Source organism: Arthrobacter sp. MDT1-49-2, from assembly GCF_059090185.1.
Genome location: NZ_JBNHFK010000011.1, coordinates 57,672 through 108,397 on the forward strand (window position 1 = coordinate 57,672; position 50,726 = coordinate 108,397).

General features: G+C 65.8%; 46 protein-coding genes (1 of these 46 only partly in view). 37 read left to right on the forward strand and 9 right to left on the reverse strand.

Annotated features, from left to right (window positions below; all coding sequences use genetic code 11):
* Positions 1-523, reverse strand: the beginning of a protein-coding gene (locus AC5RTS_RS14790; RefSeq protein ID WP_493992771.1) for a LysM peptidoglycan-binding domain-containing protein. Its footprint begins 782 nt before the window's first position; the window shows 523 of its 1,305 coding nt (coding positions 1-523); it begins with the start codon at positions 521-523; its stop codon lies beyond the left edge, outside the window.
* A 335-nt stretch (positions 524-858) separates the two neighbouring features.
* Between AC5RTS_RS14790 and AC5RTS_RS14795 the strand changes: the two genes are divergently transcribed.
* Entirely contained in the window at positions 859-1,212 is a 354-nt protein-coding gene (locus AC5RTS_RS14795) for an Rv2175c family DNA-binding protein (RefSeq protein WP_493992772.1), read from the forward strand.
* Positions 1,213-1,368: 156 nt separating this feature from the next.
* Here the strand turns inward: AC5RTS_RS14795 and AC5RTS_RS14800 are convergent, their stop codons facing one another.
* Positions 1,369-2,496 carry a polyprenyl synthetase family protein gene (locus tag AC5RTS_RS14800; protein WP_493992773.1) on the reverse strand — a complete coding sequence of 376 codons (1,128 nt, stop codon included), beginning with the start codon at positions 2,494-2,496 and terminating at the stop codon, positions 1,369-1,371.
* A 3-nt stretch (positions 2,497-2,499) separates the two neighbouring features.
* Positions 2,500-3,012 (reverse strand): hypothetical protein, encoded by a 513-nt coding sequence (locus AC5RTS_RS14805; protein ID WP_493992774.1) that lies wholly within the window; start codon positions 3,010-3,012, stop codon positions 2,500-2,502.
* A 103-nt stretch (positions 3,013-3,115) separates the two neighbouring features.
* On the opposite strand from AC5RTS_RS14805, the gene dinB reads away from it, so the two are divergent.
* From dinB to nrdR, 25 genes are all read left to right on the forward strand, one after another.
* Entirely contained in the window at positions 3,116-4,354 is a 1,239-nt protein-coding gene (gene dinB, locus AC5RTS_RS14810) for a DNA polymerase IV (RefSeq protein WP_493992775.1), read from the forward strand.
* Between the two features lie 200 nt (positions 4,355-4,554).
* Positions 4,555-4,929, forward strand: coding sequence for an SCO2097 family morphological protein (locus AC5RTS_RS14815; RefSeq protein ID WP_493992776.1), 375 nt, complete (start codon positions 4,555-4,557; stop codon positions 4,927-4,929).
* Between the two features lie 282 nt (positions 4,930-5,211).
* Positions 5,212-5,643: a division/cell wall cluster transcriptional repressor MraZ gene (gene mraZ, locus AC5RTS_RS14820; RefSeq protein ID WP_493992777.1), complete on the forward strand. Its 432-nt coding sequence runs from the start codon at positions 5,212-5,214 to the stop codon at positions 5,641-5,643.
* A 192-nt stretch (positions 5,644-5,835) separates the two neighbouring features.
* A complete protein-coding gene (gene rsmH, locus AC5RTS_RS14825) occupies positions 5,836-6,837 on the forward strand; it encodes a 16S rRNA (cytosine(1402)-N(4))-methyltransferase RsmH (protein ID WP_493992778.1) in 1,002 nt (333 codons plus the stop codon).
* The gene (ftsL, locus tag AC5RTS_RS14830) at positions 6,834-7,544 is read left to right on the forward strand and encodes a cell division protein FtsL (RefSeq protein WP_493992779.1); all 711 of its coding nucleotides are present in this window, start codon (positions 6,834-6,836) and stop codon (positions 7,542-7,544) included. The genes rsmH and ftsL overlap by 4 nt, the downstream gene beginning before the upstream one ends.
* A gap of 45 nt (positions 7,545-7,589) precedes the next feature.
* Complete coding sequence (locus AC5RTS_RS14835; protein ID WP_493992780.1) at positions 7,590-9,377, forward strand: peptidoglycan D,D-transpeptidase FtsI family protein; 1,788 nt, start codon at positions 7,590-7,592, stop codon at positions 9,375-9,377.
* Between the two features lie 16 nt (positions 9,378-9,393).
* Positions 9,394-11,025: a UDP-N-acetylmuramoyl-L-alanyl-D-glutamate--2,6-diaminopimelate ligase gene (locus tag AC5RTS_RS14840; RefSeq protein ID WP_493992781.1), complete on the forward strand. Its 1,632-nt coding sequence runs from the start codon at positions 9,394-9,396 to the stop codon at positions 11,023-11,025.
* Between the two features lie 6 nt (positions 11,026-11,031).
* The gene (locus AC5RTS_RS14845; RefSeq protein ID WP_493992782.1) at positions 11,032-12,534 is read left to right on the forward strand and encodes a UDP-N-acetylmuramoyl-tripeptide--D-alanyl-D-alanine ligase; all 1,503 of its coding nucleotides are present in this window, start codon (positions 11,032-11,034) and stop codon (positions 12,532-12,534) included.
* Positions 12,531-13,637 (forward strand): phospho-N-acetylmuramoyl-pentapeptide-transferase, encoded by a 1,107-nt coding sequence (gene mraY, locus AC5RTS_RS14850; protein WP_493992783.1) that lies wholly within the window; start codon positions 12,531-12,533, stop codon positions 13,635-13,637. The genes AC5RTS_RS14845 and mraY overlap by 4 nt, the downstream gene beginning before the upstream one ends.
* Positions 13,634-15,190 carry a UDP-N-acetylmuramoyl-L-alanine--D-glutamate ligase gene (gene murD / locus AC5RTS_RS14855; RefSeq protein WP_493992784.1) on the forward strand — a complete coding sequence of 519 codons (1,557 nt, stop codon included), beginning with the start codon at positions 13,634-13,636 and terminating at the stop codon, positions 15,188-15,190. The genes mraY and murD overlap by 4 nt, the downstream gene beginning before the upstream one ends.
* Position 15,191: 1 nt before the next feature.
* Positions 15,192-16,535, forward strand: coding sequence for a putative lipid II flippase FtsW (gene ftsW / locus AC5RTS_RS14860; RefSeq protein WP_493992785.1), 1,344 nt, complete (start codon positions 15,192-15,194; stop codon positions 16,533-16,535).
* Positions 16,532-17,641 carry an undecaprenyldiphospho-muramoylpentapeptide beta-N-acetylglucosaminyltransferase gene (gene murG / locus AC5RTS_RS14865; RefSeq protein ID WP_493992786.1) on the forward strand — a complete coding sequence of 370 codons (1,110 nt, stop codon included), beginning with the start codon at positions 16,532-16,534 and terminating at the stop codon, positions 17,639-17,641. Before ftsW ends, murG begins: the two co-directional genes overlap by 4 nt.
* Positions 17,638-19,080, forward strand: a complete 1,443-nt coding sequence (murC, locus tag AC5RTS_RS14870; protein ID WP_493992787.1) for a UDP-N-acetylmuramate--L-alanine ligase — start codon at positions 17,638-17,640, stop codon at positions 19,078-19,080. The genes murG and murC overlap by 4 nt, the downstream gene beginning before the upstream one ends.
* Positions 19,070-20,194 (forward strand): cell division protein FtsQ/DivIB, encoded by a 1,125-nt coding sequence (locus AC5RTS_RS14875; protein ID WP_493992788.1) that lies wholly within the window; start codon positions 19,070-19,072, stop codon positions 20,192-20,194. The genes murC and AC5RTS_RS14875 overlap by 11 nt, the downstream gene beginning before the upstream one ends.
* A 315-nt stretch (positions 20,195-20,509) precedes the next feature.
* Positions 20,510-21,706: a cell division protein FtsZ gene (ftsZ, locus tag AC5RTS_RS14880; protein ID WP_493992789.1), complete on the forward strand. Its 1,197-nt coding sequence runs from the start codon at positions 20,510-20,512 to the stop codon at positions 21,704-21,706.
* A 32-nt stretch (positions 21,707-21,738) separates the two neighbouring features.
* The gene (gene pgeF, locus AC5RTS_RS14885; protein ID WP_493992790.1) at positions 21,739-22,440 is read left to right on the forward strand and encodes a peptidoglycan editing factor PgeF; all 702 of its coding nucleotides are present in this window, start codon (positions 21,739-21,741) and stop codon (positions 22,438-22,440) included.
* Positions 22,441-22,501: 61 nt separating this feature from the next.
* Positions 22,502-23,254 (forward strand): YggS family pyridoxal phosphate-dependent enzyme, encoded by a 753-nt coding sequence (locus tag AC5RTS_RS14890; RefSeq protein WP_493992815.1) that lies wholly within the window; start codon positions 22,502-22,504, stop codon positions 23,252-23,254.
* Positions 23,255-23,342: 88 nt separating this feature from the next.
* Positions 23,343-23,873: a cell division protein SepF gene (locus tag AC5RTS_RS14895; RefSeq protein ID WP_493992791.1), complete on the forward strand. Its 531-nt coding sequence runs from the start codon at positions 23,343-23,345 to the stop codon at positions 23,871-23,873.
* 57 nt (positions 23,874-23,930) lie between these two features.
* Entirely contained in the window at positions 23,931-24,221 is a 291-nt protein-coding gene (locus tag AC5RTS_RS14900; protein WP_493992792.1) for a YggT family protein, read from the forward strand.
* 155 nt (positions 24,222-24,376) lie between these two features.
* A complete protein-coding gene (locus tag AC5RTS_RS14905; protein WP_493992793.1) occupies positions 24,377-25,045 on the forward strand; it encodes a DivIVA domain-containing protein in 669 nt (222 codons plus the stop codon).
* Between the two features lie 145 nt (positions 25,046-25,190).
* Positions 25,191-25,883 carry a signal peptidase II gene (gene lspA, locus AC5RTS_RS14910; RefSeq protein WP_493992794.1) on the forward strand — a complete coding sequence of 231 codons (693 nt, stop codon included), beginning with the start codon at positions 25,191-25,193 and terminating at the stop codon, positions 25,881-25,883.
* A gap of 5 nt (positions 25,884-25,888) precedes the next feature.
* A complete protein-coding gene (locus AC5RTS_RS14915; protein WP_493992816.1) occupies positions 25,889-26,815 on the forward strand; it encodes an RluA family pseudouridine synthase in 927 nt (308 codons plus the stop codon).
* A gap of 71 nt (positions 26,816-26,886) precedes the next feature.
* Positions 26,887-30,426 (forward strand): DNA polymerase III subunit alpha, encoded by a 3,540-nt coding sequence (dnaE, locus tag AC5RTS_RS14920; RefSeq protein ID WP_493992795.1) that lies wholly within the window; start codon positions 26,887-26,889, stop codon positions 30,424-30,426.
* An 87-nt stretch (positions 30,427-30,513) separates the two neighbouring features.
* Positions 30,514-31,863 carry a histidinol dehydrogenase gene (hisD, locus tag AC5RTS_RS14925; RefSeq protein ID WP_493992796.1) on the forward strand — a complete coding sequence of 450 codons (1,350 nt, stop codon included), beginning with the start codon at positions 30,514-30,516 and terminating at the stop codon, positions 31,861-31,863.
* A 165-nt stretch (positions 31,864-32,028) separates the two neighbouring features.
* Positions 32,029-32,529: a transcriptional regulator NrdR gene (gene nrdR, locus AC5RTS_RS14930; protein WP_493992797.1), complete on the forward strand. Its 501-nt coding sequence runs from the start codon at positions 32,029-32,031 to the stop codon at positions 32,527-32,529.
* A gap of 104 nt (positions 32,530-32,633) precedes the next feature.
* Here nrdR and ppgK read toward each other — a convergent pair whose 3' ends face one another.
* Positions 32,634-33,437, reverse strand: coding sequence for a polyphosphate--glucose phosphotransferase (gene ppgK / locus AC5RTS_RS14935; RefSeq protein WP_493992798.1), 804 nt, complete (start codon positions 33,435-33,437; stop codon positions 32,634-32,636).
* Between the two features lie 39 nt (positions 33,438-33,476).
* Positions 33,477-34,355: a type I methionyl aminopeptidase gene (gene map, locus AC5RTS_RS14940; RefSeq protein ID WP_493992799.1), complete on the reverse strand. Its 879-nt coding sequence runs from the start codon at positions 34,353-34,355 to the stop codon at positions 33,477-33,479.
* A gap of 103 nt (positions 34,356-34,458) precedes the next feature.
* Between map and AC5RTS_RS14945 the strand changes: the two genes are divergently transcribed.
* Positions 34,459-34,620 carry an SPOR domain-containing protein gene (locus AC5RTS_RS14945; RefSeq protein WP_227902261.1) on the forward strand — a complete coding sequence of 54 codons (162 nt, stop codon included), beginning with the start codon at positions 34,459-34,461 and terminating at the stop codon, positions 34,618-34,620.
* Here the strand turns inward: AC5RTS_RS14945 and panB are convergent, their stop codons facing one another.
* Entirely contained in the window at positions 34,621-35,487 is an 867-nt protein-coding gene (gene panB / locus AC5RTS_RS14950; RefSeq protein WP_493992800.1) for a 3-methyl-2-oxobutanoate hydroxymethyltransferase, read from the reverse strand.
* A 165-nt stretch (positions 35,488-35,652) separates the two neighbouring features.
* Here panB and AC5RTS_RS14955 point away from each other — a divergent pair, with 165 nt between their 5' ends.
* The 6 genes from AC5RTS_RS14955 to AC5RTS_RS14980 all read left to right on the forward strand — a co-directional run bounded on the left by AC5RTS_RS14955 (position 35,653) and on the right by AC5RTS_RS14980 (position 44,496).
* Positions 35,653-36,993, forward strand: a complete 1,341-nt coding sequence (locus tag AC5RTS_RS14955; protein WP_493992801.1) for a glutamine synthetase family protein — start codon at positions 35,653-35,655, stop codon at positions 36,991-36,993.
* A 16-nt stretch (positions 36,994-37,009) separates the two neighbouring features.
* Positions 37,010-40,024 carry a bifunctional [glutamine synthetase] adenylyltransferase/[glutamine synthetase]-adenylyl-L-tyrosine phosphorylase gene (locus tag AC5RTS_RS14960; RefSeq protein WP_493992802.1) on the forward strand — a complete coding sequence of 1,005 codons (3,015 nt, stop codon included), beginning with the start codon at positions 37,010-37,012 and terminating at the stop codon, positions 40,022-40,024.
* Between the two features lie 149 nt (positions 40,025-40,173).
* Positions 40,174-41,595 (forward strand): amino acid ABC transporter substrate-binding protein/permease, encoded by a 1,422-nt coding sequence (locus AC5RTS_RS14965; protein WP_493992817.1) that lies wholly within the window; start codon positions 40,174-40,176, stop codon positions 41,593-41,595.
* Positions 41,592-42,320 (forward strand): amino acid ABC transporter ATP-binding protein, encoded by a 729-nt coding sequence (locus AC5RTS_RS14970; protein WP_493992803.1) that lies wholly within the window; start codon positions 41,592-41,594, stop codon positions 42,318-42,320. The genes AC5RTS_RS14965 and AC5RTS_RS14970 overlap by 4 nt, the downstream gene beginning before the upstream one ends.
* Before the next feature lie 54 nt (positions 42,321-42,374).
* Positions 42,375-43,061 carry an NUDIX hydrolase gene (locus tag AC5RTS_RS14975; RefSeq protein ID WP_493992804.1) on the forward strand — a complete coding sequence of 229 codons (687 nt, stop codon included), beginning with the start codon at positions 42,375-42,377 and terminating at the stop codon, positions 43,059-43,061.
* A gap of 163 nt (positions 43,062-43,224) precedes the next feature.
* On the forward strand, positions 43,225-44,496 hold the full coding sequence (locus tag AC5RTS_RS14980; RefSeq protein ID WP_493992805.1) for an FAD-binding protein: 1,272 nt from the start codon (positions 43,225-43,227) through the stop codon (positions 44,494-44,496).
* A gap of 161 nt (positions 44,497-44,657) precedes the next feature.
* Here the strand turns inward: AC5RTS_RS14980 and AC5RTS_RS14985 are convergent, their stop codons facing one another.
* Positions 44,658-45,545, reverse strand: a complete 888-nt coding sequence (locus tag AC5RTS_RS14985; RefSeq protein ID WP_493992806.1) for an alpha/beta hydrolase — start codon at positions 45,543-45,545, stop codon at positions 44,658-44,660.
* A gap of 130 nt (positions 45,546-45,675) precedes the next feature.
* Here AC5RTS_RS14985 and AC5RTS_RS14990 point away from each other — a divergent pair, with 130 nt between their 5' ends.
* On the forward strand, positions 45,676-46,227 hold the full coding sequence (locus tag AC5RTS_RS14990; protein ID WP_493992807.1) for a dihydrofolate reductase family protein: 552 nt from the start codon (positions 45,676-45,678) through the stop codon (positions 46,225-46,227).
* Here the strand turns inward: AC5RTS_RS14990 and AC5RTS_RS14995 are convergent.
* Positions 46,202-46,882: an alpha/beta hydrolase family protein gene (locus AC5RTS_RS14995; RefSeq protein WP_493992808.1), complete on the reverse strand. Its 681-nt coding sequence runs from the start codon at positions 46,880-46,882 to the stop codon at positions 46,202-46,204. The genes AC5RTS_RS14990 and AC5RTS_RS14995 overlap by 26 nt on opposite strands.
* A gap of 289 nt (positions 46,883-47,171) precedes the next feature.
* Here AC5RTS_RS14995 and AC5RTS_RS15000 point away from each other — a divergent pair, with 289 nt between their 5' ends.
* Positions 47,172-47,330 carry a hypothetical protein gene (locus AC5RTS_RS15000; protein ID WP_493992809.1) on the forward strand — a complete coding sequence of 53 codons (159 nt, stop codon included), beginning with the start codon at positions 47,172-47,174 and terminating at the stop codon, positions 47,328-47,330.
* Positions 47,331-47,465: 135 nt separating this feature from the next.
* Entirely contained in the window at positions 47,466-48,119 is a 654-nt protein-coding gene (locus AC5RTS_RS15005; RefSeq protein ID WP_493992810.1) for a hypothetical protein, read from the forward strand.
* 85 nt (positions 48,120-48,204) lie between these two features.
* On the opposite strand, the gene glnA is transcribed toward AC5RTS_RS15005, so the two are convergent.
* Positions 48,205-49,629, reverse strand: a complete 1,425-nt coding sequence (glnA, locus tag AC5RTS_RS15010; protein ID WP_493992811.1) for a type I glutamate--ammonia ligase — start codon at positions 49,627-49,629, stop codon at positions 48,205-48,207.
* A 248-nt stretch (positions 49,630-49,877) separates the two neighbouring features.
* Here glnA and AC5RTS_RS15015 point away from each other — a divergent pair, with 248 nt between their 5' ends.
* Positions 49,878-50,318 carry an RDD family protein gene (locus AC5RTS_RS15015; protein WP_493992812.1) on the forward strand — a complete coding sequence of 147 codons (441 nt, stop codon included), beginning with the start codon at positions 49,878-49,880 and terminating at the stop codon, positions 50,316-50,318.
* The last annotated feature ends 408 nt before the right edge of the window (positions 50,319-50,726 follow it).

Sequence of the window (50,726 nt, forward strand, 5' to 3'; positions counted from 1 at the left end):
ACTGGCCGGGGTAAATGACCGATGTGAGGGTCAGGTTGTTCGCAGCGAGGATGCTGGACAGGGCAACACCGTGCCGGGCCGCAATGGCGCTGAGCGTATCCCCGGAAACCACCGTGTAGGTGCCCGATTCCTGGCCGGCCTTCTTCTCGGGAGCAGCGGGGGCCGCGGTTCCGGTAAGGCGGAGCTCCTTGCCGGCAAAGATCAGGGACGACGGCTGCAGGTTATTGACCCGCAGCACCTCGGCCACTGACAGGCCGTACTGGGCCGCGATGGAGGTTACGGTATCGCCGGCGGCAATGCGGTGGGTGGCCGGCACCGAGGATTCGGCAGCGAGCGTGGCGGGGACCTGGGTGGCCAGCTGGGAAGCGGCGACGCCGGTCGCTGCACCCGTATTCAGGTTTTTGATGGCCTGCAGCGGAAGCTGGGGGAACAGCGTGTTCTGCGGAGAGACAGGAGCAGCGGCAGCGGGTTCTGCGAGGGCCAGCGCGGACATCATCACTGCAGGAATCGCGGCGGTTGTCACGGCAACACTCAGTTTGCGCGGCATTCCGGTTGCAGCGGGGCGCGCGGCAGGCGTTCCCGTTGTCGACTCAGCGTTCATAGGGTTGCTGTTTCCTCATCTGTGATGGCCGCGGCCTTTACCGCAAATCCGTGGGACAAAAACAAGTAGTGCAACAGGTATGGTGCCTGTGGCTTATGTGACTAGTGTTGCTTAGGTTACACATGTGATTTCAGGTACTCATGTGAATTTACACCAAGCAGGCTCGGGGACAATACCTGAGTATCGGATTTAGGGTTTCTTTTACGCGTCGGAATGCCCAAGTGGCCCGGATTCGGCGGACATGGCACCCTTGAAGGGTGAATGAACTTGAGGAACTTGTTTCTGACTGGCTGACCCTGCCCGACGTGGCTGAACAACTCGACCTGCCCATTAACAAGGTGCATAGCCTCCTGGAGGAGCGGGCCCTCGTGGCCGTGCGCCTGGGGGAGCGGAAGATCCGCAGCGTCCCCGCTGCCTTTATTAACGACGGCGCCATCCTGGACAGCCTTAAGGGCACCATCTCGGTACTCAATGACGCAGGCTTCCAGGACGACGAGATGATCCGCTGGCTTTTCACCGCGGATGACACTCTTCCTGGCCGCCCCGTGGATGCCCTGCGTGAAGGCCGCAAGACGGAGATCCGGCGCCGGGCCCAGGCCCTGGCCTGGTAGCAGGCGGCCCCCGCGTCCGGCGGGATTCCGGCTCCCTGTATATAACCGTATATATGGAGATATAGGGAGCCGATAATCGGCACCGATCGACGCAAAATACAGGGAACGGCCCCGCCTTCGGGCGGGGCCGTTTTCTGTTGGGGAACCGCCCCGGATCTAAGAACTGCGCCGAACGGCAGAGTGGGCGAGTGCCTCCAGCGCCGACCGCGTCACGGGATCCACGGGGAGGGCCTCGAGTGCTGCGAATGCAGCCTCGGTGTGGCTGCTGATCAGGGCTTCGGTAGCCGCCAGCGCTCCGCTGTCCTCAATGACGCTGCGGAGCACCCGCACGCCGTCGTCGTCGAGGGCGGGGTCGCCCAGGCGGAGGGCGATCTCCCGCCGCGCATCCTCGCCGCCGCCGGACAGGGCATAGGCAATGAGCACTGTCCGCTTGCCTTCGCGCAGGTCATCACCCGCCGGCTTCCCGGTAGTCTGCGGATCACCGAAGACCCCAAGCACGTCGTCGCGGAGCTGGAAGGCTTCGCCCAGGGGAAGGGCAAAGCGCGAGTAGGCCGCCAGCAGTTCCTCGTTGGCGCCGGCCAGGGCACCGCCCAGGGTCAGTGGATGCTCGGTGGTGTACTTGGCCGCCTTGTACCGCAGGATGTTCCGCGCCCGGACAACGGCGCGTTCGGGCTCATGGCTGGGTCCGACCACCTCTTCGAGGATGTCCAGGTACTGGCCGGCCATCACCTCGGTGCGCATCCGGTTGAAAATCCGCCGGGCCGCAGTGCCGTGGGCCGCTGGAGCGCCGACGGCGGAGAACATTTCCTCGCTGAATGCCAGGCAGAGATCCCCGGCGAGGATGCCCGCGGACGAACCGAAGTGTGATCCGTCCAGGTGCCAGTTGGCGTCCTGGTGTGCCTGTGAAAAGGTGCGGTGCACGCTGGGGCCGCCGCGGCGGGTATCGGAACGGTCAATGATGTCGTCATGGATCAGTGCTGCACTCTGGAAGAGTTCCAGGGCCACCCCCGCACGGACCGCGGCTGCATCCAGCGGTTCGCCGCCGGCTCCCCGCCAGCCCCAGTACGCAAGGAGGGCACGGAGCCGTTTGCCTCCCCGAGAGAGGTTATGCACTGCCTGAAGCAGCGGCAGCGCTTCCTCGGAGACCTCGGAGAGGACCTCATGCTGTGTTGCCAGGAAGCTTTCCAGCTCCTCGGCCAGCAGGCTTCGGTAGGCAGCCTGCTCCTGTTCCGGGGTGTGGACGGCGGGGGTGCTCCGGGCGGGGGAGGAGGGGAAGTCAGCCACGGGTTATTTCACCGACTCGGCAAGGACGGTGGCGCCAACGGTGACCGTGGAAGGTTCGCCGTTCCGTGCGGTGACCGTCACGTTTACAGTTTCGGGTTCCGCCGAGGTGGCTCGGATGTAGTCCCGTGATGCCGGGGCGCCGGCAGCGGACTCAGCAGCGGTGAACCCCTGCGCCGTGAGCGCCTTGTCGTAAAAGGCGAACACGTCCGCGGGCGGCGCCGTCGTGGATTCAACCAGTACGGCACTCACCTGCGTGCCGGTCCGGTCCACAGTGCTGGAGCGGATCTCGGCACCGTCCAGCACGGGAATCAGCGCAGTGGGGAACCCGTCCGCCAGTGCTACCGGGGAGGGGGACGCACTGGCAGTGGCGGCGGGTCCGGACTCCGCCGGGAGGGAGGCGCCTGCAGTCTGGCCCGCGGATGCAGAGGCGGCCGAATCCGTGCCGCCTTCCTCGGTGCATCCGGCAGCAACCAGGAGAAGGAGAACGGCAGAGAGCGCAGTCAGGGACTTTTTCATTGATTTCCGCTCGGTGGGGGTCAGGGTCCTGCACCCAAGTCTAGGTGACCGCCGCGGGTGTGCAGGAAGGCGGACAGGGGGTGCCGGTGGCTACGATGAAGGGGTGAGCAAAGGCCCCGACGGCGGCAGCGGCAACCGCGACTGCACCATCCTGCATGTGGACATGGATGCCTTTTATGTGTCCGTGGAACTGCTAAAGCGCCCCGACCTCCTCGGCAAGCCGGTGATCGTCGGGGGACTCGGCGGCCGGTCCGTGGTCCTTTCCGCCTCCTATGAGGCGAGGCGCTACGGGGTCCGTTCGGCCATGCCGATGGCCGTTGCCCGGCGCCAGTGCCCGCAGGCCACCGTGCTGGAACCGCATCAGGAGGTCTACCGCTCCTTCAGCAGGAAGCTGATGGAGATATTTGAATCCATTACCCCGCTGGTGGAGCAGCTCAGTGTCGATGAGGCTTTCCTGGACATCTCCGGGTCCATGCGCAGGTTGGGTGCGCCCAGGGAGATCGGCGAGTTGATCCGCGAACGGGTGGCAGCAGAGATGGGCATGACGGCAAGCGTGGGCATTGCCGCCACCAAGTTCGTGGCCAAGATCGCCTCCACGCGGTGTAAGCCGAACGGTCTGCTTCTGGTTCCCAAGGAGCAGACCGTGGACTTCCTTCACACTCTGGATGTCTCCGCCCTGTGGGGAGTGGGCGCAAAGACCCGCGAAGTCCTGGCACGGGTAGGCATTGCCACTGTGGCTGACGTAGCCAACACTCCGCCGAGCGTTCTCCGCCGGCTGCTTGGCGCTGTGGGCGATCATGTGTACGAACTGTCCTGGGGACGGGATGCCCGTCAGGTGACCCCTGTCCGGAAGGAAAAGAGCATTGGTGCAGAGGAAACCTTCGCCAGGGACGTCAGCGATGACGAGGTGCTGCGCACCGAACTGCTGCGACTGGCTCATCGAAGCGCTGTCCGGCTGCGTGCCGCCGGCCTGCAGTGCCGTGCGGTATCCCTGAAGCTGCGGTATACGGATTTCACAACGCTGACCCGCAGCCGCACCCTGACCGAGCCGGTGGACAGCGCCCAGATGATCTACGAAGCTGCCAGGGGGCTGCTCTCGGCCCTGGGCAAGCGGCCGCAAAGCGTGCGCCTGATCGGACTCCGGGCCGAACAGCTGGAACCGGCCCAGGGTGCAGCCATGCAGCTGACACTGGACGGCAGGGAAGATAACTGGCGCTCCACCGAGGACGCCCTTGACCGGATTAACCGGCGGTTCGGCGAAATGGGAGTTGTTCCGGCCAGGCTCATCGCTCCGGCCCAACCAAGGACAACGGACGGAAGGAAAGCCGCCCCGGGGGACTGACCGGCGGGAGGAACTGCGGGCGGTGGAGACCGGCGCCGTGCCCTGGACCGATTAGGTAGATGCGCCGCTTTCGTGGGGACCCGTTGCACCCTATCCTTGGAATAAGTGCAAAGCAGCAGCGGGCCTGCGCAGGGAACACCCGGCGCCACACGTTCGTTGGTTGGTTTACAGGGGCAGAATCGGACGGCAAGGAGGCAGCAATGGCACTCTCGGAACACGAGCAGCGCTTGCTGGATCAACTGGAGCAGCAACTACACGCCGAGGACCCGAAATTCGCGAACTCGATGGCGACGTCGGCTGGCCGGGGTATCTCGACGAGGCGCATAGTGCTTGGTGCCTTGATGGCGGTTTTGGGACTGGCAGTGCTTTTGCTGGGCATTACTGAAGCCGGCATTGTCGTGGGCGTGATCGGATTCCTCGTCATGGGCGCCGGGGTCTACTACGCGACCACGCGCGGTCGGAAGAACCCGCCCAAAGCCACGGATGGCCGGAAGGAACGTGAGCCCACTTCCCAGCGCGGGTTCATGAACAACCTCGAAAACAAGTGGGACGAGCGTAAGCGGGACCAGCCCTAAGCGGGCCCGCCGGCCGGCCCCTGGGCCGATGCTCCGATCCCGAAAAAGACCCGCCACGGCGGGTCTTTTTTTGTGCCCGGGACCTGCACACCGCGGGGAATTCCCTCCACCCCGCTCCACAGGCAGGTATCCGCGGAATTTCGCGGGTTTTCGGATCCGACGCGCCCGGAAATCACCACGCCAGAGCGTTGACTGTGGAGGGAAGTGGAGTAAAGTGGGGGACATAAGAGGGTAGGGGCGGTACTCGAGGGGTTTGCCCCCGATCAGACGGGGTGGTGACTGATGTTCCTGGGAACACATTCACCGCGTCTGGATGAGAAGGGGCGGCTGATCCTGCCGGCCAAGTTCCGCGAGGAACTGGCTGACGGCCTCGTCCTGACCAGAGGTCAGGAACGCTGCATCTACGTCTTCAGCCAGAAGGAATTCGAACGGGTCCACGACCAGATGAGGGAAGCTCCACTTTCCTCCCGCCAGGCACGTGACTACATTCGGGTCTTTCTGTCCGGAGCCTCCGATGAAGTACCAGACAAGCAGGGCCGGGTCACCATACCGCCGGCACTGCGGACGTACGCAGGACTCGGACGCGAACTGGCCGTCATCGGCGCAGGCACGCGGGCCGAGATCTGGGATGCGGGTGCCTGGCAGAACTACCTGGAGGAACAGGAAACCGCGTTCTCGGAAACCGACGAGGACACGATTCCCGGGATCTTCTAGCACCACCGGCAAGCACCGGCCCGATCTTGGATGAGATCTCCAGCCGCCCCACCGCCGCCCACCTGGCTTCCCTTCCCCGGAGCCAGGCGGCCGGCAGGTGAGGCGCGGATGGGGGTCTGGTTCAAGAATCGCCCGGTTCACCCGCTGACTGGCTTCGACCACCGGCACCACCACAACCTAAGGAAACCCAAGATGAGCGAAGAGCGCCCCACCGAGGAACGGCATGTTCCGGTGCTGCGCGACCGCTGCATCAATCTCCTTGCCCCGTCCATTGAACGTGCCGTCGCGGACCACGGCAGGGCCGTCGTCGTCGACGCGACCCTGGGCATGGGCGGGCACAGTGAGGCAATGCTGCAGCGTTTTCCGCAGCTCCACCTGATCGGCATCGACCGTGACCAGCAGGCACTGGCACTGGCAGGCAAGCGGCTGGAGCCGTTTGCCGACCGGATCGATCTGGTGCACGCGGTGTATGACGAAGTAGCCGACGTGGTCCTGGACCTCGGTTTCGACGGGATTGACGGTGCGCTGTTCGATCTGGGTGTCTCCTCGCTGCAGCTCGACGAGCGCGACCGCGGTTTTGCCTACTCCTATGACGCGCCGCTGGATATGCGGATGGACACCACCCGCGGACGCACCGCGGCCGACGTCGTCAACACCTACAGCGAAGCGGAACTCGTACGCATCATCCGCAAGTGGGGCGAAGAGAAGTTCGCCGGGCGTATCGCCTCGGCCATTGCCGCCGCCCGCGAGGCCAAACCCTTTACCACCACCGGCGAACTGGTTGAGGCTATCCGGGGCGTGGTGCCTGCTGCCGCTGCGCGCACCGGGGGACATCCGGCCAAACGGACCTTCCAGGCGCTGCGCATCGAAGTCAACGAGGAACTGGACGTGCTGGAACGCGCCATTCCCGCGGCGCTCTCCGTCCTGAACCTTGGCGGCCGAGTGGTAGTGATGTCCTACCACTCCCTCGAGGACAAGATCGTCAAGGGAGTATTCGCCGCGGGCGCGCGCTCCTCGGCACCTGTTGGCTTCCCCGTGGAACTTGAGCAGCACAAAGCCCAGCTCAAGCGGCTGACCAAGGGCACCGAGGTGCCTACGGAGGAGGAAATCGCGGAGAATCCCCGCGCCGCCTCCGCCAAGCTGCGGGCAGTAGAACGTATTCGCGAATCCATGGACGGGGCCTGGGAAAAATGAGTGAACGTCGGCCAACGGCCCGATACCGTACTTCTGCCGCGAATGCCGTAGTAGGCAATACGGCACGTACCCTCGACTGGGATGCTGCCCCGGCACAGGAGCCGGCGGCGCCCAGGCGCCGCACGCCGCTCTCCCTGGTTCCCGCGGCTGCCGGCAGGAAGCGGGCACCGTTTGCCGTTTTCTGCTTCGCGGCCCTGGTGCTTGGGCTCGCCTCCGTGCTGCTGCTCAATATCTCCGTGTCCAGCGGGCAGTACGAACTGGTGGAACTGCAAAGCCAGAAAACCGAACTTACCCAGCGCAATGAGGCGCTGACTCAGGAAATCGAGAATCATCAGGCACCCCAGGTCCTGGCCGCAGCGGCCGGGGAGCTCGGCATGGTGTCCTCTCCGTCCTTCGGCACCATTGACCTGCAGACACTTGCGGTCACCGGCACCCCCGAACCGGCCAAGGACAGCGATCCGGCGCCCGCGCAGATCGGTGCGCCCAGCGTCCTGACCCAGCCGGTCACCCCCGCGCCTTCCGTGATTCCGGAACCGGCACCGGATACGGTGAGGGCAGCCGAAGCAAAGGAGGAGGCAGCTGCACGTGAAGCCGCTGCCGCCGCACCGGAAGCGGAGGACGGACGGGAACCGGCACCGGACGCCGTTCCCGAAGCGGACCTGAACGGCGGAACCATTCCTGCTCCGGTCCAGAGAAGCGGAAACTGAAACAGGCCGGCAGGCATCAACTTTAGGTATTAACGAGGACACGTTGTGGCACAGACATCCGGCCCGAACAACCACAGGGTGGCTCTCGTTGCCAAGCGGCTGCGGGCAGGACTGATCACAGCACTGGTTCTCCTGACCGTTCTTGGCCTCCGGCTTTTCCAGGTCCAGGCACTGGACCCGGCCGGTATGGCCGAAGACGCCGTCGCGAACCGGCTCACCACGGTGAGCGTCCCGGCGCTGCGCGGCAGCATCCTCGACGCCAACGGCAACTATCTGGCCCGCAGTGTGGAACGCTTCGACATTGTGGTTGACCAGCGGCTGTCGCAGCCCTACGCCGAGGACGAGGTCTTCCAGCGCCGCGACGCCGAAGGTGTCCTGCAGGACATTCCCTTCGACCAGGGCTTCGAGGAGCTTGCGGCCATCCTGGGCCAGGACACCGAGACCCTGCGTTCCTCGGTACTGGGGGAGAAGGGCTTCAACTTTGTTGCCAAGACCGTCACTCCGGAGATCAAGGAAAAGGTCCTGGCGGTGAAGTTCCCCGGTATCTATGCGGACCGCACCACGCTGCGCACCTATCCTTCGGGCGCCGTTGCCGGGTCCATTGTGGGTTTCCTTGGCACGGAAGGCGCCCAGGAGGGTCTTGAACTGACGCAGGATGAGATCCTGGCCGGCACAGCCGGCAGCAAGACCTATGAAATCGGCGGGGACGGTATCCGGATTCCCTACGCCACCAACGAGGATGAGCCTGTGCAGGACGGGCAGTCGATCAAGCTCAGCATTGACCAGGACCTGCAGTGGTTCTCGCAGCAGACCATTTCCGCACAGGTGGAGGAATACAACGCCGAGTGGGGCAACATCGTTGTGATGGAGGCGGAGACCGGCAGGGTGGTTGCCCTGGCCGAATCCACCACGGTGGACCCCAACAACCCGGGCGCCACCCCCGCGGAGTCCCGCAAAGCGCGCAGCGTGACGGATTCCTTCGAGCCGGGATCCACCACCAAGGTCATCACCATGGCCGCCGCCATCGAAGAGGGCCTGATCACCCCCGAATCGCAATTTGCCATCGGCTCGAACTACACCGTGGACGGGCAGACGTTCAAGGACGCCGCACCGCACGGCGACCTCCGGATGACCGCGTCAGGGGTGCTGGCAAAGTCCCTGAACACCGGCACGGTCATGATCGGACAGCAGCTCACCCCGCAGGAACGGTACGACTGGCTGCGGAAGTTCGGCATCGGCCAACCCCTGAACGTAGGGCTGAACGGGGAAACCTCGGGCATCCTCTCGGATCCCGACGAATGGGACACCCGGCAGCAGTACACGGTGCTCTTCGGCCAGGGGCTCACGCAAACGGCACTTCACACCGCCGGTGTGTTCCAGACCATTGCCAACGACGGCGTGCGCATTCCCCCCAGCATCATTGACTCCGTGATTAACGAGGACGGGACGGAGAAACCGGTCGAAAAACCCGAGGGAACGCGCGTTGTGTCCAAGGAGACAGCGGCGGAGGTCCGGCGGATGCTGGAGACCGTAACCAAGGACGGTTCGGGCGCCACGGGGGCGCTGGAGCAGTACCGGGTGGGGTCCAAGACAGGCACCGCCGAGGCTCCCGGTCCCAACGGCGGCTACAGCGGCTCGACGCTCTCCTATGCTGGTATTGCACCTTTGGAGGATCCCAAGTACGTGGTTGTGGTGACCCTCCAGCGTCCGCAGGGCGACCTTTACTACATCATTCCGGGGCAGTCCTTCCAGAAGGTCATGGAGCAGGCGCTTGTCAGCAGCAACGTGCCGCCCTCCACGGGAAAGCCGGAGACCTACCCCATTGAGTACTAAATCGGAGAGCAACGAAGTGCCAACAAGTGAAAACCGGCTTGCCGGGTCCGGGCTGCGTCCTGCAGCGGTAAAACCCGTTACCGTGCGCACGGCTGTAGACCGTCTGCCGGCGGCTTTGCGGGACGTCGCGGCGGCCCCGGGCACCGGCGACGGAGGCTGGGCCACCGAGCTGACGGGACTGAGCATCAATTCCCGCGAGGTGCGCCCCGGTGACCTCTACGTAGGGGTGGCAGGCGCGCACCATCACGGTGCCCGGTTTGCGCAGGCGGCAGAGAACGCAGGTGCGGCCGCGGTGCTGACCGATGCCGCCGGTCTCGCCGAGCTGGGGAAACCCGGCATCCCGGTATTCGTGGCAGGCGACGTTCGCAGGCTGGTCGGTCCGCTGTCCGCCGCAGTTTTTGACAGCGTTCCCGCGGACGGGCCGCGCCCGGCACTGTTCGGCATTACCGGCACCAACGGCAAAACCACCACGTCCTACTTCCTTAACTCCCTCCTGCAGGCTCTCGGACGCACCACCGGGCTCATCGGCACCATCGAGATCCGGGCCGGCGCCGAATCCATCCCCAGCGTCCTGACCACCCCGGAATCCCCGCAGGTGCATGGGCTGCTTGCCCTGATGCGCGAACGCGGACTCGATGCCGCGACCATGGAGGTTTCATCCCACGCCATCGCCTACCGCCGGGTGGACGGTGTGCGGTTTGACGTCGCGGGGTTCACCAACCTGACCCAGGACCACTTGGACCTGCACGGTTCGATGGAGGAGTACTTCGCGGCAAAAGCGGCACTCTTCCAGCCGGACCGCTCCCGGCAGGCCGTGGTCACCGTGGATGACGAGTGGGGCGCCCGGATGGCAGCCACTGCCGGTGTGCCTGTGCTGACCCTGGCCACCGACGGCGCCGACCACGGCGCGGACTGGAACGTCACCGAGGTGGAACCGCGCGGCCTGGGGCACTCGTTCGTCCTGCGTGGCCCGGCGGGGGAGGAGCTGCGTGTCTCCACTGCCCTGCCCGGCGGGTTCAACGTCTCCAACGCGGCGCTGGCAACCGTCATGGTGCGCGCCGCGGGGGTTCCGGCCGAGGACATCAGCCTGGCTCTGGCAGCGCATGATCCGTTCACCGTCGAGGTGCCCGGCAGGATGCAGCTGATCGGCGAGGAGCCGGCCGCGATTGTTGACTTCGCGCACAACCCCGATGCGCTGACCCGCACCCTGGCTTCCGTCCGCCGCCCGGACGCAGATGCCCGGGTCATCGTGGTGTTTGGTGCCACCGGTGAGCGGGACCAGACCAAACGCCCGCTGATGGGCGCCATCGCCGCCCGGCTGGCCGACGTCGTTCTGGTCACCGACGATGACCCGCACGGCGAGGACGCCGCGGCCATCCGAGCCGATGTGCTCCGCGGTGCAACCGCAGCGCAGTCCGGTGAGGGGCTTACCAGCGTGATCGAGGAAGTTGCACCCCGCGCGGCCGCGATCGACCGCGCCGTCCAGCTTGCCCGCCCGCAGGACACCGTCCTGGTGGCCGGACGCGGACACGAGGTGTGGCAGGAGGTCATGGGTGAGAACCTGGCCCTGGATGACCGCGTGGAACTGCGGCAGGCTTTGACAAGATACGGATTCAGTGCCCTGACAAGCGACGGGGTAGAGTCCTAAATCGTTATGATTGAACTTAATGCAGCCGAAATAGCGGCAATTACAGGCGGCGAGCTCATCGGGCCCGCTGCGCAGGGCACCGGTTTCGCCGTGACTTCCGCCACAACGGATTCACGCGAGGCCACGCAGGGTTCGCTCTTCATAGCCAAGCCCGGAGAGAATTCCGACGGCCACCACTTTGTGGGGGCAGCATTTGACCAGGGGGCGCAGCTCGCCCTCGTGGAACGCCCGGTGAGCGACGACGCCGGCAATCTCTTCCCGGCAGTAATGGTGCCGGACGTTGTCCTCGCCATGGGCACCATGGCCGCGGAGATCATCCGCCGCCTGCGCGCCTCCGGTGAGTTGACCGTCATCGGCATCACCGGATCCGCCGGCAAGACCACTACCAAGGACCTGCTGGCCGGCGTCCTGGCCGCCGCGGGTCCCACGGTGGCCCCCGTGGGTTCCTACAACGGCGAGGTGGGACTGCCGCTGACCGTCTTTACCGCCGACTACGGCACCCGGTATCTCGTGATGGAGATGGGTGCCACGCGCATCGGCAACATCCGCTACTTGGCCGACATCGTCAAGCCCGACATCGGGGTTGTCCTGTTTGTGGGCTCGGCACACGCCGGCGAATTCGGCGGGGTGGAGAACATCGCCGTTGCCAAGGGCGAACTGGTCGAGGCGCTGCCCGAAAACGGCACCGCCATCCTCAACGCCGACGACGTCCGGGTGGCCGCCATGGCCTCACGCACCTCTGCGCCGGTACTGTACTTCACCTCCTCGCCCGAGGAAGCGCACGGCGCCAAGAACGCAGTCCGCGCCCTGGACGCCGGCACCGACGCCGAGGGGCGCCCGGTCTTCACGCTGCTGCTCCCCGACGGCAGCACGCACGCGATCCGTTCCGGGCTGATCGGTGCCCACCACACGGCGAACCTGCTGGCTGCGGCGGCTGCCGCCTATGCCGCGGGCATCCCCGGGGAGCAGATTGCCGCCGGCCTCAACGGGCGTACCGCGGCGAGCCGCTGGCGGATGGAACGTACCGACCGCGCCGACGGCGTCAGCGTCATCAATGACGCCTACAACGCCAACCCTGAGTCCATGCGCGCCGCCCTGCGCACCCTGGCCGAACTCGGCCGGGAACGCCGCACCTGGGCGGTGCTGGGCGAGATGCTGGAACTCGGTGATGATTCCGTCACCGAGCATGATGCCATCGGGCGGTACGCCGTCCGGCTGAACATCTCCAAACTCATCGTTGTCGGCTCTGGCGCCCGTGCCATGCACACCGGTGCCGTGATGGAGGGTTCCTGGGGGGATGAGTCCACTTTCGTGGAAACGGCCGAGGAAGCTGAACGCATCCTCGAGGACTCCCTGGCACCCGGCGACATTGTCCTGTTCAAATCCTCCAACGGGGCGGCACTGCGCTTCCTCGGCGATCGGATAGCCTTGACCTCTGCAGCACTGACTTCCACCGATTCGGCTGTCCCGCCGGTCCGTACCCACGGGACCGGAGGCGAAACGAAGTGATCTCCCTGCTCGTCGGGTCATCACTGGCCCTGGTGTTCGCCTTTGCCGGCACACCCCTGTTTATCCGGTTCCTGGTGCGGAAAGGCTACGGCCAGTTCGTCCGCGACGACGGTCCCACCTCGCACCACACCAAGCGCGGCACCCCCACCATGGGCGGCGCCGTCATTGTGGCCTCAGTGGTGGCTGCGTACTTCCTTACCCACCTGATCAGCGGCATGCTGGGGTTCGGCTCCTTCAGCCCGACGGCGTCCGGACTGCTGGTCCTGCTGCTTACCGTGGGTATGGGCCTGGTCGGTTTTATTGACGACTACACCAAGATTTCCAAGCAGCGGAGCCTCGGCCTGAACGCCACGGCGAAGATCATCCTGCAGGCCGCGGTGGGCATTGCCTTCGCAGTTCTGGCGCTGCAGTTCCCCAACGACCAGGGCCGCACACCGGCGTCGACGGCCATCTCCTTTGTCCGTGACACGGGAGTGGACCTGGCCTTTGCCGGCACCATCATCGGCGCGATCCTGTTCGTCATCTGGTCCCTGCTCATCACCACGGGCACCACCAACGGCGTGAACCTGGCCGACGGGCTGGACGGCCTCGCCGCCGGCGCATCGGTGCTGGTATTCGGTGCATACTTCCTGATCGGCATCTGGCAGTACAACCAGAGCTGCGGTGCCCCGACCGCAAGCGGTGCCGTCTGTTACGAGGTGCGCGACCCCATGGACCTGGCCCTGCTGGCCGGCGCCATGGCCGGTGCCCTGATCGGCTTCCTGTGGTGGAATACCGCTCCGGCGAAGATCTTCATGGGGGATACCGGCTCGCTGGCCATCGGCGGTGCCATTGCCGCGTTCGCCATCCTTTCCCGGACGGAACTGCTGCTGGTGATCCTCGCCGGCCTGTTCGTGATCATCACCCTTTCGGTCATCATCCAGGTGGGGTACTTCAAGATCAGCGGCGGCAAACGTGTCTTCAAGATGGCTCCGCTGCAGCACCACTTTGAACTCAAGGGCTGGGCCGAAGTGACTGTAGTGGTCCGTTTCTGGATCATTGCCGGCCTGTGCGTCGCCGTGGCACTGGGCATCTTCTACGCAGAATGGGTGGTAGGAAATTGAGCGCACCCCTTTCCGAACTGACAACCTGGGATGCCGACTGGAGCGGACTGCGCGTTGTGGTCACCGGCATCGGGCTCTCCGGTTTTTCCGCGGCCGACACCCTCATTGAGCTTGGTGCCCGCGTCGTCGTTGTGGACGCACGCGATACGGAGGAGAACCGCGCCAAGGCGGACACCCTGCGCATTGTCGGCGCCGCTGATGTGCTGCTTGGCGCCGACGCCGTCGCGGCACTGCCGCGGGTCGAGGGCGAAGCCGCGGAGCTGGTGGTGACCTCTCCCGGCTTCCGTCCGACGCATCCGGTGCTGGCCGCGGCCGAGGCTGCGGGCATCCCCATCTGGGGCGACGTCGAGCTGGCCTGGCGGGTGCGTATCCGCGAGGGCCGCGAGACCGCCCAGTGGCTGGCCATCACCGGTACCAACGGCAAGACCACCACCGTCACCATGACCGAAAGCATGCTCCGCGCCGCCGGGCTGCGGGCCATTGCCGCCGGGAACGTCGGCACGCCCATCCTGGATGCCATCCGCGATCCGGAAGGTTATGACGCCATTGCCGTGGAGCTCTCCAGCTTCCAGCTGCACTGGACGCACTCCATCTCGCCGTTGGCCAGCGTGTGCCTGAACCTGGCCGAAGACCACGTGGACTGGCACGGTTCCTACGAGGCCTATCGGGACGCCAAGGCCAAGATCTACGAAAACACGCAGGTTGCCTGCATCTACAACGCCGAACAGTACGAAACCGAGTCCATGGTGGAGAACGCGGACGTGGTGGAGGGCTGCCGGGCCGTGGGATTCACCACCGGTGTACCCGCCATCAGCATGGTCGGCGTGGTCGAAGGACTGCTGGTGGACCGCGCGTTCATTGAGCAGCGCAAGGATTCCGCTGCCGAGCTCGCGTCCATGTCCGATCTGGGCGAGTACGCGCCGCGCCACATGGTGGCCAACGCGCTGGCGGCCGCTGCACTGGTGCGGGCCTACGGCGTCGAGCCCGTGGCCGTCCGCGACGGGCTGCGTGCCTATGCGCCCGGTGACCACCGGATCCAGCCGGTGGCCCGGCTGGAAGACATCCTTTGGGTGAATGACTCCAAGGCCACCAACCCGCATGCCGCCGCTGCCTCACTGGCAGCCTTCAGCAGTGTGGTGTGGATTGCCGGGGGGCTGTCCAAGGGCGTGGGATACGACGATCTGGTCGCAGCCCACCGGGACCGCCTCAAGGCAGTGGTCCTGATCGGTGTGGAGACCGGGGACCTGCGGGCATCACTGGCAAGACACGCCCCGGATGTGCCGGTGGTGGAGGCACTCCCGGCGCAGACTGGTGGGCAGGAAGAACCTGTTACCAGCGCCGAGGAGATCATGGTCCGTGCCGTTGCGGCAGCCGCGGCCGTGGCGGAAGCCGGAGATACGGTCCTGATGGCACCGGCAGCGGCGTCCATGGACCAGTTCACCTCCTATGCCCACCGCGGCGAGGCTTTTATCGAAGCCGTGGCAGGGTACGTGGGCGGACGGCAGGCAGAGGAACAGGCAGCGGAACAGGCACAGACTCCGAAGGAGCCCTAGAGTGGTCACCACGCCCACCGGCAGCAAACGCAAACCGGCACTGCGCCGGGCTCCTGCGGACCCCGCCGGAACCGGCAAGGGCGCGGTGACTGGACAGGGCTCCGCAGCGGTCAAAGGACGGCCGGGCGGCAAAGGCGGCACCTCCGCCGCCGCTGACGCAGCACCGCAACGCGTGTCCCGGAGGGAGCGCTTCCTGGTCTTCCTTGAAGGAAGCGGCCGAAGCGCCACCGGCTCCAGCTACTACACCATCCTGGGCGCCACCCTGGCCCTGACGGCCATCGGCCTGATGATGGTCCTCTCAGCGTCCTCAGTGGAGTCAATTGCCGCAGCAGCGGGAAGCGACGCCGGCGCCGCCACCACCTTCGACCTGTTCCTGAAGCAGTCCCTGTTCGCTGCCGCGGGCATCGTGGCGATGCTGGGATTGTCCCGGCTGGGGCCGCGGCAGTACCGGTTCCTGGCCTGGCCGCTGTATTTCGTGGGCGTCCTGCTCCTGATACTGGTCCTGGTGATCGGCAAGGAAGTGAACGGCAACAAGAACTGGATCGAGATCGGCCCGATTACGGGCCAGCCCTCGGAAGCGGTAAAGCTGGCCATGGCCATCTGGTTCGCCGCGGTTCTCTCGCGCAAGGGAGCACTGGTCACGGAGTGGAAGCATGCCCTGATCCCCGTGGTCCCGGGCGGCGGCCTGCTGATCGTGCTGGTGATGGCCGGCAGCGACCTCGGCACGGTGATCATCATGGGACTGATCATGCTGGCGGCTTTGTTCTTCGCCGGATCACCCATGCGTTTCCTGGGTGCACTCTTCGCTGCCGCCGCTGCGGGCGCCCTGCTGATGTCGGTGGTCAGCAGTAACCGGTCCAACCGCATCAGCGCATGGCTGAAGCTGGACTGCAGCACCGGTCTCTGCGACCAGTCCAATGCCGGCATGTATGCCCTGGCCTCCGGCGGCTGGCTGGGCGTGGGCATCGGCCAGAGCCGGCAGAAATGGAACTGGATACCGGAAGCGCACAATGACTTCATCTTCGCCATCATCGGCGAAGAGTTCGGGCTGGTGGGCACCCTTGTGGTGGTCAGCCTGTTCGCCGTCCTCGCCGTGGCCACGGTGCGCGTCACCATGCGCCATACCGATCCGTTCATCCGCATTGTCTGCGGCGGCATCCTGGTATGGATTGTGGGACAGGCCTTCGTGAACATTGCCATGGTCACCGGACTGCTGCCCGTGATCGGCGTCCCGCTGCCCTTCATTTCCTATGGCGGCTCCTCGCTGACCTTCACCCTCGCCGCTGTCGGCGTCCTGCTTTCCTTTGCCCGCAAAATCCCCGAAAGTGAACCAACAGCTCCATGACGCAGCATCCCTTGTCCGTAGTCCTGGCCGGAGGCGGCACAGCCGGGCACATCAGCCCGCTGCTGGCTATTGCCGACGCCCTCAGGGCAGAGCGCCCCGACACCCGCATCACTGTGGTGGGAACGGCATCCGGCATGGAGACGCGCCTGGTGCCGGCGGCCGGCTACGAACTGGCCACCATTGACCGTGTGCCCATGCCGCGGCGTCCCAGCGGTGACCTGTTCAAGCTCCCGGTGCGGCTGGTCCGCGCCGTCCAACAGGCCGGCGCGATTCTGGACCAGGCGGCAGCCGACGTCGTCGTGGGCGTGGGCGGTTATGTCTCCACCCCCGTGTACCTGGCGGCCCGGCGGCGTTCCATCCCGGTGATTGTCCATGAAGCCAATGCGCGCCCGGGGCTCGCCAACCGGGTGGGAGCCCGGTTCGCAGCCGTCACCGGCGTGGCCTTCGCGCAGACGCACCTGCCGGGGGCAGTCCACGTCGGGATGCCGATGCGCCGGGAGATCTCCGGACTGGACCGTAGCGCGGCACGGGCCGCGGCCCGGCAGGCACTGGGCCTGGCCGCAGAGAAACCGACCCTGGTGGTAACCGGCGGCTCCTCCGGAGCTGCCAGCATCAACCGGGCCGTGGAAGCGGCACTTCCGGCACTGGCAGCAGCCGGCATCCAGACACTGCACATCACCGGCCGGGGCAAATCCCTAATGGACTCCGCAGGGCAGCGCCTTGCGGCGCCCGGCTACACCCAGGTGGAGTACGTGGACGGCATGGAAACCGCCTACGCCGCTGCGGATCTGCTCCTGGCCCGCGCCGGCGCCGGGACGGTCTGCGAAATCAGCGCCGTGGGGCTGCCCGCAGTACTGGTTCCGCTGCCGCACGGCAACGGGGAGCAGGCGCTGAACGCTGAATCCCTGGTTGCCGCCGGGGGAGCGCTGACCGTCGCGGATCCACTCTTCACAGCCGACTGGATCTCCGGCAAACTCATACCTTTGCTGGCTGATCAGGCCGCACTGGAAGCAATGTCCAAGGCCTCCGTGTCCCTCGGTATCCGTGACGCGGACCGCCGCATGGCTGCCTTTATCTTCGAAGCGAGCGGCAGGTCCAAGGCATGATCAGCAGACTGAATCCGGCCGAACTCGGCCAGGTGCACTTCATCGGATTGGGCGGGGCCGGCATGTCCGCCGTGGCCCGGGTTCTCCTGGCAGAGGGCATTCCCGTCTCCGGTTCCGATGCGAAGGATTCCCCCGGGCTGCGGGCCCTTGGCGCCCTCGGTGCCAGGACCTTCGTGGGACACGACGCCGCGCATGTGGCAGATGCCGACACCGTTGTCGTCTCCACCGCGATCCGTGAGCAGAACCCGGAGCTGGCCGCGGCCAGGCGCCGCGGGCTGCGGGTTATCCACCGCTCCGTGGCACTTTCGGCTGCCATGGGTGAGAAGGACCTGGTTGCCGTGGCGGGAACCCACGGCAAAACCACCACCACCGCCATGGTGACCGTGATGCTGCGCGAAGCGGGCATGGACCCGTCCTTTGCCATCGGCGGCGACGTGGCGTCCCTCGGCGTCAATGCGGCCTCCGGGTCCGGACCCGTGTTCGTGGCCGAAGCCGACGAGTCCGACGGTTCCTTCCTCAACTACACACCGCAGATCATTGTGGTGACGAACGTTGAGGCGGACCATCTGGACCACTACGGCACCGAGGAAGCCGTTTTCGCGGCGTTCGATGCGTTTACTGCCCTCCTGCCCGCCGACGGCCTGCTCGTCGCCTGTGCGGACGACGCCGGGGCAGCCGCCCTCCCGAGGCGCAACGAGGGAATCCGGGCAACCACCTACGGGTATGCGGAAAATGCGGATATCTGCATTTCGGACACCCGCCCGCAGGGGGCCGGATCCTCCAGCACCCTGACCTACACCGCTGAGGGCCGCTCCCGCCAGGTGCAGCTCGATCTGCAGGTGCCGGGGGCGCACAACATCCTCAACGCCGCCGCCGCGTTTGCCGTCGCCCTGGAACTCGGGGTCGACCCGCGCGTTGCCGCTGCCGGCCTGGGTACGTTTTCCGGCGCTGCCCGGCGCTTCGAATCCCGCGGAACGGGGCGGGGGGTGCGGGTTTACGATGACTACGCCCACCACCCCACCGAGGTGAACGCTGCCCTGAAGGCGGCCCGGACCGTTGCGGACGGGCACCGCGTCCACGTGCTCTTCCAGCCGCACCTGTTCAGCCGCACACGCAACTTCGCCGCAGAGTTTGCCGCGGCGCTGGATCTGGCAGACACTGCCACGGTGCTGGACATTTATCCTGCCCGCGAGGACCCGATCGAGGGGGTCACCAGTGAGCTGATCACCTCCCGCCTCACGGTCCCCGGCGGGTACGTGGAGGATGCTGAAGCCGCTGTGGCCCGGGTGGCCGACGGCGCCCGGGACGGGGATGTCATCCTCACTGTTGGTGCCGGGGACGTCACCCGGCTCGGTGCCGAATTGGTGGCGCGCCTCGCCGTCTCCGGCGGCCGGGATGCTGCGGCGGACGCCGGCGGGAAAGCCCCCGATGGCCGGTAGGAAACGCCGGGCGAAGGACGGCGAAACGATCTCGGCCACCAAGGCGCTGCCGGTCGGCGGAAATGAAACTGCTCCCGGCCCGGCTCGGGGCGGGCAGTCACCGCGGGCATCCGTCAACCCGGCCGCCGGCACAGCGGCCGGGTCTGCCGGCATGAAGACCGGCGGGCGGACACTCGCCGCCAAGGCCTCAGCTGCCAGGTCTGCCAGGACCCCGCGCCCGGAGGCAGCCGCACGGACTGCCGCCCAGCGCGGGTCCGCCGCGGCGGGGAATCCGGTCCGGAGCACCGCAGGGGACCCTGCCGGGGCCGCGGGGCCGGCAGGTTCGAATCCGACCCGGAATCCACCCCGGAATGCAACCCCGAATCCATCCCCGGATACCGTCCGCCAGCCGCCGGCGACCGTCCTGGCTTTCCCGGAGCCTCCCCGGCGCAAACGCAGGCGCAACGCCTGGATTGCCGCCGTGTCCGCGGTGCTGCTGACGGGGCTGTTCTTCGCGTTCCTGTTTTTCTCGCCTGCGCTGGCGTTGAAGACCGTGGTGGTGGAGGGAACCCAGCTGCTGCCGCGCGAACAGGCCGAGGCAGCGCTGGAACCGCTCAAAGGCAGGACCCTGCCGTCCATTTCGGATGCAGATGTGGAAAGCCTGCTGGCGGACCGGCCGGAAATCGAGTCGGTGAAGGTTGCCGCACAGCCGCCCTCCACACTGCTGGTCACTGTCACCGAACGGATGCCCGTCGCCGTGCTGCAGGACGGCCCCCAGCACGTCCTCATCGATGAACAGGGCCGCCGGCTGGCGGTTGCCGCTGACCGCGCCGCCGTGCCCCTGCCCCTGATCGCCGGAGGCACAGAGGCGGTCAATGCCGAGGTGTTCCCCAGCATCACCTCGGTCCTGGCGGCACTGCCGGCAGAGGTCCTGGGCCGGCTGGAAAGTGCCTCGGCGCAAACCGTGGATTCCGTTGAACTGAAACTCAACAGCGGCCAAACGGTATTCTGGGGGAGCGCCGACGCCAACGCTGCCAAGGCCCGGGTACTGGAAGCACTGTTGAAAATGGCGCCGACCGATCCGCCGGTTGAGGTCTACGACGTCAGTGCTCCGGACCGGCCGGTGACCAGGTGAGCGCTACCCGACAGTGGCGAAAGTTTCCTCCGACACGCGGGCCCGGTAATTGCACATGCCCCGCCGGCCCCATAGCGTCTCAAGTACAGGGTTACTTGACATAACTCTAACCTTCAAGTTGAAGGTAAGGGTTTGTCGGTTCAAGGTTTTCGGCCGGACGGAACGCGGAACACCACAGGCATGATGCCGGTGGAGGGGCTGCGGGCGTTGGCGGCCGGGGCCGGCTTCGGCCGGTCCGCAGGAGACACGCGGCTGCAGCACCCAGGCAGCCGCAGAAAACATAAGTTGCAGAGATTCGAACAAGGGACACAGGACGTGGCAGCACCGCAGAATTACTTGGCCGTCATCAAGGTCGTCGGCATCGGCGGCGGTGGCGTGAACGCCGTAAACCGAATGATTGATGTTGGCCTCCGCGGCGTGGAGTTCATCGCCATCAACACCGATGCGCAGGCTCTGCTGATGAGTGACGCCGACGTCAAGCTCGACGTCGGACGCGAACTCACCCGCGGCCTGGGCGCCGGCGCGGATCCCGAGGTTGGCCGGAAGGCCGCAGAGGATCACGCAGAGGAAATCGAAGAGGTCCTGCGCGGCGCGGACATGGTCTTCGTCACCGCCGGTGAAGGCGGCGGCACCGGTACCGGCGGCGCTCCCGTCGTCGCCCGGATTGCCCGTTCGCTCGGAGCGCTGACCATCGGTGTCGTCACCCGGCCGTTCACGTTCGAAGGACGCCGGCGTTCCAACCAGGCCGAATCGGGCATCGACACCCTTCGCGACGAAGTCGATACGCTCATCGTCATCCCGAATGACCGCCTGCTCTCGATCAGCGACCGCAACGTGTCCATGCTGGACGCGTTCCGCTCCGCCGACCAGGTGCTGCTCTCCGGTGTCCAGGGCATTACCGACCTGATCACCACCCCGGGCCTGATCAACCTCGACTTCGCCGACGTCAAGTCCGTGATGCAGGGCGCCGGCTCGGCGCTTATGGGCATCGGCTCCGCCCGCGGCGAGGACCGCGCGGTCAAGGCCGCCGAGCTGGCCATAGCGTCGCCGCTGCTTGAAGCCTCCATCGACGGCGCGCACGGCGTGCTGCTCTCGATTCAGGGCGGCTCCGACCTCGGCCTGTTCGAAATCAACGAAGCAGCCCGCCTGGTCCAGGAAGTGGCCCACCCCGAAGCCAACATCATCTTCGGTGCCGTCATTGACGACGCCCTGGGTGATGAAGCCCGCGTTACGGTTATCGCCGCCGGCTTCGACCAGGTGGACGTGACCTCCCAGCCGGCCTCGCACAAGCCCGCAGAGCCGGCCACCCCGCCGTCTGCGGCACCCGCCGCCGGAAGCTTCGCAGCCGCCGCACCGGCCTCCGCCGGGCTCTCCGCCTGGTCGCAGCGGTCGCACCAGCACAGTGATGTCCCCGCCGATGCCGGCTTCGACATTGACCTGCCCGCCGTTGTGGAATCCGATCTGTCCACCGGCCGTCCGGATGATCTGGATGTTCCGGATTTCCTGAAGTAGTCGAACTGAGCACTGCAGCGGGGTTGCCCCGGATGTTTTGGTGGCACCGGCAGGTTGACGAGAACCTGTGGGTGGGATTCACCGACATGTCCGCGGGCAACCTCGCTTTGCATGTGAGGGATGACCCGGATGCCGTTCTGCGGCGCCGGGCCGACCTGGAGGCGGCGCTGGAAGTGGCACCGGGGAGCCTGCGGTTCATGAACCAGGTGCATTCCGCCACGGTTCTGGAGGCGCAGGAGGCAGGCGAAGCAGCGCCCACCGCCGACGGGCTGATCAGCAGCGACGGCCGGGCACCCCTGGCCGTGATGGTTGCCGACTGCGTCCCCGTCCTGCTGGCGGGCCGGACGACGGCGGGAACAGTTGTGACCGCGGCGGTGCATGCCGGGCGGCGCGGCCTGCTCGACGGTATCCTGCCGGTGTCAGTGCAGCGCATGCGTGCCGCGGGTGCCGGCAGCCTCCGGGCATGGATCGGGCCGTGCATCTGCGGTTCCTGCTATGAGGTCCCCGCAGCCATGCAGGCTGATGCGGCGGCCGTGCTGCCCGCAGCCGTAGGGTTCACCCGCGAGGGCACCCCCGCACTGGACCTTCCTGCCGGAGCGCAGGCGCAGTTGGAGGATCTGGGCGTGGACGTACACCGCGTCGAGGGGTGCACCCGGGAGAACGCCGAACTTTACTCGCACCGGCGGGACCCGGCGGCCGGACGCATTGCCGGCGTGATCTGGCGCCGGCCCTAAACCCCTTTGAGCCGCAGTGCCGGCATCGCCAGCCCGGCGTGAGAATGGAAAGACCATGACAATGACCCACGAGCAGTCTTCGCGCGCCCGGGAGCTGGCGCACCGGCTCCGGACCGTACGGAACCGTATCGATGCGGCCGCCGGGCCGGACAGGCAGGACGAGCCGCACCTGATTGTCGTCACCAAATACTTCCCGGCTTCCGATGTACGGATCCTGAGGGACCTCAGTGTCCGCGACGTCGGCGAGAACAAGGACCAAGAAGCGGCAGCGAAGGCAGCGGAACTGGCGGATCCGGAGCTGAACTGGCACTTCATTGGGCAGCTTCAGTCCAACAAGGCCAAGTCCGTGGTCCGCTACGCCGCGTCAGTGCACTCGGTGGACCGGCGGTCCCTGGTTTCCGCACTGGGCAAAGCAATGGCGGCCGAGCAGCGCCGCCGGGCGGACGAGGGTTTGCTGCCCCGCCCGGACCTTTCCTGTTTCATTCAGGTGGACCTGCGTCCCGGCCCGGCACGGGACGCTGATCCCGGACGCGGCGGAGCGGCCCCGCAGGACGTGGCGGAACTGGCGGACACCGTCGCCGGCACGGCCGGACTGAGTCTGTCCGGGCTGATGGCGGTGGCGCCGCTGGGGGAGGACCCTCACGCCGCCTTTGCCCGTCTCCACAGTCTTTCGCGGCAGCTGCAGCAGCAGCATCCGGAGGCGCGGAGCGTTTCAGCGGGCATGAGCGGAGACCTCGAAGCTGCCCTCGCCAACGGAGCGACACACCTGAGAATCGGGTCCGATGTTCTGGGCGCGCGCCCGCCGGTACGGTAGCGTCGAAGTACGAACACCACACAGCCGCCGTTAGGCATAGCAGAAACCCCACGGGCAACTACGGCGTTGAAGGATTAGAGGAGCAACCATGGCTGGCGCAATGCGCAAGACAATGATCTACCTTGGGCTCGCCGACGGTGACGAGCACTACGAGTCGGAACAGCGAAACCTGAGGGAAGCTCCCGCCAGGGAAGAAGAGTTTGCCCCGGTCCAGGAAGCAGAGGAAGTGGCGCCGGAACCGGCACCCGCCCCGGTTGTCCGCAATGCAGTGGAGGAGTACCGCGCACCCGTGACACCCATTAAGCGTGCACCCTCGTCCCGTGAGGACGTTGCCGGCCTGCGTCAGATCACCACCGTCCACCCGCGCTCCTACAACGACGCGAAGATCATCGGAGAGAGCTTCCGCGACGGCATCCCGGTGATCATGAACGTCACCGATATGGGTGAAGCGGACGCCAAGCGGCTCGTTGACTTCTCCGCAGGACTGGTCTTCGGCCTGCGCGGCAGCATCGAGCGCGTGACCAACAAGGTGTTCCTGCTCTCCCCGTCCTACGTGGAGGTCCTCGGCGATGACAAGAAGATCAGCGAATCCTCCTCCACCTTCTTCAACCAGAGCTAACCTGCTCCCGTACCGACGGGTTGCGTGGGCGGCCGACCGAGAAATGAAACCCTGCGTGTGAATATCATTCTTCCCCTGGTGTACCTGCTGCTGGTCCTCTTCCAGCTCGCGCTGATTCTGCGGATCGTTTACGACGCCGTTCAAATGTTTGCGCGTCAGTGGCGTCCCAAGGGTCCTGCCCTGGTGGTGGCCACCGGTGTTTACGGGGCAACGGATCCGCCGCTGAAGCTGCTGCGCAGGGTCATTCCGCCCCTTCGGCTGGGCGGGATTTCGCTGGACCTGGCCTTCCTGGTGCTGTTTATCCTTGTCTCGATCCTGACCCAGGTGGTAGTGGGCATAGCCGTCTGACCTTGGACGATGCCCGGGGCCGGTTAGTTTTCAGCCCCCAAAAGATATACTGTGAAAATTGATACAACCCCAGATTTTGTATGTCCGTAATTCTCTACGTAGAACCGCCTGCCTGACACGCAGGCGAATCTTATAATCCAGTATGAGGTGACCAGATGGCTCTGACGCCAGAAGATGTTGTCAACAAGCGGTTCCAGCCGACCAAGTTCCGGGAAGGCTATGACCAGGACGAAGTCGATGACTTCCTCGACGAGATCGTGGTGGAGCTGCGCCGGCTGAACGCCGAAAACGAAGACCTCCGCCGCCAGCTGGCTGAGGCCGTTGCAGGCGGCTCGTCCAGCTCAGTCCCCGCGCCGGTCGCTGCAGCCTCCAAGACCGAACAGGTCACTGAAGAGCCCAAGCCGGAACCCAAGGCCGAAGCGCCGAAGGTCGAAGAGAAGCCCGCTCCGGTGGAGACCAAGCCCGAGCCCGCACCGGCTCCGGCCGCTGCCCCGGCCCCGGCCAACACCACCGAGACCGCCGCCGGCATCCTGGCCATGGCCCAGAAGATGCACGACGACTACGTCAGCGCCGGTGTTGAGCAGCGCGACAAGATCATCGCCGAGGCGCAGATCGAGGCCAGCGGCCTTGTGACGGACGCCCAGGAGAAGAGCCGCAAGATCCTCAGCACCCTCGAGCAGCAGAAGGCCGTGCTTGAGCGCAAGGTTGAGCAGCTGCGCGGCTTCGAGCGTGACTACCGCTCCCGTCTGAAGGCTTACATCGAAGGCCAGCTGCGTGATCTGGATGCACGCGGTTCGGTTGCTTCGGAAACCGCAGACGCATAATTCCTGCCAGTCCCGGTCCGTTGCGGATCGGTTAAACTGAAGGCAACGGCAGAACCTGCCACGGGCCGGCGGCCGGGTAACCCCGGCCGCCGGCCCGTGGCGTTTCTGCCCCCGATGTCCCGCATCCTTAAACAACGAAAGCATCATGACAACATCCTCACCGGAGACCCCCGGCCACACCGGCCCCGGACGCGGCACCGGCCGGAAGCGACGGGCAGGGCTGCTGATGCTCCTCCTGGCAGCCGCCGCCCTGGCCTTTGACCAGCTCACCAAGCTCTGGGTTGTGCGCACCATGACGGAAGGGCAGATCACCGACGTTGCAGCGCCGCTGCTGCGCTGGCACTTCATCCGCAACCCCGGCGCCGCCTTTTCCATCGGCACCGACTACACCTGGGTCTTCACCATCATCATGGTGCTGGTCTCTGGCTTCCTGATCTACCTGATGTTCCGGGTGCGGTCCCTAGGCTGGGCGACGGCGCTGGGCCTGGTCCTTGGCGGTGCCCTGGGTAACCTGACGGACCGCCTCTTCCGCGAACCCTCGTTCGGGCAGGGGCACGTGGTCGACTTCATTGCCTTCCCGAACTTCGCGATCTTCAATATCGCCGATTCCTGCGTGGTCAGCGGCGTCATCCTGGTGTGCCTGCTGACCCTGCGGGGAATCGAGCTGGACGGGACGCGCAATGCAGACAACACCGGCTCGCGGGCCGGAACAGCACCTGCCGCGGCGAAGCATGGCACGGCTGATCCCAGGGGTGAGGAACCCGTGGCTGAGGAGCCCGCGACGGGTGCGGGGGAGCGCCACGGCAGCAGGCTCAGCGAGCGAGAGGAGGAGCGGTGAACGAGCTGCACGCTGTATTCAGCGTCCCGGAAGAAGCTGACGGAAAGCGCGCCGACGCCGTCGTCGCGTCGCTGCTGGAGGTTTCGCGGTCGGTGGCCGCAACGTGGTGCACCGACGGTTACTTCAGCTCCGGCGGCCGGGTGCTCTCCAAATCGGACAAGCTGAAGGCCGGCCAGGAAATCACCGCCGACGTTCCGGAACAGCGCGACCCGCTGGCCGTCGTCGTCGAGCCGGTGGAGGACTTGAAGATCCTGGGCGATGACGAACACTTTGTGGTGATTGACAAGCCGGTGGGCGTCGCAGCCCATCCCTCGCCGGGCTGGGTCGGGCCCACGGTGGTCGGCGCGCTGGCTGCCGCCGGTTACCGGATTTCCACCTCGGGTGCACCGGAGCGGCAGGGCATCGTCCACCGACTCGACGTCGGCACCTCCGGGGTGATGGTGGTGGCGAAGACCGAGCACGCCTACACACTGCTGAAGCAGGCCTTCAAGGACCGCACCGTGGACAAGATGTACCACGCGGTGGTCCAGGGGCTGCCGGACCCGCTGAAGGGCACCATTGACGCACCCATCGGCCGGCACCCGGGCTATGACTGGCGCTTCGCCGTCGTTGAAGGCGGCAGGCCCTCCATCACCCACTACGAGGTGCTGGAAGCGTTCGGCAAGGCCTCCCTGGTGGAAGTGCACCTGGAAACCGGACGCACGCACCAGATCCGCGTCCATTTCTCGGCACTGCGCCACCCGTGCGCCGGCGACCTGACCTACGGGGCGGACGCCAAGCTGGCCGCGGAGCTGGGCCTGACCCGGCAATGGCTGCACGCCCGGAAGCTGGGCTTCACCCATCCGGGCACCGGCGAGTACGTGGAGTTTGTCAGCGAGTACCCGCAGGACCTGCAGTACGCCGTGGATGCACTGCGCGGCGGGCTGATCTAGCCGGGAGTGACATCCGGCGCAGCGGCGCGGCGGGGGTAAATCCCCCGCGCGCCGGGGCCTAGAATGTACTGGTGGCTTCAGCAACTAGTACGTCGAAATCGTTTGCCCATCTTCACAACCACACCGAATATTCGATGCTGGACGGCGCCGCGAGGCTGACCGATCTGTTCAGCCACGCCGAGGAACTGGGCATGAACGCCCTGGCGACCACCGACCATGGTTTTGTCTTCGGCGCCTTCGATTTCTGGAACAAGGCGCGCAACGCAGGCATCAAGCCGATTGTGGGTGTGGAGGCGTACCTGACGCCCGGTACCGCCCGCGCGGACAAGACCCGCGTGAAGTGGGGCGACGGCGGACGCAACGACGTCTCCGGCGCCGGTGCCTACACCCACATGACCATGTGGGCCGAAAACACCGAGGGAATGCACAACCTCTTCCGGATGTCCTCCCTCGCCTCCCTGGAGGGCTACCTCTACAAACCGCGCATGGACCGTGACCTGCTGCAGACCTACGGCAAGGGCCTCATTGCCACCACCGGCTGCCCCTCCGGCGAAGTGCAGACCAAGCTCCGGCTGGGACTCTACAAGGAAGCCGTGCAGGCCGCCTCGGACTTCCGCGACATCTTCGGCAAGGAAAACTTCTTCTGCGAGCTGATGGACCACGGCCTGGACATTGAACGCAACGTCCAGGCGGACCTGATCAAGCTGGCGCGGGAACTGCAGCTGCCGCTGGTGGCCACCAATGACCTGCACTACACCCACGCCGAAGACGCTTCCGCGCACGCAGCGCTGCTCTGCGTCCAGTCAGGTTCCTCCCTGGCGGACCCGAAGCGCTTTAAGTTCGACGCCGACGAGTTCTACCTGAAGTCGCCGGACGAAATGCGGGCCATCTTCCGCGACTACCCCGACGCATGCGACAACACGCTTCTCATTGCCGAGCGGTGCGACGTCGAGTTCAACACCAAAGCCTCCTACATGCCCCGGTTCCCCTGCCCTCCCGGGGAAAATGAGGAATCCTGGTTCATCAAGGAAGTGGAAACCGGCCTGCACTACCGGTTCCCGAAGGGTATTCCCGACGATGTCCGCAAGCAGGCCGAATACGAGATCGGCATCATCACCCAGATGGGCTTCCCGGGCTACTTCCTGGTGGTGGCCGACTTCATCAACTGGGCCAAGAACAACGGCATCCGGGTGGGACCCGGCCGCGGCTCCGGCGCCGGGTCCATGGTGGCCTACGCCATGCGCATCACCGACCTGAACCCGCTGAACCACGGCCTGATCTTCGAGCGCTTCCTGAACCCGGACCGTGTGTCCATGCCTGACTTCGACGTCGACTTCGATGATCGGCGCCGCTCCGAGGTGATCCACTACGTCACCGAGAAGTACGGCGCGGACCGCGTATCCATGATCGTCACCTACGGCACCATCAAGGCCAAGCAGGCCCTGAAGGACTCCTCCCGCGTGATGGGTTACCCGTTCTCCGTGGGCGAGCGGCTCACCAAGGCCATGCCGCCGGACGTGATGGGCAAGGGCCTGTCCCTGCAGGACGTGCACAACAAGGAAGCCAAGCGGTACGGCGAGGCCGACGAACTGCGCGAGCTGCTCAAATCCGATCCGGATTCCCAGCGCGTGTTCGACACCGCCCTGGGCCTGGAAGGGCTGAAGCGCCAGTGGGGCGTGCACGCCGCCGGCGTCATCATGTCCTCGGACCCGCTGATCGACATCATCCCGATCATGAAGCGCGAGCAGGACGGGCAGGTAATCACGCAGTTCGATTACCCCACCTGCGAGGGCCTGGGCCTGATCAAGATGGACTTCCTCGGCCTGCGAAACCTGACGATCATTTCGGACGCCATCGAGAACATCAAGCTCAACCAGGACATTGACCTGGACCTGGAGCAGCTGGAGCTCGATGACAAGGGCTCCTATGACCTGCTGGCCAGCGGAGACACCCTGGGCGTGTTCCAGCTTGACGGCGGGCCCATGCGCTCCCTGCTCAAGCTCATGCGCCCGGACAACTTCGAAGACATCTCCGCCGTCATCGCGCTGTACCGGCCCGGTCCCATGGGCGCCAACTCGCACACCAACTACGCCCTGCGTAAGACCGGCGTGCAGGAAATCACCCCGATCCATCCCGAGCTGGAAGAACCGCTGCGGGAAATCCTGGACACCACCTACGGCCTGATCGTGTATCAGGAGCAGGTGATGGCCATTGCCCAGAAGGTCGCCGGCTTCACGCTCGGCCAGGCAGACATCCTCCGCCGCGCCATGGGCAAAAAGAAGAAGTCCGAACTGGACAAGCAGTACGCCGGCTTCCACCAGGGCATGGTGGACCGGGGCTACTCGGAGGCAGCCATCAAGGCGCTCTGGGACATCCTGCTGCCCTTCTCCGACTACGCCTTCAACAAAGCCCACTCCGCCGCCTACGGCCTGGTGTCCTACTGGACCGCCTACCTTAAGGCGCACTACCCGTCCGAGTACATGGCCGCCCTGCTTACCTCCGTCGGTGACGACAAGGACAAGCTGGCCCTGTACCTGAACGAGTGCCGGAAAATGGGCATCACGGTGCTGCCGCCGGACGTCAACGAGTCCTCGGTGAACTTCACCCCTGTGGGCAAGGACATCCGCTTCGGCATGGGCGCCATCCGCAACGTCGGCACCAACGTGGTCCAGGCCATGGTGGCAGCCCGGGAGGAGAAGGGCGCCTACACCAACTTCAAGGACTTCCTGATGAAGGTCCCGGCGGTGGTCTGCAACAAGCGCACCATCGAATCCCTCATCAAGGCCGGTGCCTTCGACTCCATGGGCCATGCCCGCCGGCCGCTGGCGATGATCCATGAAGAAGCCATCGACTCGGTGGTGGTCCTCAAGCGCAACGAGGCCGTGGGCCAGTTCGACCTCTTCGCCGCGATCAGCGACCAGGAACCGGAGGACTCGATCAGCATCGATATTCCGGACCTGCCCGAATGGGAAAAGAAGGACAAACTCTCCTTCGAGCGCGACATGCTCGGGCTCTACGTTTCGGACCATCCGCTGCAGGGCCTGGAAGGCATTCTGAGCCAGCACGCGGATTCCACCATCACGAACATCGTGGGGGAGGAAGGCCCGCCGGACGGCGCCATTGTCACCATTGCCGGCATGATCACCTCGCTGCAGCGGCGCATCGCCAAGAACAGCGGCAACGCCTATGCCCGCTGCGAGATCGAGGACCTCGCCGGGTCCATGGAAGTGATGTTCTTCGGCCAGGTGTACGGGCCCATCGCGGCGGTGCTGGCCGAGGACCTGATTGTGGTGGTCCGCGGCCGGCTGCAGCGCCGCGACGACGGCGCCGTGACCCTCAACGCCCAGGAACTCACCGTTCCGGACCTCAGTGAGGGCCACTCCGGTCCCGTGGTGATCTCCATGGCCACTTACAAGGCCACCGAAACCGTGGTCACCCAGCTGGGCGACGTGCTGCGCACCCACCCCGGCACCTCGGAGGTCCAGATCCGGCTCAACGGCTCCCGCACCGTTGAGGTCATGAAGCTGGGCGTGGACATGCGGGTGAACCCCACCCCGTCCCTGTTCGGGGATCTGAAGGTGCTGCTCGGCCCGGCCTGCCTGGACGGCTAGCCGGCGCCCCAAAGGGCCGGCACCGCTGCGCGTAGCCCGGCGACGCGCAGCGGTGCCGGGTGGCAGGGGCTGGGTAGAATAAAAGGCGTGAATTCAACCAGTCCCGAAGCAGCCTTTGATTCATTCCGCACCATCGATCTGCGCGGAAAGCACCTGAGCCCCGCGGAGCTCAAGGGTGCCATGCCGCGTGCCGAAACCACGTTCGACGCCGCCTCCGACGCCGTTGCCGCCATCATCACCGATGTCCGCACGCGCGGATTCGCGGCCCTGACGGAGTTGGCGCAGCGCTTCGACGGCGTGGAGCAGCATTCGGTGCGGGTCCCGGCCGAAGCCCTCGACACCGCGCTGGAGCAGCTGGACCCCGCAGTCCGCTCCGCCCTGGAAACCGCGATTGACCGGACCAGGACCTTCGCCAAGGCCCAGTGCCCGGCCGATGCCGACGTCGAAATCCGGCCCGGTGCCGTGCTCACGCACAAATGGGTTCCGGTATCCCGGGTGGGCCTTTACGTGCCCGGCGGCCTGGCCGTCTACCCGTCCTCCGTGATCATGAACGTTGTCCCGGCGCAGGCTGCAGGTGTGGAATCCCTGGCCCTGGCATCCCCGCCGCAGAAGGAATTCGGCGGACTGCCCCACCCCACCATCCTGGCGGCCGCCAAACTCCTGGGCATCACCGAGGTGTACGCGGTGGGCGGTGCGCAGGCCATTGCCGCCTTCGCCTACGGGGTCCCCGCGGACGCCGGGAACAGTGAACTCCTTCCGGTGGACGTCGTCACCGGGCCGGGCAATGTTTTTGTCGCGACCGCGAAGCGCCTGGTCAAGGGCGTGGTGGGCATTGACTCCGAAGCCGGTCCCACCGAGATCATGATCCTGGCCGACGGCACTGCCAACCCCCGGCTGGTGGCGGCAGACCTCATCAGCCAGGCCGAGCACGATCCGAATGCCGGATCGGTCCTGGTCACGGCCTCCGAGGACCTCGCCGATCAGGTCCGGGCCGAACTAGCGCGCCAGGTCGGCACCACCAAACACGGTGACCGGGTGCGCACCGCCCTGTCCGGGCCGCAGTCCGGCGTCATCCTGGTGGATGGCCTCGACGAGGGAATTGCCGTCTGCGACGCCTACGCCGCTGAACACCTGGAGATCCAGACCGCCGAGGCAGAGGCCGTTGCGGCACGTATCCGCAGCGCCGGAGCCATCTTCGTCGGGGATTACAGTCCCGTCAGCCTGGGGGACTACTGTGCCGGATCCAACCACGTGCTGCCCACCGGCGGCACCGCGGCGTTCTCCTCGGGCCTGAACGTGACCACCTTTATGCGCGCCATCCAAGTGGTCAACTACAACCGTGAGGCCCTGCAGGAGGTAAGCGCCGATATTGTCGCCCTCTCCGTGGCAGAAGACCTGCCGGCGCACGGCGATGCGGTCACCGTCCGCTTCAGCTAGGACCACCCCTTCAGCTAGGACAGCCCTTCAGCTAAGACAGCCCCCGGGACGGTCGGCCATATGTAGTGGGACCAACCACTACATATGGTGGTCCGCTACTTGGTGCAGGGGGGCCGGGCGACCTATAGTGAGAGCACCATAAGGCCCTTCGCGAAAGGACGGGACATGTACTGTCCGTTTTGCCGCAACGCTGATTCCCGCGTCGTGGACAGCCGCCTGGCAGATGACGGTTCGGCAATCCGCCGCCGCCGGCAGTGCCCCCAGTGCGGACGCCGTTTCTCCACGGTCGAAACCACCAGCCTCAGCGTGATCAAACGCTCCGGGGTAGGGGAGCCGTTCAGTCGCAGCAAAGTCATCAACGGCGTGCGCAAAGCCTGCCAGGGCCGGCCGGTCAGCGAGGATGACCTGGCCATGCTGGCGCAGGAAGTCGAGGAATCCATCCGGGCCAGCGGCGTGGCGGAGATTGACGCCCATGAAGTGGGCCTGGCGATCCTGACCCCGCTGCAGAAGCTGGACCAGGTGGCCTATCTGCGCTTTGCCAGCGTTTACCAGTCCTTCGAATCCCTTGAGGACTTCGAGACCGCCATCGAGAAGCTGCGGACCGAGGCGGAGGAAAACGCGGGCCGGGTACCCTCCGGCGCCCAGCGGCCGCTCACGGCGCAGTAGCAGGGCACGGCCCGGCATAGGTCACGCCCACACGTAAAAGGCGGCGGAAGGTCTAACCCTTCCGCCGCCTTTTTGCCGGTACCGCCCTCCGGCGGAAACCGGCCCTACTTGATGTACTTGAAGTGCAGTGCTGCCTGCAGTGCCGCGCCCACAATGCCTGCGTTGTTCTTCAGGTTCGCTGTCACCAGCGGAGTCCGGAGATCCAGCATGGGAAGGAAGTCCTCGCTGCGCTTGGAGATGCCTCCGCCGATCACGAACAGGTCGGGGGAGAACAGGAACTCCACGTGGGAGAAGTAGCGCTGCAGCCGCTTGGCGTACTCTTCCCAGCTGATGCCGTCGCGTTCCCGCGCAGAGGCGGATGCCTTGGTCTCGGCGTCGTGGCCGTCAATCTCCAGGTGGCCCAGCTCGGCGTTGGGAACCAGCAGGCCCTTGTAGATCAGGGCGGAGCCGATACCGGTGCCCAGGGTGATGACCAGCACGGTACCGTCCACCCCGCGCCCGGCGCCGTAGCGCGCCTCGGCCAGGCCGGCGGCGTCGGCGTCGTTCATGACCTGCACGTCCCGGCCCAGCGCCTTGGTGAGCAGCGCGTCGACGTCGGTGTCCACCCAGCTGTTGTCCACGTTGGCCGCGGAACGGGCAATGCCGTGGGAGATGATGGCCGGGAAGGTGACGCCCACGGGAACGTCGGGGCCGGGGCCCTCAGGGCGCGAGGACAGCTCGGCCACGATCTGCCCGACGACGCCGGCCACGGCTTCGGGGGTGGCCGGCTGAGGGGTGGGGATCCGGAACCGGTCGCCAATCAGCTTGCCCTTGGACAGGTCGACGATGCCGCCCTTGATGCCGGTGCCGCCGATATCGATTCCAATGACGGCTTCGACCTTCTTGTCGGACTTATGCTTCTTGGCCATGGTTCTCCAGTAGTAGTTCTGAGCTCGGGCGTAGGCGGATTAGGGAAGGGTCAGAACTTCGGCACCGGTATCAGTGACGAGCAGGGTGTGCTCGAACTGTGCGGTCCGTTTGCGGTCCTTGGTCAGTACTGTCCAATTGTCATCCCACATGTCCCACTCAACGGTTCCCAGAGTGAGCATAGGTTCAATCGTAAACACCATTCCCGGTTCAATCAGCCTGCTGTACGCCGGTGCGGCGTCGTAATGCGGGATGATCAGGCCGGTGTGGAACGCTTCGCCCACGCCGTGGCCGGTGAAGTCCCGGACCACTCCGTAGCCGAAGCGCTTGGCGTACGACTCGATGGTACGGCCGATAACGTTGATTTCCCGTCCCGGCGCGACGGCCTTGATCGCCCGGCGCAGCGACTCCTGGGTGCGTTCCACCAGCAGGCGCGAATCCTCGTCCACGTCGCCGACCAGGAAGGTCCAGTTGGTATCGCCGTGCACACCGTTGATGTACGCGGTGATGTCGATGTTGATGATGTCACCGTCGGCGAGGACGGTGCTGTCCGGGATGCCGTGGCAGATGACCTCGTTGATGGAGGAGCACAGGGACTTGGGGAAGCCCCGGTACCCCAGGGTGGAGGGGTAGGCCTGGTGATCCAGCAGGAATTGGTGGCCCACCCGGTCCAGCTCGTCGGTGGTGACGCCCGGAGCAATGTGCTTGCCGACCTCGACGATGGCCTGTGCGGCGATCCGGCTGGCAATCCGGATTTTCTCGATGGTCTCCGCCGACTTGACCTCGGAACCGGTGAACGGCGCGGGTGCCTCCCGGTCCACGTATTCGGGGCGGGGGATGGACGCCGGGACCCGCAGCCGGGGGCTCACGATCCCGGGCGAGAGGTGTCCAACAGGTGCAGTAGCAAGATTTTGGGGCATACCATCGATCTTATCGCCAGCGTGCCCGGACACGGGACGGGAAAGCACCAAACGCACCTGCGGCCGGTACCGCCGGGCGCGCACAGTCAACAGGAGGACAGCAATGGCCGATTACTGGTTCAACGTCGTGACGCACGAGGTCGAGGAAGGTCCGCAGTCCGACTGGACGAAGCTGCTGGGGCCCTACCCAACCCGTGAGGAGGCCGAACTGGCGCTCCAGAAAGTCCAGGCCAGGAACAAGGCCTGGGACGCGGAGGAAGACTAACTAGAAGCTGTGCTCCGGGCCGGGGAAGGAACCGTTGCGGACCTCGTCCGCGTATTCCTTCGCCGCCCGGGACAGTTCCGTGCGCAGGTCCGCGAAAGCCTTGACGAAGCGGGGCTGCCGCCCGCCGCGCAGGCCGGCCATGTCCTGCCACACCAGCACCTGCCCGGTGGTGGCGTTGCCTGCACCGATTCCGATGGTGGGCACCCGCACAGCGGCGTCGACCTCGGCGGCAATGTCGGCCGGCACCATTTCCATCAGCACGCAGAAGGCTCCGGCCTCGGCAAGGGCTACGGCATCCGCGACCACCTCCGCCCCGGCTTCTCCGCGGCCCTGGACTTTGTAACCGCCCAGCGCGTGTTCGGACTGGGGAGTGAAGCCCACATGCGCCATCACCGGGATGCCGGCGGCCGTCATGGCCCGGACATGCTCCGCGTAGTGCCGGCCGCCTTCCATCTTGACGGCGTGGACCAGCCCTTCCTTCATCAACCGGACGGAGGATTCAATAGCCTGGGCCGGGGAGACCTCGTAGGAGCCGAACGGCAGGTCGCAGACCACCAGTGCATGGCTTGCCCCGGCGGTCACCGAACGCGCGAAAACGATCATTTCGTCCATGGTGATGGGCAGCGTGGTGGCGTGCCCCATCACGTTGTTGGCCGCGGAGTCACCCACGAGCAGCACCTCAATACCGGCTTCATCGAAAATACCGGCGGCGTACTGGTCATAGGCGGTCAGCATCGCGAATCTGCCGCCGTTGTCCTTGAGCTGCTGGAGGTGCGAGATACGGATTTTCTTCAGCGCCGGAGCCGCTGATGCGGCGGGCGCCCCGGGGGCGGCGGCGTACGGGGAAGGCTGTTCGGCACTGGTCATGTACCGAGCCTACTAAAGAACGGCCGCAGGGAACCCGCCGTCCCGCCGCCGGGTGAGCCGTAACGCAACGGCCGGCAGGAGGCGCTGAGGTGGAAATGGCGCGTACGTAGGTAGAGTGAAGAAGGCTTCACAAGTCTCACCCCGGGAACAGGAAAGAAGGTAAGGATGAACCGCCAGCAGGAATTCGTTCTGCGCACCATCGAGGAGCGCGATGTCCGGTTTGTGCGGTTGTGGTTCACCGACGTCGTGGGCTCACTGAAATCCGTGGCGCTGGCCCCAGCGGAAGTGGAAGGCGCCTTCGAGGAGGGCCTGGGGTTCGACGGATCTTCCATTGAAGGCCTGGCCCGGATCTTCGAGTCCGACATGCTGGCCCAGCCCGATCCGTCCACCTTCCAGATCCTGCCCTGGCGCGGCGACGAAGAGCAGACATCGCGGATGTTCTGCGACATCCTCACTCCGGACGGTCAGCCGTCCGCTGCGGACCCGCGCAACGTGCTCAAGCGCCAGCTGGCCAAGGCCGCGGACATGGGTTTCACCTGCTACACGCATCCGGAGATTGAGTTCTACCTGCTGAAATCGGACCAGCTGGGGGACGACGGCGAGCCGGTGCCCGTGGACCGCGCCGGATACTTCGACCATGTTCCCGGCGGCGTGGCCCAGGACTTCCGCCGGACCGCCGTGTCCATGCTGGAAGCCGTGGGCATTTCGGTGGAGTTCAGCCACCACGAGGCGGGCCCCGGGCAGAACGAGATCGACCTGCGCTACGCCGACGCCCTGCAGACCGCGGACAACATCATGACCTTCCGCACCGTCGTCAAGGAAGTTGCCCTGATGACGGACTGCTACGCCAGCTTTATGCCGAAGCCGTTCTCGCACCACCCCGGTTCCGGCATGCACACCCACTTCTCCCTGTTCGAAGGCGACAGCAACGCGTTCTTCGAAGCCGGTGCCGAATTCCAGCTGTCCAAGACCGCACGCCAGTTCATGGCCGGCATCCTGCGCCACGCTCCGGAGTTCACGGCCGTCACCAACCAGTTCGTGAACTCCTACAAGCGGCTTTGGGGCGGCGGGGAAGCCCCGAGCTACCTCTCCTGGGGACACAACAACCGTTCGGCCCTGCTCCGCGTTCCCCTTTACAAGCCGAACAAGGGACAGTCTGCGCGCATCGAATACCGCGGCATCGACTCCGCGGCCAACCCCTACCTGTCCTATGCGGTGCTGCTGGGCGCCGGCCTGAAGGGCATCGAAGAGGGCTACGACCTGCCGCCGGGCGCAGAGGATGACATTGAAAGCCTGAGCGCCGCCGAACGCCGCGCCATGGGCCACGATCCGCTGCCCGCGTCGCTGCATGACGCCGTGCGGGTGATGGAGGACTCCGAGCTGGTGGCTGAAATCCTCGGCGAGCAGGTCTTCGAGAACTTCCTGCGGAACAAGCGCGCGGACTGGAACGAATACCGCCAGCACGTGACCCGGTTCGAGCTGCAGAAGAACCTGGGCATTCTCTAACGGAGGGCCGGTACCGATGAGCCTGACCCGGCGGATGATTGCCACAGGTTTCCAGGATCTGGAGAAAAGCTCCCGCTTCCTCGCTGCCTCCGAACTGGAACAGGTGGATGAGGACGCGCTCTTCAGCGGGTTCAACAATTCCGCGGATCCGGATCTGGCCCTGCAGTCCCTGGTCCGGCTGATCGGCCGCATCCCGGATGTGGTGGAGCTGGTCAACGCCGCGGATGAGCGGAACGAAGCGCTTTTCCGGCTGCTGGGCGCCTCCGAGGCGCTGGCGGAGTTCCTGATGCGCCACTCGGCAAACATCGATCTGCTGCACCGTCCGCTGCGCGCCGAACCCGGCAGCACCGGTCAGGCCGAGCTGCGTGCCTCGCTGCTTGACGCCGTCCAGGCCGGCAGCGGCCCGGCACCGGTGGCACGGCTGACGGGTACCGAAGCCTATGTGGCGCTGCGTGCCCGCTACCGGCGCCACCTGCTTGACCTTGCGGTGCGGGATCTGGGCGCCGCCTCACCCACGGACTATCTTCCCGCCGCGGGCCGGGAACTTGCCGACCTGGCCGGGGCCGCGCTGGAAGCGGCCCTGGCCGTCTCGCGGGCGGAACTGGCGGCCAGCTACCCGGCGGAGGAGATCTCCGCCGTGAAGCTTGCCGTCATCGGCATGGGCAAGGCCGGGGCCCGGGAACTGAACTACATTTCCGACGTCGATGTCATCTACGTCATCGAGTCATCGGGATTGCCGGAGCAGCGCGCTTCGGCCATCGGGACCGCCCTGGCAGCGGGGATATCCCGGGCCATCAACACCGCAGCACCGGAACCTCCGCTCTGGGAGGTGGATACGAACCTCCGCCCGGAGGGCAAGGACGGGCAGCTGGTCCGGACCCTTGACTCGCACATGAACTACTACCAGCGGTGGGCACACAGCTGGGAGTTCCAGGCACTGCTCAAGGCCCGGGCCATGGCCGGGGATCCGGACCTGGGCCGGCGCTACGAGGAGGCCGTGGCACCCCTGATCTGGACCAGCTCCGAGCGGGACGGATTCGTGGAATCCGTGCAGGCCATGCGCCGCCGGGTCACCGACAACATTCCGGCCAGCGAGGAGGCCCGCCAGCTCAAACTGGGCAGCGGGGGACTGCGGGACGTGGAATTCACCGTCCAGCTGCTGCAACTGGTGCACGGCCGCATTGACGAATCCCTGCGGGTGCGCGGCACCACGGCCGCCATTGCCGCCCTCAGCGACGCAGGCTATATCGGGCGTACCGATGCCCGGGAACTGGACGAGTCCTACCGGTACCTCCGGGTGCTCGAGCACCGCATCCAGATGGTGCACATGCGCCGCACCCACCTGATGCCGGAAAACGACGCGGCGCTGCGGGCCCTGGCCAAGGCCAGCGCCGGTGCGCTGGCGCCCGGGCGCCCCGGTGCCGACCGTCTGCGCGAGCAGTGGCAGCGGACCAAACGGCTTGTGCGCGGACTCCATGAAAGTATCTTCTACCGACCGCTGCTCAGCACAGCCGCCAACCTCAGCGCGGATGAGGTCCGGCTCAGCCCGGAGGCGGCGCAGGCCCGGCTCGCCGCCCTGGGCTATGCCGACCCGCGCGGCGCCATGCGCCACATAGAGGCCCTGACCGTGGGGGTCAGCCGGCGTGCTGCCCTGCAGCGCCAGCTGCTGCCGGTGCTGCTGGCCTGGCTCGCCGACGGCGTGGACCCGGACGCCGGGCTGCTCGGCTTCCGCCGGCTCAGCGAATCACTGGGGGACACGCACTGGTATCTCGGGATGCTCCGCGATTCCTCCGCCGCGGGGGAGCGGCTGTGCTCCATTCTTTCCTCCAGCCGGTTCATCACCGACCTGCTGGAGGTTTCCCCTGAATCCACTGCCTGGCTCGGCTCCGACAAGGATCTGGTTCCGGCACCCTTCGAGGCGCAGTGGCAGGAGATCCAATCCAAGATGTCCCGCCACCCGCGCCCCGGGGAAGCCATGCGGCTGATCCGCCTGATCCGCCGGCGGGAGATGCTGCGCATCGCCATCGCCGACAGTGCCGGGCTGCTCAGCCAGGAGGAGGTTGGCCGGGCGCTGGCTGATGCGGACCGCGCCGCGGTGCTTGGTGCCCTGCACGTGGCCGAGGCAGAAGTGTTTGCCGGTAGCGAGAAAATCACGGAGCTGCTGGTGGTGGCCATGGGCCGGCAGGGCGGCCGGGAAATCGGCTACGGTTCGGACGCCGATGTGATGTACGTGCACCGCCCGCTGCCCGGCGCGGATCCCGCAGCAGCCCAGGCGCAGGCCGAGAAGATCGTGGCCCAGATATCCACGTTCCTGCAGCAGCCCTGCACACCGGCGGTCCTCGCCGAGCGTCCGCTGGTTCTTGACGCCGGGCTCCGTCCCGAAGGCAGGCAGGGGCCGCTGGTACGCAGCCTTGAGTCCTACCGTGGCTACTACGAGCGGTGGTCGCTCATTTGGGAAGCGCAGGCGCTGCTAAGGGCGCGTCCCATGGCCGGCAGCGACGCGCTGGCCGAGGACTTTATGGCCCTCATTGATCCGGTTCGCTACCCGCAGGACGTCACGGCAAAGGACATCCGCGAAATCCGGCGGATCAAGGCAAGGGTGGAATCCGAACGCCTGCCCCGGGGTGCGGACCCGTCCCGCCAGCTGAAGCTGGGGCGCGGCGGGCTCAGCGACGTCGAATGGCTGGTCCAGCTGTTGCAGCTGCAGCACGCCCATGCCATCCCCGATCTGCGGACGACGGCGACCCTGCCGGCGTTGGACGCCATCGAGGCCGCCGGCCTCCTTCCCGCTGCCGACGTGTCGATTCTGCGTCACGCCTGGCTGCTGGCCAGCCGGATCCGAAGCGCAAATGTTATCCGCGGCGGACGCAACCCGGACGTGCTGCCCGCCTCGCGCCGGGAACTGGATGCCGTGGCCCGCTGGTGCGGTTACGGTGCAGGTCAGGGCGGGGTTTTGGAGGAGGACTACCTGCGCGACACCCGGCATGCGCGGGCGGTTTTCGAACGGTATTTCTACGGCTACGGGACGTAGCTCACGTTTCCACGGGCCTCTCCGGTTCGTTGCATTGCCACTGCTCTAGGTAGTCTCTATGGGGGCATTTGCGGCGCCAGCCGCAGTGAAAGAGCTAGGAGACGTTTATTTTGCTTAGTGGCAAACGGGCTACAAAGGGGTTGGCCAGACTGGCCGCACCGCTGACCGCCTTCCTCGCAACCCTGGCTTTGCTGCTTGGGGTACCTGCGGCCGGGGCCTTCGCGGCGGACGGCGTGGAGGGTGAAACCTTCGTTATCGGAACCGACACCACGTTTGCGCCTTTCGAGTTCCGTGAAAACGGTGAACTCGTGGGCATCGACATGGACCTGATCAACGCCATCGCGGAGGAGGAGGGTTTCGACGTTGAAATCCAGTCCCTCGGCTTTGATGCGGCGCTGCAGTCCCTGCAGTCCAATCAGGTGGACGGTGTTATTGCCGGGATGTCCATCACGGATGAGCGGCGGCAGGTGTTCGACTTCTCGGACCCGTACTTCGAGTCCGGCATCCAGATGGCCGTCGCCGAGAACAATAACGACGTCAAGTCCTACGAAGACCTGCGCGGCAAGCGGGTAGCCGTCAAGACAGGCACCGAAGGCCAGGCCTTCGCGGACTCCATTAAGGGCCAGTACGGCTTCGAGGTGGTGGCGTTCGCCCAGTCGGCGCAGATGTACGACGACGTCAAGGCCGGCGGCTCGGTAGCCGTCTTCGACGACTACCCGGTGCTCGCCTACGGTGTGAAATCCGGCAACGGGCTGAAGACCGTCACTGAGAAGGAAGCCGGCAGCTCCTACGGTTTCGCCGTGAACAAGGGCACCAACCCCGAGCTTCTCGCCGCGTTCAATGAGGGTCTGGCCGAACTGAAGGACAACGGGCAGTACCAGGAAATCCTGGACACCTACCTTGAGGCAGGTGCCGCGGACTCCAGCTTCTGGGCCCTGGTCACCGACAACGCCCCCGCTTTCGCGAAGGGCCTGGGCCTGACCCTGCTGGCAACGGCACTCTCGCTCTTCTTCGCCCTCATCCTGGGCGTGTTCTTCGGCTTCCTGAAGGTCGGCAGCATCAAGGTGCTCCGCGGCCTTGCAACCATCTACGTGAGCATCTTCCGCGGCACCCCGGTGCTGGTCCAGGCGTTCTTCTTCTACTTCGGCCTGCCGCAGATCATCGGCCAGCCCGTGGACGTGCTCACCGCCGGCGTTCTGACCCTGAGCCTGAACGCGGGCGCCTACATGACCGAAATTGTTCGCGGCGGCATCCAGTCAGTGGACCCCGGTCAGATGGAAGCGGCACGGAGCCTGGGCCTTGGCTACGGCAAGACCATGCAGAAGGTCATCATTCCGCAGGCCATCAAGATCATGACACCCTCCTTCATCAACCAGTTCGTCATCACGCTGAAGGACACGTCCCTGCTGGCCGTGATCGGCTTCGCGGAGCTGACCTACCAGGGCCAGCAGGTCTACGCCGTGAACTTCCGCACCGCGGAGGTCCTGATCATTGTGGCCGCCCTGTACTTCATCGTCATTACGCTGCTGACCAAGCTGGCGGACGTCCTGGATAAGAGGTTCAACAAGTGAGCAAGATCCAAACCATCGGACTGAGGAAGTCCTACGGGTCCAACGAGGTCCTCAAGGGCCTGGACGTCAGCGTGGCCGAAGGCGAAGTGGTCTGCGTTATCGGCCCGTCCGGTTCCGGCAAGTCCACTTTCCTGCGGTGCCTGAACAAGCTGGAGGACATCAGCGACGGCACGGTCAAGGTCAACGGCATCGACCTCACCGATCCGAAGGTGAACCTCAACGAGGTCCGTCAGCACATCGGCATGGTCTTCCAGCACTTCAACCTTTTCCCGCACATGACCGTGCTGGAGAACATCATGCTGGCGCCGGTGCAGCTGAAGAAGGCGTCCAAGGAAGAAGTGCGGAAAACCGCGCTGGCCCTGCTGGACCGGGTCGGCCTGGCAGATAAGGCGAATGCGCGCCCGGCCCAGCTCTCCGGCGGCCAGAAGCAGCGTGTGGCTATTGCCCGTGCCCTGGCCATGAAGCCGGACGTGATGCTCTTTGACGAAGCGACGTCCGCGCTGGACCCGGAAATGGTGGGCGAAGTGCTGCAGGTCATCCGTGACCTGGCGGAGCAGGGCATGACCATGGTGGTGGTCACGCACGAGATGGGCTTCGCCCGTGAAGTGGCCGACCGCGTCATCTTCATGGCAGACGGCTACATTGTGGAGGAAAACTCCCCGGAGCAGCTCTTCGGTGCCCCGCAGGCCCCGCGCCTGCAGGACTTCCTGGCCAAGGTCCTTTAGCCCCGAAACAGCCTCCCGACGGTGGCCGCCCCCGGATTTCGCTATGCTCTGGACATGAGCGAACTTACCGGTACGGCGGCCACCGTTGTGCTACTCCGGGACTCCGACACCGGCCCGGAGGTGCTGCTGCTGGAACGGCCGACGGCCGGATCATTCGGCGGCGCCTGGGTTTTTCCGGGCGGACGGGTGGACCCCGAAGACCGCATCGACACCACTTCCGAAGCGGAGGCAGCCCGGCTGGCAGGGGTACGGGAAACGGCTGAAGAGACCGGACTGTCCCTGCTTCCCGATGCCCTGGTGCCGCTGTCCTGCTGGATCCCGCCGGAGAACATCCCGCGGCGCTACCAAACGTGGTTCTTTGCCGCCGCCGCTCCCGAAGGCACCATCCGGCTCAACCCGGGCGAACTGCTCAATTACCTTTGGCTGACACCGGAGGATGCCTTGGAGCGCCACCGCAACGGCCTGATGCAGCTGGTGACCCCCACCTGGGTCACCCTGTACGGACTGTGCGGCAGCCCGGACGGAGCGCGGGGAGCCCTTGCCCGGATCGCGGACACCGTGCCGGAAACCTTCCGGACCCGGCGGCTGGACGGATACGAACCGGCCACCGTCTTCGCCTGGGAGGGTGACGCCGACTACGACGGTGCGGTGTCCGGCGGCGCGGTGTCCGGCGGATCGGAACGTTCCCGCCACCGCCTCGTGGTGGACGGAACGCACTGGCACTACGAGCGAACACCCTGACACGGCCGGCGGAGGCGTTCGGCCTCTTGCCCGTGCCCGGCACCCCCGATGTATCCGGCACAGGAAGCGGTCTGCAGGCTGTACGATGGCGGTCTCCCTTTCGGATGACATCCCGGCAGCTTCTCGTCCCGCTGCCGCGACACCGGCCAGACTAAGGACAACCATGCTCGGGGAACAGGTACGCGACAGGCTCAACTGGGCGGGTAATTACGAGTACGGTGCCCGGCACATGGTGGCACCCGCTTCGCTTGCCGAACTGCAGCAGACGGTGGCCGGCGCCGGACGGGTTAGTGTCCTTGGCTCCCGGCACTCCTTCAACGGCATAGCCGACAGTGCGGGGACCCTGGTCTCACTGGAAGCGCTCCCCGCGGGCATGGATCTCGACGGGGATGCGTGCACCGTCACCGTCGGTGCGGGCATCCGGTACGGGATTCTCGCCGAGCACCTGCAGCGGCGCGGCTTTGCCCTCCACAACCTCGCCTCGCTGCCCCACATCTCGGTCGGGGGCGCCATCGCCACCGCCACCCACGGCTCCGGAAGCGCGAACGGGAACCTCGCCACCGCCGTCGTCGGCCTGGAACTCGTTACTGCGGACGGCGAGATGCGGACAGTGCGCAAGGGCGACGGCGAGTTCGACGGTTTGGTCGTGGGTCTCGGCGCCCTCGGCGTGCTGCATCGCGTGACCCTGCGGGTCGAACCGGCCTTCGAGGTGCGCCAGGACGTCTTCACCGGACTGTCGTGGGAGGCAGTGCTGGCCGATTTCGACGCCGCCATGTCCGCCGCCTACAGCGTCAGCCTGTTCACGGACTGGACCGGAGAGACCGTTGGCCAGGCGTGGCTCAAGAGCCGTATGGACGATGCCCGGGAGGTGCCGGACGTGTTCTACGGCGGGACCCCGGCGGACCGAGCCCTGCACCCGGTGCCGGGCGTGGCTGCCGATCACTGCACCCAGCAGCTGGGCGTGCCCGGGCCGTGGTCGGACCGGCTGGCGCACTTCCGGCTCGCCTTCACGCCCAGCAACGGCGAGGAGCTGCAATCGGAGTACCTCGTGGGCCGGGAACATGCGGTGGAAGCGATCCGGGCGGTCCGCGCTCTGGCACCGGAGATCGCGCCGCTGCTGCTGGTCTCCGAAATACGCTCGATGGCCGCCGACGAGCTGTGGCTCAGCAGCAACTACCACCGGGACGGAATCGGCCTGCACTTCACCTGGAAGCCAATGCAGGCAGAGGTCGAGGCCGTCCTGCCGGTCATCGAGGCAGCCTTGGCCCCGTTCGCGCCACGCCCCCATTGGGGGAAGGTATTTGCGGCGGAGGCCGCCGTGCTCGCGCCGCTGTACCCGCGGTTCAACGACTTCAGGGCCCTGGCCGGGCGCCTGGACCCTGAGGGGAAGTTCCGCAACGCTTTCCTGGACCGGACGGTCTTCGGGGCGCCCTGAACCGGTCCGGCGGCACCGGCGCTAGACTTCTCCACATGGGGATCACGGGGGTACTTCTGATCATGTGCGGCGCCGGACTTTCCTGGGCGGGCCTAGTCCTCGCAGAGGGGTCTGTGGGCGATGCGGCCGGGAGCAGGTGAGCGGACTTCCCGCCGGCCCGGTCAGGACTGCAGGAACTGCGCCATCTGTTTCCATGCCCTTCGGGCTTCGGGGACCGGCAGTAGGGGATAGACATGGACTCCACCCTCGGCCACATGCAGGGTCACCCGGACGCCGGCTTTCCGCATCCGTTGTGCGAGCCTTTGGATGTCCGGGTAGGGCAGGTCATGGGTGCCCGCGTACAGCTCGGTGGGCGGGAGATTCCCGAGGTGGCCGTTGAGCGGACTCACCCGCGGATCATCCAGCCGGTCTCCGGCGGCCCACGCCTCCGCGGACACCCGGAGGCCGGCACGGCTCAGCCACGGATCATGCGCTTCCACCTCGGCCAGCCAGGGGTTGGCCATAGCGATATCCACCCAGGGGGAGAGCAGCACCGTCCGGCCCGGGAAGGGCAGTGACAGCCCCGGCAGCTGTTCGGCGAAGGCCAGGGCCAGTCCGCCGCCGGAGGAGTCACCCATAAAGGCCACCTTGTCCGGCGGGCACTCCGACAGGATTGAGCGGTACACGGCGGCCAGGAACGCCGTGGCATCCCGGTGGTTGTACCTGGGCGCCAAACCGTACAACGGCACCTCCACCCGGTACCCTGCGGCCGCCAGACGTTCGATAAAACGCCAGTGCCAGCCGGTGATCGGACTGGTGTACGCCCCGCCGTGCAGATACATCACCGCGGGCGCGGGGGAGGACAGCGGAGTCCGCGGATATACGGACCAGCAGGTGAAACCGCTGACGGTGCGTTCATCCATCCGGTACCGGCTTCGCAGCAGGCGGGGCGGCGGTGCCGGGTGTTTATCTTCGGTGAGCCTCTGCCAGGCCCGCTGCACCGTTGCAGTCAGGGGTTTCCGGGTTCTCCGCAGATAGGGCGCCAGGACCCTCATGGGCAGACTTGCCATTCGGGCACCCTCTTTCTCTACGGACAGTCTGCCCGAAGACTATGCCGCTATTCCGGTGGTCTGCCCGAGGCACACCGGAGCATCCCGGAAGCCCGTTGACAGGGGCAGCAGGAGCCCGGAACCTGTTGGCATGCGCAAGGTTACCTCAGCACTTTTCAGCTCGGTTGACGGCGTCGTGGAATCACCGAACCTTTGGCAGTTCGACCACTTCGACGAGGAGATGGGACCGGCCATGGAAGCGGCGCTGTCCGGCATGGACACGGTGCTGATGGGGCGCACCACTTATGAGCAGTGGGCCGGCTACTGGCCGGACCCTGCACACAACGACGAGTTCGGACTGTTCATCAATCCCGTCCGCAAATACGTGGCCTCGCGCACCCTTGACGGACCGCTGGAGTGGGAGAACTCTTTCCTGATCGATGGAGATTTGGCGGATTTCGTCGCAGACCTCCGCACAACCGAGGGCGGTACCATCGGGATCCAGGGCAGCATCTCGGTGGTCCGGCAGTTGCTCTTTGCCGGTCTGCTGGATGAGCTCACCCTGATGGTCCACCCAGTTGTGGCCGGCGGCGGACAGCGGCTTTTCCGGCCCGAGGATCCCATCACGCGGCTGGAGCTGAAAAGCTCCCAGATCACGTCCACCGGCAACGCCCTGCTTACCTACGCGCTGCGTCCGAACTGAGCCGCACGAAGTCAGCCACCGGGTCCGCCAGCGCCGCACCGATCGCCTCGGCCGGACGCTTCTGACCCCGGACTTCAAAGGAATGGTTCCCGCCGTCGACGTACCGGATATGTGCGTTGGAGCCGATCCGCTCCACCACCGGTTCCAGTTCGCCCGGCAACGCAAACGTGTCGCGGGTGCCCTGCAGAAACAGCATGGGCACGCTGATCCCGTACAGGTGCGCATCCCGCAGCTTCTCGGGCTTCCCGGGCGGGTGCAGCGGATAGCCCAGGTACACCAGGCCCGCCGCGGGCATGCCTTCGGCAACCGCCATGGAAGCCATTCGACCGCCAAACGATTTCCCGCAGGCCCACACCGGCGTATCCCCGCTGCGGGAGAGGGCTGCTTCCATGACTGTTCTCCACGTCTCCACGGCAACCGGTGCCTTGTCCGGGAACTTCCGGCCGGCTTCACGGTAGGGAAAATTGAACCGGAGGGCCGCCAGGCCGGCGTCGTTCAGGGCGTTGGCAAAGCCGGTCAGGAACGGATGTTCCATTCCGGTGCCGGCCCCGTGCGCTATGACGACGACGGCGGCCGGTTCAGCCGGGCGGGTGAACTCTGCGGAGATCGGTGCCTCACCGACGCGAAGGGACAGCTGTTCGGATGTAACGGGCATGTGTTCAAACATACTGCAGTATCGAGGGGCCGCTCCTTGAGGGCCGCGGCTGATCCCCTTAGACTGGGGAGTGGACAGGATCTGAAGGCCAGGCATGTAAAACACCTGATGCAGGCGCGAGTTTGAAGCGCAGTCTCTCCTGATCCCCGCGGTCCGCCTCGGGCGACGAACCGCATGATCACTCCGGCACTGAAGCCATACCACCTTGGAACCCACCGACTTTCGGTGTGCCCGGAGTTCCTCCATGCCTCTTGAAGGGAGCATCAGCTATATGTTGAAGCACGTCGCTGTGACGCGTACCAGGACCACCACATCACGACTGACCGCACAGATCACCGCTATTGCGGCAGGATGCGCGCTGGTTGCCGGGGGAGTATCGGCAGCCGAAATCGCGATGCTGAACGCAGCACCGGCCCCTGCCCCGGTTGTCGCCGAAGCCGACGCCTAACAGCGAAAAGGAAGTCTCCGCCGTCGTTCCCGTCCAGGGGATGGCGGCGTTTTTGCGTCCGGGGGTGTTTAGGCTGGCGGAGTGCCGGCTCAATACAATGGCAACCACACCACTTCGATTTTGCGCAGGAGCACCGTGCCCAGAGGCAAACACCATCCGCCGCGTCCCAAGCCCGCCAACAGCGAGGGCATGCTTATTGCCAATGACCTGAAGAAGGAACGCGGCTGGACCGACGGGCAGATCAAAACCTTCCTGCCGGAACCGGATAAAACCGCCCGCAATCCCTTCTCCCGCAAGGCCGCTCCGATGAAGCTGTATTCCCTCGAGCGGGTCGAGGCCATCGAGGCGACTGCGGAGTACCGCAAGGCGCGGGAGGCCTCCCGCAACCGCCAGCTGGCCGCCCGCGAACGCGCGCTGGTGAAGAAGAAGGCAGCGGTCGCCGTCGCCGAAGCCCTGGACCTGCGCATCACTCCCGAACCCTGGGAGAACGTGCAGCGCAAGGCGATTGAGCATTTCAACGGCCGGCTGCGGGGCAAACAGTCGCCTGCCAGCCTGTCCACGGCGCCGTCCCGGCTGAACCGGCTGACCGTGAACTACCTGCGCCACCAGCAGACCTCCTACGAGGAGGAGCTGAAGGAGTTCCGGGGCGTGGTTGGAGTCGGCGAGGCCTACCTGGTGGTCCGCAACCGGATCCTGGACCTGATTGCAGACACCTACCCGCAGCTGAGGGCCGAGTGCGAGCGGCAGAAGTTCGATGCGCCGGAACTGCCCGACGGCGTGACGCTGTAGGTCGCTGCGGCTTAACGCAGCAGGGCCGCACCTTTTGATGCGGCCCTGCTGTTTATTCGGTTCCTACGTCACAGCCCGAAAGGGTTTAGACGCCGTAGTAGAGCTCGAACTCGAAGGGGTTCGGGCGCATCGCCAGCGGCAGGATTTCGAACTCGCGCTTGTAAGCGATCCAGCTGTCGATCATGTCCTGGGTGAACACGCCGCCCGCCTGCAGGAACTCATTGTCGTTCTCCAGGGCAACCAGCGCCTCTTCGAGGGAGCCGGGAGCCTTCTGGATGTGCTGTGCCTCTTCGGGCGGCAGCTCGTAGAGGTCCTTGTCGATCGGGTCGGCCGGCTCGATGCGGTTCTTGATGCCGTCCAGGCCGGCCATCAGCTGGGCGGAGAATGCCAGGTACGGGTTGGAGGAGGGGTCCGGGGCACGGAACTCGAGGCGCTTGGCCTTCGGGTTGGAACCGGTGATCGGAATACGGATGGCAGCCGAGCGGTTGCCCTGCGAATACACCATGTTCACCGGAGCCTCGAAGCCCTTGACCAGGCGGCGGTAGGAGTTCACCGTCGGGTTGGTGAAGGCCAGCACGGCGGAGGCGTGCTTGAGCAGGCCGCCGATGTACCAGCGGGCCAGGTCCGAAAGACCGGCGTAACCCTTCTCGTCGTAGAACAGCGGCTCGCCGCCGTTCCACAGCGACTGGTGGCAGTGCATTCCCGAACCGTTGTCACCGAAGATCGGCTTCGGCATAAAGGTGGCGGACTTGCCCCACGCGTCAGCCACGTTCTTCACGATGTACTTGAACTTCTGCAGGTCATCCGCAGCGTGGGTCAGCGTGGTGAACTTGTAGTTGATCTCGGCCTGGCCTGCACCGCCGACCTCGTGGTGGGCGCGCTCAACTGCGAGGCCCACGTTGTCCAGCTCAACGCTGATGGCGTCACGCAGGTCAGCCTGCTTGTCCACCGGGGCGACGGGGAAGTAGCCGCCCTTGTACGGGGTCTTGTTGCCGAGGTTGCCGCCCTCTTCCTCGCGGCCGCTGTTCCACGGGGCCTCGATGGAGTCCACCTTGTAGAAGCTGCCCTTGGGGGAGGACTCGTACTGGACGTTGTCGAAGATGTAGAACTCGGCCTCGGAGCCGAAGAACGCGGTATCGGCGATGCCGGTGGAGGCCAGGTAGGCCTCGGCACGCTCGGCCACGCCGCGGGGGTCACGGTGGTACGGCTCACCGGTGCGGGGGTTCACGATGGAGAAGTTCAGTGCCAGCGTCTTCTCCATGCGGAACGGATCAATGAACGCCGTCGTGACGTCCGGGATCAGCTGCATGTCGGACTCGGCGATGCCCTGGAAGCCGCGGATGGATGAGCCGTCGAACAGCTGACCGTTGACGAAGAAATCGGCATCTACGGTTTTGGCCGGTACGTTGAAGTGCTGCTGCACTCCGGGAACGTCCGTGAATCGGATGTCGACGAACTTCACTTGCTCGTCAGCGATGAACTTGAGGACCTCGTCCGCGTTCTTGAACATCGTTTCTGTGCTCCTATACAACTGTTTGGGTGGAAGACCTCGGGCTGCTCGACCCGGCTGGAGCCGGGTCTTCCCGTCCGTCCGGCGCGACACTCTGACCCTAATCGGGCCCGGTTTCCCGGCGGTGACGCGTGTGTTTCCGGCACGTTACGCAGTCGATGGTCTCTCACCTACCCTATCCGCAACTACTAAGGGCAGTGATAATGAAGGGTTTATTTCCCTCCTTCCGGTCCGGGTAGTCTTTAAGGGTGGTCGATAGAAGCGATTTAGGTTCCTGGCTGGAAGGCCCTCCCTCCGACGAGAGCACCTGGCCCGGCAAACGCCTTGGCCGGCCCAAGACCGGTCCCGGTTCGATAGCGCGGGTAGGCCCGCGGCTGGGCGCGCTGCTGATTGACTGGGCGGTTGCCTCACTGATCGCCTACTGGCTGTTTGGCGGCGATGACTTCGCCATCCTGGCTGTTTTCGCAGCCATGCAGATCGTGCTGCTGGGGGTGCTTGGCTACAGCATCGGGCACCGGGTCTTCAGCCTGCAGGTCCAGAAGATGAACGGCATGCCTGCCGGGATTCCCGCCGCCATTGTCCGCACCGTGCTGCTGTGCCTGGTGATTCCGGCGGTTGTGTTCGACGCCGACCAGCGCGGCCTGCACGACCGGGCCATGGGGACCGTCCTGGTGAAGGTCAAGCACTAGGGGCTTTTCCCGCAGCAGCCTCCAGGCAACGCGGCCTCCGGGCAGCGCAGCGTCCGGCAACGCGGACTCCCGCAACAGCCTCGAGCGTAGCCTCCCCGCACCCGGGCCAGGCCAGCACGCCTCACCTGACACCGTCGACGCCCCGGCTGGCGGCGCTAAAAACCCCGTCGGGGACTCTTAGGGTGCTTCCCCTCCGCCGCTCTGCACTGTTCCCCATGTGCCGCTTTCTGGTGACTAGCAGCGGACGTCTGCCCACGGCCTGCCTGAGGTGACGCGGCCGCCGTCGAGCGCATAACAAAAGGGCCCCTCGATGAACTGGTCCCCGAAAGTTGGACTGGCCAAATAAAAGTCTAGGCCGCGAGGGCCTGAGCACGGTATTGCACCGGGCTCAGGCCCTTCAGCTTTGTC

Coding starts and splice junctions, on each gene's coding strand:
- glnA (WP_493992811.1), bottom strand. CDS start 49,629: ATGTTCAAGAACGCGGACGAGGTCCTCAAGTTCATCGCTGACGAGCAA.
- AC5RTS_RS14945 (WP_227902261.1), top strand. CDS start 34,459: ATGGCCGATTACTGGTTCAACGTCGTGACGCACGAGGTCGAGGAAGGT.
- nrdR (WP_493992797.1), top strand. CDS start 32,029: ATGTACTGTCCGTTTTGCCGCAACGCTGATTCCCGCGTCGTGGACAGC.
- mraZ (WP_493992777.1), top strand. CDS start 5,212: ATGTTCCTGGGAACACATTCACCGCGTCTGGATGAGAAGGGGCGGCTG.
- AC5RTS_RS14960 (WP_493992802.1), top strand. CDS start 37,010: ATGAGCCTGACCCGGCGGATGATTGCCACAGGTTTCCAGGATCTGGAG.
- rsmH (WP_493992778.1), top strand. CDS start 5,836: ATGAGCGAAGAGCGCCCCACCGAGGAACGGCATGTTCCGGTGCTGCGC.
- murG (WP_493992786.1), top strand. CDS start 16,532: ATGACGCAGCATCCCTTGTCCGTAGTCCTGGCCGGAGGCGGCACAGCC.
- AC5RTS_RS14815 (WP_493992776.1), top strand. CDS start 4,555: ATGGCACTCTCGGAACACGAGCAGCGCTTGCTGGATCAACTGGAGCAG.
- panB (WP_493992800.1), bottom strand. CDS start 35,487: ATGACCAGTGCCGAACAGCCTTCCCCGTACGCCGCCGCCCCCGGGGCG.
- pgeF (WP_493992790.1), top strand. CDS start 21,739: ATGTTTTGGTGGCACCGGCAGGTTGACGAGAACCTGTGGGTGGGATTC.
- AC5RTS_RS14905 (WP_493992793.1), top strand. CDS start 24,377: ATGGCTCTGACGCCAGAAGATGTTGTCAACAAGCGGTTCCAGCCGACC.
- lspA (WP_493992794.1), top strand. CDS start 25,191: ATGACAACATCCTCACCGGAGACCCCCGGCCACACCGGCCCCGGACGC.
- AC5RTS_RS14895 (WP_493992791.1), top strand. CDS start 23,343: ATGGCTGGCGCAATGCGCAAGACAATGATCTACCTTGGGCTCGCCGAC.
- AC5RTS_RS14875 (WP_493992788.1), top strand. CDS start 19,070: ATGGCCGGTAGGAAACGCCGGGCGAAGGACGGCGAAACGATCTCGGCC.
- murC (WP_493992787.1), top strand. CDS start 17,638: ATGATCAGCAGACTGAATCCGGCCGAACTCGGCCAGGTGCACTTCATC.
- ftsL (WP_493992779.1), top strand. CDS start 6,834: ATGAGTGAACGTCGGCCAACGGCCCGATACCGTACTTCTGCCGCGAAT.
- map (WP_493992799.1), bottom strand. CDS start 34,355: ATGCCCCAAAATCTTGCTACTGCACCTGTTGGACACCTCTCGCCCGGG.
- AC5RTS_RS14955 (WP_493992801.1), top strand. CDS start 35,653: ATGAACCGCCAGCAGGAATTCGTTCTGCGCACCATCGAGGAGCGCGAT.
- AC5RTS_RS14995 (WP_493992808.1), bottom strand. CDS start 46,882: ATGCCCGTTACATCCGAACAGCTGTCCCTTCGCGTCGGTGAGGCACCG.
- AC5RTS_RS14890 (WP_493992815.1), top strand. CDS start 22,502: ATGACCCACGAGCAGTCTTCGCGCGCCCGGGAGCTGGCGCACCGGCTC.
- AC5RTS_RS14975 (WP_493992804.1), top strand. CDS start 42,375: ATGAGCGAACTTACCGGTACGGCGGCCACCGTTGTGCTACTCCGGGAC.
- AC5RTS_RS14845 (WP_493992782.1), top strand. CDS start 11,032: ATGATTGAACTTAATGCAGCCGAAATAGCGGCAATTACAGGCGGCGAG.
- AC5RTS_RS14985 (WP_493992806.1), bottom strand. CDS start 45,545: ATGGCAAGTCTGCCCATGAGGGTCCTGGCGCCCTATCTGCGGAGAACC.
- AC5RTS_RS14980 (WP_493992805.1), top strand. CDS start 43,225: ATGCTCGGGGAACAGGTACGCGACAGGCTCAACTGGGCGGGTAATTAC.
- AC5RTS_RS14990 (WP_493992807.1), top strand. CDS start 45,676: ATGCGCAAGGTTACCTCAGCACTTTTCAGCTCGGTTGACGGCGTCGTG.
- ppgK (WP_493992798.1), bottom strand. CDS start 33,437: ATGGCCAAGAAGCATAAGTCCGACAAGAAGGTCGAAGCCGTCATTGGA.
- AC5RTS_RS14805 (WP_493992774.1), bottom strand. CDS start 3,012: ATGAAAAAGTCCCTGACTGCGCTCTCTGCCGTTCTCCTTCTCCTGGTT.